The 57671-nt window shown below is 65.5% G+C and carries 52 protein-coding genes (1 of these 52 running past the window's edge); 25 read left to right on the forward strand and 27 right to left on the reverse strand.

Translation table 11 applies throughout. From position 1 onward, the window contains the following. Positions 1–27 precede the first annotated feature (27 nt). Together glcE and glcF are read left to right on the forward strand one after the other, a co-directional pair. Positions 28–1203 carry a glycolate oxidase subunit GlcE gene (gene glcE, locus A1351_RS00430; RefSeq protein ID WP_064031878.1) on the forward strand — a complete coding sequence of 392 codons (1176 nt, stop codon included), beginning with the start codon at positions 28–30 and terminating at the stop codon, positions 1201–1203. Between the two features lie 7 nt (positions 1204–1210). Continuing rightward, on the forward strand, positions 1211–2503 hold the full coding sequence (gene glcF, locus A1351_RS00435; RefSeq protein WP_064031879.1) for a glycolate oxidase subunit GlcF: 1293 nt from the start codon (positions 1211–1213) through the stop codon (positions 2501–2503). Between the two features lie 81 nt (positions 2504–2584). On the opposite strand, the gene trpS is transcribed toward glcF, so the two are convergent. Both trpS and glpE read right to left on the reverse strand, forming a co-directional pair. After that, entirely contained in the window at positions 2585–3619 is a 1035-nt protein-coding gene (gene trpS, locus A1351_RS00440; RefSeq protein ID WP_026599095.1) for a tryptophan--tRNA ligase, read from the reverse strand. An 84-nt stretch (positions 3620–3703) separates the two neighbouring features. Continuing rightward, positions 3704–4015 (reverse strand): thiosulfate sulfurtransferase GlpE, encoded by a 312-nt coding sequence (gene glpE / locus A1351_RS00445; RefSeq protein WP_024880674.1) that lies wholly within the window; start codon positions 4013–4015, stop codon positions 3704–3706. 463 nt (positions 4016–4478) lie between these two features. Between glpE and rplS the strand changes: the two genes are divergently transcribed. Further along, on the forward strand, positions 4479–4883 hold the full coding sequence (gene rplS / locus A1351_RS00450) for a 50S ribosomal protein L19 (RefSeq protein WP_064031880.1): 405 nt from the start codon (positions 4479–4481) through the stop codon (positions 4881–4883). A 93-nt stretch (positions 4884–4976) separates the two neighbouring features. Beyond that, positions 4977–5423 (forward strand): hypothetical protein, encoded by a 447-nt coding sequence (locus A1351_RS00455; RefSeq protein WP_064031881.1) that lies wholly within the window; start codon positions 4977–4979, stop codon positions 5421–5423. Positions 5424–5442: 19 nt separating this feature from the next. On the opposite strand, the gene A1351_RS00460 is transcribed toward A1351_RS00455, so the two are convergent. After that, positions 5443–5859, reverse strand: coding sequence for a glyoxalase/bleomycin resistance/extradiol dioxygenase family protein (locus tag A1351_RS00460; protein WP_024880671.1), 417 nt, complete (start codon positions 5857–5859; stop codon positions 5443–5445). A gap of 1 nt (position 5860) precedes the next feature. Beyond that, entirely contained in the window at positions 5861–6862 is a 1002-nt protein-coding gene (locus A1351_RS00465; RefSeq protein ID WP_024880670.1) for a small ribosomal subunit Rsm22 family protein, read from the reverse strand. Between the two features lie 137 nt (positions 6863–6999). On the opposite strand from A1351_RS00465, the gene leuC reads away from it, so the two are divergent. Both leuC and A1351_RS00475 read left to right on the forward strand, forming a co-directional pair. Beyond that, positions 7000–8409, forward strand: a complete 1410-nt coding sequence (gene leuC, locus A1351_RS00470; protein WP_024880669.1) for a 3-isopropylmalate dehydratase large subunit — start codon at positions 7000–7002, stop codon at positions 8407–8409. Positions 8410–8416: 7 nt separating this feature from the next. Then, on the forward strand, positions 8417–8842 hold the full coding sequence (locus A1351_RS00475) for a metallopeptidase family protein (RefSeq protein WP_026599091.1): 426 nt from the start codon (positions 8417–8419) through the stop codon (positions 8840–8842). A 3-nt stretch (positions 8843–8845) separates the two neighbouring features. On the opposite strand, the gene A1351_RS00480 is transcribed toward A1351_RS00475, so the two are convergent. From A1351_RS00480 to A1351_RS00505, 6 genes are all read right to left on the reverse strand, one after another. After that, entirely contained in the window at positions 8846–9859 is a 1014-nt protein-coding gene (locus A1351_RS00480; RefSeq protein WP_026599090.1) for a sensor histidine kinase, read from the reverse strand. Positions 9860–9889: 30 nt separating this feature from the next. After that, positions 9890–11488, reverse strand: coding sequence for an ATP-binding protein (locus A1351_RS00485; RefSeq protein ID WP_024880666.1), 1599 nt, complete (start codon positions 11486–11488; stop codon positions 9890–9892). Between the two features lie 114 nt (positions 11489–11602). Then, positions 11603–12247, reverse strand: coding sequence for a sterol desaturase family protein (locus tag A1351_RS00490; protein WP_064031882.1), 645 nt, complete (start codon positions 12245–12247; stop codon positions 11603–11605). A gap of 8 nt (positions 12248–12255) precedes the next feature. Beyond that, on the reverse strand, positions 12256–13251 hold the full coding sequence (locus tag A1351_RS00495) for a fatty acid desaturase (protein ID WP_064031883.1): 996 nt from the start codon (positions 13249–13251) through the stop codon (positions 12256–12258). Further along, positions 13248–14441, reverse strand: coding sequence for a hypothetical protein (locus tag A1351_RS00500; protein WP_064031884.1), 1194 nt, complete (start codon positions 14439–14441; stop codon positions 13248–13250). Before A1351_RS00500 ends, A1351_RS00495 begins: the two co-directional genes overlap by 4 nt. A 140-nt stretch (positions 14442–14581) precedes the next feature. After that, entirely contained in the window at positions 14582–15823 is a 1242-nt protein-coding gene (locus tag A1351_RS00505; RefSeq protein ID WP_024880662.1) for an aminotransferase class I/II-fold pyridoxal phosphate-dependent enzyme, read from the reverse strand. Between the two features lie 224 nt (positions 15824–16047). Here A1351_RS00505 and ccmA point away from each other — a divergent pair, with 224 nt between their 5' ends. From ccmA to A1351_RS00520, 4 genes are all read left to right on the forward strand, one after another. Next, positions 16048–16719 (forward strand): heme ABC exporter ATP-binding protein CcmA, encoded by a 672-nt coding sequence (gene ccmA / locus A1351_RS00510; protein ID WP_198162183.1) that lies wholly within the window; start codon positions 16048–16050, stop codon positions 16717–16719. Then, complete coding sequence (ccmB, locus tag A1351_RS00515; RefSeq protein WP_024880660.1) at positions 16716–17387, forward strand: heme exporter protein CcmB; 672 nt, start codon at positions 16716–16718, stop codon at positions 17385–17387. The genes ccmA and ccmB overlap by 4 nt, the downstream gene beginning before the upstream one ends. A 55-nt stretch (positions 17388–17442) precedes the next feature. Next, positions 17443–17640, forward strand: a complete 198-nt coding sequence (locus tag A1351_RS24255) for a hypothetical protein (RefSeq protein ID WP_157096019.1) — start codon at positions 17443–17445, stop codon at positions 17638–17640. A 188-nt stretch (positions 17641–17828) separates the two neighbouring features. Beyond that, positions 17829–18191: a Fic family protein gene (locus tag A1351_RS00520; RefSeq protein ID WP_245291547.1), complete on the forward strand. Its 363-nt coding sequence runs from the start codon at positions 17829–17831 to the stop codon at positions 18189–18191. 44 nt (positions 18192–18235) lie between these two features. On the opposite strand, the gene A1351_RS00525 is transcribed toward A1351_RS00520, so the two are convergent. Further along, entirely contained in the window at positions 18236–20653 is a 2418-nt protein-coding gene (locus A1351_RS00525) for a penicillin-binding protein 1A (RefSeq protein WP_064031885.1), read from the reverse strand. 142 nt (positions 20654–20795) lie between these two features. Then, complete coding sequence (locus A1351_RS00530) at positions 20796–22112, reverse strand: N-acetylmuramoyl-L-alanine amidase (protein ID WP_245291543.1); 1317 nt, start codon at positions 22110–22112, stop codon at positions 20796–20798. A gap of 892 nt (positions 22113–23004) precedes the next feature. Between A1351_RS00530 and A1351_RS00540 the strand changes: the two genes are divergently transcribed. Beyond that, positions 23005–25980, forward strand: a complete 2976-nt coding sequence (locus A1351_RS00540) for an Rne/Rng family ribonuclease (protein WP_064031887.1) — start codon at positions 23005–23007, stop codon at positions 25978–25980. Positions 25981–26046: 66 nt separating this feature from the next. On the opposite strand, the gene A1351_RS00545 is transcribed toward A1351_RS00540, so the two are convergent. From A1351_RS00545 to A1351_RS00555, 3 genes are read right to left on the reverse strand one after another with little or no spacing between them, the layout of a single operon-like run. Continuing rightward, entirely contained in the window at positions 26047–26283 is a 237-nt protein-coding gene (locus A1351_RS00545; protein WP_026599082.1) for a cysteine rich repeat-containing protein, read from the reverse strand. Positions 26284–26309: 26 nt separating this feature from the next. Further along, entirely contained in the window at positions 26310–27197 is an 888-nt protein-coding gene (locus A1351_RS00550) for a sterol desaturase family protein (RefSeq protein ID WP_024880653.1), read from the reverse strand. Positions 27198–27213: 16 nt separating this feature from the next. Next, positions 27214–27513: a hypothetical protein gene (locus tag A1351_RS00555; protein WP_051465433.1), complete on the reverse strand. Its 300-nt coding sequence runs from the start codon at positions 27511–27513 to the stop codon at positions 27214–27216. Between the two features lie 182 nt (positions 27514–27695). Between A1351_RS00555 and A1351_RS00560 the strand changes: the two genes are divergently transcribed. Then, on the forward strand, positions 27696–28409 hold the full coding sequence (locus tag A1351_RS00560; protein WP_064031888.1) for a response regulator: 714 nt from the start codon (positions 27696–27698) through the stop codon (positions 28407–28409). Next, positions 28406–29743, forward strand: a complete 1338-nt coding sequence (locus A1351_RS00565) for an ATP-binding protein (RefSeq protein WP_245291544.1) — start codon at positions 28406–28408, stop codon at positions 29741–29743. Before A1351_RS00560 ends, A1351_RS00565 begins: the two co-directional genes overlap by 4 nt. 9 nt (positions 29744–29752) lie before the next feature. Here A1351_RS00565 and A1351_RS00570 read toward each other — a convergent pair whose 3' ends face one another. Further along, a complete protein-coding gene (locus A1351_RS00570) occupies positions 29753–30916 on the reverse strand; it encodes a pyridoxal phosphate-dependent aminotransferase (RefSeq protein ID WP_064031889.1) in 1164 nt (387 codons plus the stop codon). Between the two features lie 62 nt (positions 30917–30978). Then, positions 30979–33021 carry a M3 family metallopeptidase gene (locus A1351_RS00575; RefSeq protein WP_064031890.1) on the reverse strand — a complete coding sequence of 681 codons (2043 nt, stop codon included), beginning with the start codon at positions 33019–33021 and terminating at the stop codon, positions 30979–30981. A gap of 153 nt (positions 33022–33174) precedes the next feature. Here A1351_RS00575 and epsC point away from each other — a divergent pair, with 153 nt between their 5' ends. Continuing rightward, the gene (gene epsC / locus A1351_RS00580) at positions 33175–34137 is read left to right on the forward strand and encodes a serine O-acetyltransferase EpsC (RefSeq protein ID WP_371441440.1); all 963 of its coding nucleotides are present in this window, start codon (positions 33175–33177) and stop codon (positions 34135–34137) included. Between the two features lie 16 nt (positions 34138–34153). Here the strand turns inward: epsC and A1351_RS00585 are convergent, their stop codons facing one another. Beyond that, positions 34154–34429: a hypothetical protein gene (locus A1351_RS00585; protein ID WP_026599077.1), complete on the reverse strand. Its 276-nt coding sequence runs from the start codon at positions 34427–34429 to the stop codon at positions 34154–34156. 134 nt (positions 34430–34563) lie between these two features. Between A1351_RS00585 and A1351_RS00590 the strand changes: the two genes are divergently transcribed. After that, a complete protein-coding gene (locus A1351_RS00590) occupies positions 34564–34959 on the forward strand; it encodes a YidH family protein (protein WP_024880647.1) in 396 nt (131 codons plus the stop codon). 33 nt (positions 34960–34992) lie between these two features. Here the strand turns inward: A1351_RS00590 and A1351_RS00595 are convergent, their stop codons facing one another. Continuing rightward, positions 34993–35862, reverse strand: a complete 870-nt coding sequence (locus A1351_RS00595; protein ID WP_064031919.1) for a hypothetical protein — start codon at positions 35860–35862, stop codon at positions 34993–34995. 328 nt (positions 35863–36190) lie between these two features. Between A1351_RS00595 and A1351_RS00600 the strand changes: the two genes are divergently transcribed. The 3 genes from A1351_RS00600 to A1351_RS00610 all read left to right on the forward strand — a co-directional run bounded on the left by A1351_RS00600 (position 36191) and on the right by A1351_RS00610 (position 41440). After that, positions 36191–37810, forward strand: coding sequence for a PepSY domain-containing protein (locus A1351_RS00600; RefSeq protein WP_083966982.1), 1620 nt, complete (start codon positions 36191–36193; stop codon positions 37808–37810). Between the two features lie 348 nt (positions 37811–38158). Continuing rightward, positions 38159–40657, forward strand: a complete 2499-nt coding sequence (locus A1351_RS00605) for a TonB-dependent receptor (RefSeq protein WP_036308952.1) — start codon at positions 38159–38161, stop codon at positions 40655–40657. A gap of 27 nt (positions 40658–40684) precedes the next feature. After that, positions 40685–41440, forward strand: coding sequence for an outer membrane protein (locus A1351_RS00610; protein WP_064031891.1), 756 nt, complete (start codon positions 40685–40687; stop codon positions 41438–41440). 43 nt (positions 41441–41483) lie between these two features. Here the strand turns inward: A1351_RS00610 and A1351_RS00615 are convergent, their stop codons facing one another. Next, on the reverse strand, positions 41484–42125 hold the full coding sequence (locus A1351_RS00615) for a LysE family translocator (RefSeq protein WP_064031892.1): 642 nt from the start codon (positions 42123–42125) through the stop codon (positions 41484–41486). Between the two features lie 311 nt (positions 42126–42436). On the opposite strand from A1351_RS00615, the gene petA reads away from it, so the two are divergent. The 3 genes from petA to A1351_RS00630 are packed head-to-tail and all read left to right on the forward strand — an operon-like array spanning position 42437 to position 45104. After that, the gene (petA, locus tag A1351_RS00620) at positions 42437–42955 is read left to right on the forward strand and encodes a ubiquinol-cytochrome c reductase iron-sulfur subunit (protein ID WP_024880641.1); all 519 of its coding nucleotides are present in this window, start codon (positions 42437–42439) and stop codon (positions 42953–42955) included. 42 nt (positions 42956–42997) lie between these two features. Further along, positions 42998–44245 (forward strand): cytochrome b/b6, encoded by a 1248-nt coding sequence (locus tag A1351_RS00625; RefSeq protein ID WP_026599071.1) that lies wholly within the window; start codon positions 42998–43000, stop codon positions 44243–44245. 22 nt (positions 44246–44267) lie between these two features. After that, a complete protein-coding gene (locus A1351_RS00630; RefSeq protein ID WP_245275785.1) occupies positions 44268–45104 on the forward strand; it encodes a cytochrome c1 in 837 nt (278 codons plus the stop codon). A gap of 40 nt (positions 45105–45144) precedes the next feature. Here the strand turns inward: A1351_RS00630 and A1351_RS00635 are convergent, their stop codons facing one another. Further along, complete coding sequence (locus A1351_RS00635; RefSeq protein ID WP_064031893.1) at positions 45145–45771, reverse strand: MarC family protein; 627 nt, start codon at positions 45769–45771, stop codon at positions 45145–45147. Between the two features lie 93 nt (positions 45772–45864). Next, complete coding sequence (locus A1351_RS00640; RefSeq protein WP_064031894.1) at positions 45865–47508, reverse strand: hypothetical protein; 1644 nt, start codon at positions 47506–47508, stop codon at positions 45865–45867. A gap of 190 nt (positions 47509–47698) precedes the next feature. Between A1351_RS00640 and A1351_RS00645 the strand changes: the two genes are divergently transcribed. Then, positions 47699–49126 (forward strand): MBOAT family protein, encoded by a 1428-nt coding sequence (locus A1351_RS00645; RefSeq protein WP_064031895.1) that lies wholly within the window; start codon positions 47699–47701, stop codon positions 49124–49126. Between the two features lie 2 nt (positions 49127–49128). Next, positions 49129–50346, forward strand: coding sequence for an alginate O-acetyltransferase (locus A1351_RS00650; protein WP_064031896.1), 1218 nt, complete (start codon positions 49129–49131; stop codon positions 50344–50346). Between the two features lie 62 nt (positions 50347–50408). Here the strand turns inward: A1351_RS00650 and A1351_RS00655 are convergent, their stop codons facing one another. Continuing rightward, positions 50409–51203 carry an EcsC family protein gene (locus tag A1351_RS00655; RefSeq protein WP_064031921.1) on the reverse strand — a complete coding sequence of 265 codons (795 nt, stop codon included), beginning with the start codon at positions 51201–51203 and terminating at the stop codon, positions 50409–50411. Positions 51204–51453: 250 nt separating this feature from the next. Between A1351_RS00655 and A1351_RS00660 the strand changes: the two genes are divergently transcribed. Next, positions 51454–52050, forward strand: coding sequence for a DUF992 domain-containing protein (locus tag A1351_RS00660; protein WP_064031897.1), 597 nt, complete (start codon positions 51454–51456; stop codon positions 52048–52050). Positions 52051–52086: 36 nt separating this feature from the next. Here A1351_RS00660 and A1351_RS00665 read toward each other — a convergent pair whose 3' ends face one another. The 3 genes from A1351_RS00665 to A1351_RS00675 are packed head-to-tail and all read right to left on the reverse strand — an operon-like array spanning position 52087 to position 53993. Further along, positions 52087–52815, reverse strand: a complete 729-nt coding sequence (locus A1351_RS00665) for an SDR family NAD(P)-dependent oxidoreductase (protein WP_024880632.1) — start codon at positions 52813–52815, stop codon at positions 52087–52089. After that, positions 52812–53363 carry a Uma2 family endonuclease gene (locus A1351_RS00670; RefSeq protein ID WP_064031898.1) on the reverse strand — a complete coding sequence of 184 codons (552 nt, stop codon included), beginning with the start codon at positions 53361–53363 and terminating at the stop codon, positions 52812–52814. Before A1351_RS00670 ends, A1351_RS00665 begins: the two co-directional genes overlap by 4 nt. A 6-nt stretch (positions 53364–53369) precedes the next feature. After that, on the reverse strand, positions 53370–53993 hold the full coding sequence (locus tag A1351_RS00675; RefSeq protein ID WP_024880630.1) for a DUF938 domain-containing protein: 624 nt from the start codon (positions 53991–53993) through the stop codon (positions 53370–53372). A gap of 139 nt (positions 53994–54132) precedes the next feature. Between A1351_RS00675 and A1351_RS00680 the strand changes: the two genes are divergently transcribed. Then, complete coding sequence (locus A1351_RS00680) at positions 54133–57273, forward strand: autotransporter domain-containing protein (RefSeq protein ID WP_064031899.1); 3141 nt, start codon at positions 54133–54135, stop codon at positions 57271–57273. 159 nt (positions 57274–57432) lie between these two features. Here the strand turns inward: A1351_RS00680 and purF are convergent, their stop codons facing one another. After that, a protein-coding gene (gene purF, locus A1351_RS00685; RefSeq protein ID WP_024880628.1) for an amidophosphoribosyltransferase crosses the window boundary here: on the reverse strand, positions 57433–57671 show its end. 1255 nt of this gene lie beyond the right edge of the window; 239 of the gene's 1494 nt are visible here — the last part of the coding sequence; its start codon lies off the right edge, out of view; the stop codon is at positions 57433–57435.

Raw genomic sequence — 57671 nt, forward strand, 5'->3', positions numbered from 1 at the left:
GCGGGAGAAGGGACGCGAGCCCATCACATGCGCCTGACTCCGAGAGACGAAGCCGATGTCGCCGAAGCCATCCGCGCCGCGCTCGCGCAAGATGCGCCTTTGTCGATCGAAGGGCATGGCTCCAAAGCCGCGCTCGGCCGCGCGACGCAGCGCGAGCGTATCCTCTCGCTCGCCGCGCTCACGGGCGTCACGCTCTATGAGCCGCAGGAGCTGGTGCTGACGGCCCGCGCCGGCACGCCCTTGCGCGAGATCGTCGCTTTGCTCGATGCGCAAAATCAGCAATTGGCCTTCGAGCCGATGGATCATGCGGCGCTGCTCGGCGGCGCGCGCGATCACGCCACCATCGGCGGCGTGATCGCCGTCAACGCTTCCGGCCCGCGACGGATAAAGGCGGGCGCGGCGCGCGATCATCTGCTCGGCTTTCGCAGCGTCACCGGCCGTGGCGAGATCGTCAAATCCGGCGGCCGCGTGATGAAGAATGTCACCGGCTATGATCTCTCCAAGCTCGTCGCCGGCTCCTATGGCACGCTCGCCGCGCTCACCGAGCTGACGCTGAAGGTTCTGCCCAAGGCGGAGACGGAAGAGACCTTGCTGCTCTCCGGCCTCGGCGCGGAGAAGGGCCTCGCGGCGCTGCGCAAGGCGTCGGGCTCGCCTTATGAAGTGTCGAGCTTCGCCTATGATCCGCAGGCCGACGCCGCTGCGCTGCGGCTCGAGGGGCCGGAGATTTCCGTCACGACGCGCCGCGACGATCTCATGCGCTTTCTTGGTGATTTCGGCGGCGCGACGAGCGTTCTCGCGGCAGACGAAAGCCGCGCATTCTGGACGCACATTCGCGACGCCGAGCCGATCGCGGGGGAGGGCGTCATATGGCGCATCTCGCTCGCGCCGACCAATGGTTTCGCTTTCGTCGAGCGGCTGCGCGGCGCCGGCGCGCCGCCGATCGCGCATTTCTATGATTGGGCCGGCGGCCTCGTCTGGCTGCGCCTCGAGACGGCGGCCGACGCGCATGCGACGGCCATACGCGCCATCGTCGATGCGCTCGGCGGCCATGCGACGCTCATTCGCGCCGATGCGGCGACGCGCGCGCGCGTCGATGTGTTCCATCCGCAGCCTTCCGCGCTGGCGTCGCTCACACGGCGCGTGAAGGAGGCTTTCGATCCGCGCTTCATTCTGGAGCGCGGCCGCTTGCGCGCGGAGTTCTGAAGCGACGATGCTGACGCAATTCTCTCCTGAGCTTCTCGCCGATTCCGACATGTCGCAGTCGGAGAAGATTCTGCGCGCCTGCGTGCATTGCGGCTTCTGCACGGCGACATGCCCGACCTATCTGCTGACTGGCGACGAGCTCGATTCGCCGCGCGGGCGCATCTATCTCATGAAGGAGATGCTGGAGAACGGCCGCGCCGCAGACGAGCGCACCGTGCGCCATGTCGACCGCTGCCTCTCCTGCCTCTCCTGCATGACGACATGTCCGTCGAGCGTGCATTACATGCATCTCGTCGATCATGCGCGCGCGCATATAGAGAAGACCTACCGGCGTCCGCTTCTCGATCGCATGCTGCGCGCGACGCTCGCTTTTGTGCTGACGCGGCCGACGCTGTTCCGCCAGTCCATGCGCGCCGCGGCGTTGGCGCGTCCTTTCGCCGGCCTGCTGCCGCGACGCATGCGAGACATGATCGCAATGGCGCCGGCGCATTTGCCTGCGCCTTCGCCGATCGATCGCCCGCAAATCGTCGCCGCGCAGGGCGCGCGCAAAATGCGCGTCGCGCTGCTGAGCGGCTGCGCGCAGACCGTGCTCGACACGAAAATTCATGAAGCGACCGCGCGTCTGCTGACGCGTCTCGGCGCGGAAATAGTGGTGGCGGAGGGCGCCGGCTGTTGTGGCGCGCTGCCGCATCATCTCGGCAGGAGCGCGGACTCACACGCGCTGGCGCGCCGCAATATCGAGGCCTGGACGCGCGAGATCGAGCGCGGCGGGCTCGATCATATCGTCATCGACACCTCCGGCTGCGGAACGACGGTCAAAGACTATGGCCATATGTTCCGCGACGATCCTGCGCTGGCCGAAAAGGCCGCGCTCATCGCCGCAATGGCGCGCGACGTGACGGAGATTATTGCCGCGCTCGATTTCGCGCCGTCGATCGATGTCGGACGTCTGCGCGTCGCCTATCATTCCGCCTGCTCATTGCAGCATGGGCAGAAGATCGCTGATCTGCCGATGGAGCTGCTGCGTCGAGCGGGCTTCGAGGTCGTTCCCGTTCCCGAGAGCCATATCTGCTGCGGTTCGGCAGGAACCTATAATCTCTTGCAGGGCGAGCTCGCGAGCGCGCTGCGCGAGCGCAAAGTGGCCAATATCCAATTGGTCGCGCCGCAGGTCATCGCCGCCGGCAATCTCGGCTGCATGATTCAGATCGGGCAGGGGACTGCGATCCCGATCGTGCACACGGTGCAATTGCTCGATTGGGTGAGCGGCGGGCCGAGGCCGTTTCCGTCATCGCGCGCGTAGCGAAGCGATCCAGGGGCCGCCTAGCTGCTCTGGATCGCTTCGTCGCTGCGCTCCTCGCGATGACGGCCGGGTTTTCGCGCCTCAGCGCAGAAAACCGACGATATCCTTCACCGCATCCATATTCGTGCGCGCCAGTTCCCGCGCCCGCGCGGAGCCGTCGCGCAGCACATCGTCGATATAGGCTGCGTCCGCCATCAGCTTGCGCATCTCGGCGGTGATCGGCGAGAGCTTCGCCACGGCGAGATCGACGAGGGCGACTTTGAAGGTCGAGAAATTGGAGCCTCCGAACTCTCCGAGCACGTCGGCCTTGCTGCGCTGCGACAGCGCCGCGAAAATGCCGACGAGATTATCCGCCTCCGGTCGCCCCTCGAGGCCCTTTTCTTCGGAAGGAAGCGCGTCGGGATCGGTCTTGGCCTTGCGCACCTTTTGCGCGATCTGGTCGGCGTCGTCGGAGAGATTTATGCGCGAATAATCGGAAGCGTCGGATTTCGACATTTTCTTCGTGCCGTCGCGCAGGCTCATCACGCGCGTCGCCGGGCCGGAGATCAGCGGCTCCGGCAGCGGGAAGAAAGCGTCGTTGAAGCCGTTGCGCGCGATCGATTCGGCGAAGTCGTTGTTGAACTTCTGCGCAATGTCGCGGGAAAGCTCCAAATGCTGCTTCTGATCCTCGCCGACCGGCACATGGGTGGCGCGATAGAGCAGAATGTCGGCGGCCATCAGCACCGGATAGTCGAGCAGGCCCATGGAGGCGTTCTCGCGATCCTTGCCGGCCTTGTCCTTGAACTGCGTCATGCGGTTCAGCCAGCCGATGCGGGCGACGCAATTCAAGACCCAGGCGAGCTCGGCGTGCTCGGCCACCTGGCTCTGATTGAAGACGATGTTCTTCTTCGGATCGATTCCGCAGGCGATGAAGGCCGCGGCGATCTCGCGCGTGTTGTTGCGCAGCGCGATCGGGTCCTGCGGCACGGTGATGGCGTGCAAGTCCACGACGCAATAAAGGCAGTCGAAGCTTTGCTGCAGCTCGACGAATTTGACGATCGCGCCGAGATAATTGCCGAGATGCAGATTGCCGGTGGACTGCACGCCGGAGAAGACGCGCTGCGGAAAGCTGGTCATGAGGAGCGCCGAGTGGTTGAGGCCGGCGGTCCTTATGACAATGCGGGCGCCCGAGCGCAAGAACCCGAGCGCAACTATCCCGCCTCAAGCCCGCTCGGCCGCCGCCCAGGCTTCATAGCCGCCGTCCAGGCTGTAGACCTCGGCAAAGCCCATATCGGCGAAGATGCGGGCGTAGGACTGGCTGGAATTGCCGTGATAGCAGCAGACGATGACCGGCTTGTCCTTCGGCGTCTCGAAGAGATAATAGGTCATGTCGTCCTGGGAGGCGTTCTCCGCGCCCTCTATGTGGCCGCGCGCGAAGGATTGCGGGTCGCGCACGTCGAGGACGAGCGTCTCGCCGCGGCTCATCACGTCGCGCGCGGCGGCGACGTCGATCCTGCGAAAGTCTTGCGCCATTGTTCGGTCTCGCGCTTTCAAAGGCGCCCTCGGCGCCGCTCCGGCCGCGCCATGCGAAGACGGGGCCAACCGACCGAACGAGAAGAGCTGAGAGAAGAGGGCGGTTTTACCTCCCTCCCGAGCGCCGTAGGCGATCGGGAGGGAGGGTGAACGCGGTCCAGGGCGCTCGGGTGAAGATTTCCTCATCCTGAGGAGCCGCGAAGCGGCGTCTCGAAGGACGAGGAAACCTTCATGCGCGGCCATCTGGAGCTCCCCCTCGCGCTTCGAGACGCGCCCTTCGGGCGCTCCTCAGCATGAGGGGGAGGTTTGCTGGCCTTCACTCGATCGCCCTAGAACGCGTCCCCCGTCTCTCGACAATCGGCACCGCCTCGTGTATGGCGACGCGTCCAAATCAAAACAGCGTCCCGAAACGCTCGCCAGAGCCGCCGCGGCGGCAACAGGCGAAACGGCAGGAGTTTTTTTCATGTCCTCCATCATCGAGCAACTCGACGCCGAGCAATCGGCCCGCCTTCTCGAAGGCAAGTCGATCCCGGAATTCCGCCCCGGCGACACCGTCATCGTCAATGTGAAGGTGAAGGAAGGCGAGCGCTCCCGCATTCAGGCCTATGAGGGCGTGGTGATCTCCCGCCAGGGCGGCGGCATCAACGAGGCCTTCACCGTCCGCAAGATTTCCTATGGCGAGGGCGTAGAGCGCGTGTTCCCCCTCCATTCGCCGCTCATCGACTCGATCAAGCTGGTCCGCCGCGGCAAGGTCCGCCGCGCCAAGCTCTATTATCTGCGCGACCGTCGCGGCAAATCCGCCCGCATCGCCGAGCGCATCGACAATAAGGCGAAGGCCAAGGACAAGCCGGCCCCCGCGGCCGAGTAAGGCTCCCGGAGCCTGTCCCAATATCGCGAGCGTGGCGGAGCGATCCGGCGGTAGGCCGCAGGATCGCTTTGTTGTCTCTATGTGAGAGAATCGATGAGCAAAATCCTGTTTTGGGATTTCGAGGGCGTCGTCGCGCGCCGCGATCCGGATTGGCGGCTCGTGGAGGGCGCGGGGGAGACGCTCGAGGCGCTGGCCGCCAAGGGCTGGACCCATATCGCATTTGCGGCAGGGACGCAGGACCTCGCCGCTTTGGCGGAAGGGCTGGGCCTCGCCGGTCGCTTCGCCGGGCTCCATGACGCCGGCGAGGGCGCGGAGCCGTTGACGCGGGCGATCGAGGCCGCGCGGCCTTTCGATCAGGCTTTCGTCATCGCCGCCAGCGTGTCCGGCGCCGTGCTGCCGGCGCGGGCGGCGGTGGTGCCGTCCATTCTGGTCGGCGACGCCTCGCCGCTCGCGCAATTCTGCTGCGAATCGCCGTCGGAGATCGAGCTGGCGCTCGAAACCTGGACCTCGATGCGGCGGTCTTTCTTCGTCGAGCCTTGACTCTGGCTTTCGCCGAGGATCAGCCGCCCGAGGAATCGAGCGGCGCGTTCAATATCCATCTGTGGCCGAATGGATCGCGCAGCGCGGCGTAGCGCGTGCCCCAAAAAGTATTAGTCGGCTGCGTCTCGACCTTTGCGCCGAGCTGGGTCGCGCGGGTGACGATCTCGTCCACCTCATGCGCTTTGTCATATTCCAGGCTCACCGAGGCGGTGACCTGCTCGCCGGGCAGCGGCATGCGGGCGTGGCCCAATTCCGGAAAGACGTCGGCGAGCATGACCGAGCCGCCATTGATGGTCAGCTCGCAATGGGCGATGCGCATTCCGTCGACGGAAGGCATCAGCGCCCGTTGCTGCGCGCCGAAGGCGGCGGTGTAGAAAGCGATCGCGCCGGCGGCCGGCGAGACGGTGAGATAGGGCGCGACCCTCGGGCGCTGCATGTCATTCCCTCGCCGGTGTTTCCCCTTGGACGACTTCGTCGCCCCAGTCTTTCTTTTTTATAGGCGCGAAAACCGCTTTATCGCGCTTCGCCACCGTAACTTCTTCGATTCCCGCCATGGTGCAAAGCTTTATCCTTAATCCATGCTTTAGGACCTCCGGCCGCGCCAGCATCCGAGCCGGGGCCGGAGCGATCGCCGCTTCCTCTCTCGTCGCTGCCAGATAGGCGAATTTCTCGTCCTCGAAGGGCGCGTCGGCGCCTTTGAGCAGCTTATGGTCACGCGAGCGGGCGAGCCGCACCGAGAAATGACACCAGTCCGGCGGCTCCAGCGGGCAGGGCGCCGAATGCGGGCAGGGCAGGGAGACGCGCGCGCCCGACGCGATGAGCCGCGCCCGCATCCGCATCAGCCGCGCATAATCGCGCGGCGTGCCGGGCTCGACGAGAATCAGCGTCCCCGCGCAAAGGCGCCAGGCGGCGTCCATGGCGCGATCGAGACGGTCCTCGGCGATTTCCGTCGATGCATAGCTGGCGACGACGAGATCGAATGGCGCGCCGAGATCGGGCGGCGCGGAAAGATCGCCGGCGACGATTCGCGCCTTCTCTAGCGCTTCGCCGGCGAGCCGGCGGGCGAGCGCGAGAAATGGCTCGCTGCGGTCGAGCAGCACATTCTCGTCGATTTGCGGCCAGAGCGCGCGCGCGGCGAGGCTCGCGGTCCCGAGCCCTGCGCCGAGGTCCAGCATGCGCCGCGGCGAAAAATCCGGCGCCCGTTCGGCGAGCCGGCCGAGAACATGGATGGTCGCCGCATAGGTCGCCGGGAGCCGATAAAGGGCGTAGGCGAGAGCGTCGTCCTCGCAGAGGATCGCCTGCGCCGTCGTTCCGCCGGAGCGATAGAGGGCGGAAATGCGCGCCGCCCGCTCCGCCAGAGCCCGGCGCGAGCGCTCGTCCAACAGGCGCTCCAGCGCCGCCGTCAGCGCTTGTGGCGGCGCCGTCGATATTCGCGTCACGTCGAAGGGACCTCCCGCTGGGGCGTCGGCGAGATTACATGCTTCCAAGCCGCCCATGTTGCGAGTAGAACAGCCTACCCGGTTCGGTCGAGGCCGAATTACGGTTCTTTTTACGGCTCGGAGCAGGAACGAGACAAATGGCAGGACGCCCGCGCACGCTCTACGACAAGATCTGGGACGATCATGTGGTTCACGAGCAGGAGGACGGCGCGTCCCTCATCTACATCGATCGCCATTTGATTCATGAGGTGACGAGCCCGCAGGCCTTCGAGGGGCTGCGCACCTCCGGCCGGAAGGTCCGCGCGCCGGGCAAGACGCTGGCCGTCGTCGACCATAATGTGCCGACGACCGACCGCTCTCTGCCGATCACCGATCCTGAGAGCAAGGCGCAGGTCGAGCAGCTCGCCATCAACGCCGCGGAATTCGGCGTCGAATATTATAATGAGCATGATTCGCGTCAGGGCGTCGTGCATATCGTCGGCCCGGAGCAGGGCTTCACCCTGCCCGGCACGACGATCGTCTGCGGCGACAGCCACACCTCCACGCATGGCGCCTTCGGCGCGCTCGCCCATGGCATCGGCACGTCGGAGGTCGAGCATGTTCTGGCGACGCAGACGCTGATCCAGAAAAAGGCCGCCAACATGCTGGTGCGCGTCGACGGCAAGCTGGCCGAGGGCGCGACCGCCAAGGATATTATTCTGGCCATCATCGGCGAGATCGGCACCGCCGGCGGCACCGGCCATGTGATCGAATATGCGGGCGAGGCGATCCGCGATCTTTCGGTCGAGGGCCGCATGACCGTCTGCAACATGTCGATCGAAGGCGGCGCCCGCGCCGGCCTCGTCGCGCCGGACGAGAAGACATACGAATATCTCCGCGGCCGGCCCAAGGCCCCGCAGGGCGAGATCTTCGACGCCGCCGTCCGCTATTGGGAGACGCTGCGCTCCGACGAGGGCGCGCATTACGACCGCGTGATCGTGCTCGACGCCGCCGCTCTGCCGCCGACCCTCACCTGGGGCACCTCGCCCGAGGATGTGATGCCGATCTCCGGCTTGGTGCCGACGCCGGACAGCGTCGCCAATCCGGCCAAGCGTCAGGCCATCGCCCGCGCGCTCGAGTATATGGGGCTCAAGGGCGGCGAGAAGGCCAGCGACATCGCCATCGATCGCGTCTTCATCGGCTCCTGCACCAATGGCCGCATCGAGGATCTTCGCGCCGCCGCGGCGGTCATCGCCGGCAAGCAGATCAACGCCAAGGTCAACGCCATCGTTGTGCCGGGCTCCGGCCTCGTGAAGGCGCAGGCCGAGGCGGAGGGGCTGGACAAGGTGTTCACCGCCGCCGGCTTCGAATGGCGCGAGCCGGGCTGTTCCATGTGCCTCGCGATGAATCCGGATCGTCTCGAGCCGGGCGAGCGCTGCGCCTCGACCTCGAACCGCAATTTCGAGGGCCGCCAGGGCTTCAAGGGCCGCACCCATCTCGTGTCGCCCGCCATGGCGGCGGCGGCGGCCATCGCCGGCCATTTCGTGGACGTTCGCAGCTGGAGGTAAGTCTCGCATGGCCTCGCCTCTCGACGATAGCGCTCTCGCCCAGCTCCGCGCCCCTTCGCTCGAGGACCTCGAGGTGCTGGCCGATGCGGCTTTCGCCTCGCTGCCGTCGCGCTTCACGCGGCTCTGCGAAGGTCTCGTGATCCATGTCGAGGATTTCCCGGACGAGGAAATCCTAGAGGAGATGGAATGCGAGACCGAGTTCGATCTTTTGGGGCTGTTCCGCGGCCAGGGTCTCGCCCAGCGCGAGGCCTCGGCGCATACTGGCGAGCCGCCCAATATGATCTGGCTCTACCGCCGTCCGATCATCGATTATTGGGCGGATGGCGAGGACACGCTGCAAGAGATCATCACCCATGTCCTCGTGCATGAGATCGGCCATCACTTCGGCCTCTCCGACGAGGATATGGAGGAGATCGAGCAAAAGGCGGGGTGAATTTCACTCTGGCGGCGCCGGGAAGCGCAGCTCGCAGCGCAGGCCCCTGTCGGCGCCGGGCTCTATGATGGCGGCGCCGCCGAGCTGCTGACCGAGCGAGCGCACCAGCTTGTGACCCGAGCCGAGGCCCATCGCTTCCATCGAGGCGGGGCCGACGCCATTATCTTCCACGGTGAGGGCGAGATCGTCGCCCTCGCGCGTCAGCCGCACCTTCACCGTACCCGCGCGCTCCTCGGGAAAAGCGTATTTCAGCGCATTGACGACGAGCTCGTTGACGATCAGCGCGACTGCGCGCGCCTCGTCCACCTCGAGCGCGCAATCGGCGACCTCGGTCCGCAGCGCGATCGGCCGCTCGCCGATGAGCGCCAGCCGAAGATTGGCGCAGAGATCGTCGATGAGCGGCCGCATCCACACATCGCGCCCCCCGTCATGCTGGAGCAGCGCATAGACGCGGCTCACCACGGCGACGCGGCTCGACGCCGCGAGCAATGAGGCGCGCGCATTGTCGTCCTCGAGCGCGCGCGCCTCGGTCTGCAGCATTGAGCAGACGAATTGCAGATCATTCTTCGTGCGATGCGCCATTTCCTGGAGATAGAGCTTCTTCAATCGCTCGGTCTTGGTCGCCAGCGTCTGGGCGGCGGTGGCCTCGCTGTCGCTGCGATCGATCACGCCCGAGAGCTCCTGCATCACGAAGACGATGGCGAGAGCGACGGCGATGAACAGCACGAGAGCGAGGGCTTCCGCCGGGTCCGATACGGCGAAGCCTTCGCCAGGAAACAAAAAATAAGCGGCGAGCGCCGCGCCGAAGGCCATCGACCAGCCGCCCGCCTCGCCGCCGAAGAGCAGCGCCGAGAACATCACGGCGGGAATGAAAAGGAGCAGCTGTCCCGGCGGCAATCTCTCATGCAGCAATGTCTGCAGCGCGAACGCGCCCAGGGAAAGGCCGGACGCTCCGAGAAAGCGCGCCCAAATGGGCAGAGCCCGCGAGCGCGCGGCCAGCGCAAAAAGCTCATGCATGGATGCTCGTCTCATTCGTGAGCGCGGCCGTCAGCTCGGCAGCCGCATCGTCAATTCGAATGTAGCGCCCTGTAGCGGCTGCGACCGTGCGGCCAGCGTCCAGCCATGGCGATCGGCGATCGTTTTGCAAATGGCGAGGCCGATTCCGGTGCCCGGATATTCCGCCTTGCTATGCAGGCGCTTGAACGGCTCGAAAATGGCGCTCGCATATTTCGCCTCGAAGCCGACGCCGTCATCGGAGACGGAGAGGCGCAGCAGAGAGTCCTCGACATTCGCGTGGATGGCGATGCGGGGCGTCTCGCCCGGCCGGCGAAATTTTATCGCATTGCTGACGAGATTATGCATGAGACGTGCGAATTGCGGCGGGTCCGCCTCGAACTCCACGCAGGGCGCGTCGAGGCTGACATCGGCGCCCGATTCCTCGATCAGCTCGGAGAGATCGGTCAGCGCCGATTGGATCTCGACGCGCAGATCGCGCCGCTGCACTTTGAGCGGCGCCTCGACGACGCGCGAATAAACGAGCAGATCCTCGACCAGCTCCCGCGCGCGCAGCGCCGAGCCGCGCATCACTTCGCTCGCATAGGAAATGTCCTTCTGATCGGAGGAGGAGACGGCGGCGTCGAGCATTTGCGAGAAGGCGACGATCTTGCGCAGCGGCTCCTGCAGATCATGCGAGGCGACATAGGCGAAGCGGGCGAGCCGTTCATTGACGCGCTCGAGCTCGACGATGCGCTGCTCTAGCGCGCGCTCGGCCGCGAGCCGGGCCGCCTCCTCGCGCCGGCGCTCGGTCACATCCTGCGCATAGCCGTGCCAGATGGTGGAGCCGTCGGCCTGGCGCACAGGCTGCGCTTGCGTTTCCAGCCAGATCGTCCCCTTGGAGGGGTGGTCGTAGCGGAACTGCTCGCGCAGAAGCGTCATCTGCGCCGCCGAGCGCGCGAAGCTCGCACGCATGCGCTCATTGTCGGCGCCGTCGATGCGGCGGAGCATTGGCGCGGCGTTGTCGCAAATCTCCTCCGGCGCGACGCCGAAGACATTGCGCACATTCTCCGCGAGATAAGGGCAGGAGCTGAAGCCGCCGGTGTCGAGCCGGAAGGAGAAGACGACGCCGGGCGCCGCCAGCGCGACATTGCCGAACTGCTCGACGAGCCGCGCATTCTGCGCCGCGAGCCGCTCCATCGCATGGCGCGTCTCCAGATTGTCGACATGCGTCAGCGTGCGCTGGAAGGCTTCGCCGACAACGACGATGAGGCTGTTGGTCGTGAGGAATGTCGCGAAGGCGAGCGCATCCTCGAGGCCCTCGATCCGCGCGAGCCAGAGCTGGGCGACGGCGGCGCTGATGACCAGCGTCAGCGCGCCGGAGACCGCGCCGCCGGTGAAGGAAGCGACGAGGACGGGAAGATAGAAGGTGACATAGGTGTGGCCGCCGCTCTCGCCGGCGATCAGCAGCCGCCAGACGACTCCCGCGGCCGCGGCGAGCACGCCGATGGCGATGCGCCAGGGCAGCGGGGAGCGATACCAGCGTACGAGCTGCGGCGCGAGCGTGGCGAAGATCGTGCGGATACGGCCATGCTCGGCGCGAGGCAGATCGGAACTCGCCGCAGGCGAAGGCGGACCTTTGAGGCTCGACATGGTTCGGCTCGCTCGAGACGCGGCGGGCGCCGGGCCTTCGCGCCCTATGCGCGCGCTCTCCGGCTCATTTATGACCGAAAGCGGCGCATGGAAGGTCCTGCGACGATAAGTGCGTCACACCGCGCGGTTTCCGGGCGTCTGGCCCTGCTCGTAATTGGTGCCGAAGACGTAATCCCACCAGATCGCATGGACGCCGAAGCCGCGCTCCGGATCACGGAAATGGTGCAGCATATGCAGCCGGCGCACCAGATGGCCGAGCTTGGATTTGGGCTGGCCGTGATGCGTCCAATAATGCACGCAGTCATAGAGCACATAGCCGGCGATGAAGCCCGCCAGCATGGGCCAGGCGAAATCGCCGCCGAAGACGAGGCGGATGAGCGAGAGCGCGATCAGCATGATCGGCGTCGACAGCAGCGGCGGCATGACGAGCCGCAGCGGATCGCTCGGATAGATGTGATGCACGCCGTGGATGAGGAATTGGAAGCGCGGCCCGAGCCCGAAGGGCAGCGGAAACACCGTGTGGAACAGGAAGCGATGGCCGAAATATTCGGTCAGCGTCCAGGCCAAATAGCCGGCGACGAAGGCGAGGAGGATATAGCCCGCGCTCGCATAATTGCTCGCATAGGCGATGAGCCAGAGAATGATCGGCCCATAGACGAGCGGCGGGGTCAGGTGATGGACGCGCGAATATTTGTCGAGAAGGTCGCTCTCGAAGAGGCGCGGCGATGCGTCGAGCGTCTCGTGTTCAGTGGCAGTCATGGGAAACTCTACTCCGCCGGGACGGGAACGAGCTGCGCGGCGCTGGCGGTCTCCACATTGGCGGAGCGCGTCTGCAGCGAATAGCGCGGGTCGAAGACAAAGGTGACGAGCAGGGCGAACCACGAATAATGGGCGCCGAGCGGCTTGTAGAACTCGGGCGCCATTTCGGTGAGCTCCGGCAGACGCCGCCACGGAATCTCGTGAAAGTCGTGATGCTCGTTGTGATAGCCGATATTGAGCGCGACCTTGTTGAGCGGGCCGTAATAGTCGAACGTGCCCTGATTGGGGCCGAAGGCGAAATGCTCCTGCACCCAGCGCGCGCTCAGAGGATGCAGCCCGCCGACCGAGAACCAGAAGGACAGCACGAGATAGAGCAGCGCATTGGGGCCGAAGGCCCAGAGCACGAAGACGTCGAAGAGCAGGATGACGGCCGTGTTGATATAGGTCCACAGGCCCATGATCGGCACAGTGCCCTTCAGCCGCGAGAGGCGCGCCAGCTGGATCGCCGGGAAGAAGAACAGCCACAGCGCCTTGCGCCATGTGCTGTTGCCCACCCACTCCACCTCCCAATGGCTCGGAATGTCGGCGTCGTAATCATAGGCCGACAGATGCGAGTGATGCTTGATGTGATAGCAGCGAAAGCCCATCGCCGTCGGAAAGGCGTTGGGGAGATCGGCGAGCAGGGCGGTGAGCTTGTTGTAGAGCGTGTTCTCGAACACGCAATTGTGGATCGCGTCGTGAATGGCGACGAAAGCCGCGTGATTGGCGAAGGCGCCGACGCAAATCGCCAGCAGCAGGGCGAGCGGCCAATAGGAGGGGCCGAGCCAGCCGAGAATGGCGGCGATCGTCAGCTGGCCGACGAATATGCCGGCGGTGATCTTGAAGGTGAGATCGTCCTTGCCGAACAGCGTCCTCACTTCCGGATGCGCCTCGAGAATGAGGCGGCGACGCTCGACATGCGAGCGATCGGCGGAGGACGTCGAAGAAATCGAGATGACATTCATGGCGTCGCCTCTTCTCTCACAGCCTCGGTTGCAGCGGGCGGCGCGCCCGCCACGCGCTTTTCATAGACGCGGTGAATCTTGTCGATCTTGCCGCCGAACATTTCGATCGGCTTGCGCATGCCCATATTGTCCTCGAGCACCCAGCCGGCCTCGAGGGCGACGATGCTGGCGTCGACGCAGCTGCGGCGCCGCATGTCCTCGATCAGCGACAGCAGGATCGCGCCGCCCGTGGCGCTGTTCTGCAGCGTCTTGCGCGTGCCGAGCAGCAGCAGGCGCGCGGTCGAGAATTTGTGCTTGCGGATGCGCGAGATCAGCTTGAACAGATTGAAGGGCAGGAGCTTGCCGTCGAAATCGGCGGTGATCTCGTGCAGATTGGGCAGCGCCACCGCGAAGGAGACCGGCTCGCCGTCGAATTCGAGCACAATGCCGAATTCCGGCGGCATCACATATTTCATGAGGTCGGCGAAGCCGTCGAGCTCGTCCTTGCCGAGCGGCACGAAGCCCCAATTGCCGCGCCAGGCGTCGTTGAAGAGATCGGACATCAGCGCGGTTTCGCCCTGCTTCAGATGATCGCGATCGAGCTGGCGAATCTTCAAGCGGTTGCGCCATTCGGGGCGGTCGGCGATGCGGCGTTCCTTGCTGAGATCCTGCTCCGCGGAGAGATGCCGGTAGGAGATCAGATCCTTCGCCTTGTCGTAGCCCAGCGCCTCGATGAGCCGCGACAGATAGGGCGGATGCCAGGGCATCAGAAACATCGGCGTCGCTTCGAAACCCTCGATCAGCATGCCGCTTTCGCCATTGATGTCCGGTGCGAAGGGGCCGACGATGGTCTCCGCGCCGCGCGCGCGCAGCCATTCCTCCGCGGCCTGCGTCAATGCGCGCACCACCTCTATGTCGTCGATGGCGTCGAGCGAGCCGAATTGCCAGCGCGAGGTGGAGACGGGCTGAATCTCGGGCTTATAGACCTGCGCGCCGATGCGGCCGACCCATTTGCCGTCCTTGCGCGCCAGAAATTCCTGCGCCTCCACATGCTTGAAATGCGGATTGAGCTTGTGGCTGTAGAGATTCCAGCGCTCGACGTCGAGCGAAGGCGCGAAGCCTTTCTGGCCCTTATAGATGAGACGCGGCAGCTTGCAGAAGGTCAGGAATCGCGAAAGATTATCGACAGGAACAATCTCGATGCCGGCCATAGCGAACACCTATCGAGCTAGAGAAGCGAGCGAAAGCTGGCATATCGACGCGGGAGAGCGGAGCGAGTGGGGGCAGGCGGCAGGCAGTCGCGAGCGGCGGCCTGCGTTTTCTCTATTCCCCGCTCACTCCCTCATTTCCCTCACAGGCTCGCGCCCGCCATCGCCTTTTTCACCAATTCATGCGCCTCTGCGGCCACCGGCGGCAGATCGCGCAGCGCGTCGAGCACGGCGCGAATCTCATCCTCGGAATGATTGGCGGAGAGGAAGAAACGCAGACGTGGTTGGTCCTTGGGCACGCCGATCTGCACGATCGGCGGCACATAGAAGCCGAGGCCGAGCAGATGCTGCGAGGCCCACATGGTCTCGACGCTGTCCTGGAACAGAATCGGCACCACGCCGCGGCCGATCGCCGGCCCGGTGCTCAGCCCATTGGCGTGGGCGTAGTCGCGGAACAGCTCCGCATTGCGCGCGAGCTTGCCCACGCGCCAGCTCTCCTCCTGCATCAGCCGCAGGGCGGTGCGTGCGGCGGCGAGGATAACAGGCGACAGGCCGACGCTGTAGACGAAGCCCGGCAGAGTATAGCGGAACCAGTCGATGACCGGCTTCTTCGCGCAGACGAAGCCGCCGCAGGAGGCGAGGGTCTTGGACATGGTGCCGACGACGAGATCGAGCCGGCCGGGATCGACGCCCTGCAGCTCGGCGAGGCCGCGGCCCGTCTCGCCCAGCACGCCGAGCGAATGCGCCTCATCGACCATCAGCCAGGCGTCATGGCGCTCTTTCAGCTCCACGAGGCGCGGCAGATCGGCGGTGTCGCCGTCCATGCTGTATATGCCCTCGACGACAATGAGCACATGGCGGAAGTCTTCGCGCTTCTTGGCGAGAAGATGGTCCAGATGCTCGAAGTCGTTGTGGCGGAATTTGATCACCTCCGCCGAAGAGGCTTCGCAGCCGGCGACGATGCTGTTGTGGGCGAGCTCGTCGATGAACAGAGCGTCGCGCTTGCCGAGCAGCCAGGAGATGGTCGTCACATTGGCGAGATAGCCGGAGACCAGCGTCAGCGCCGCCTCCATGCCGAGAAATTCGGCGATCTCCGCCTCGAAGGGCTTGTGAGTCGAGCGCTCGCCGCCGACGAGGCGCGAGGCCAGCGCGCCGACGCCGAGCCGATGCAGCTCGTGATCGGCCTCCTCGAGAATCTTGGGGTGATTGGCGAGGCCGAGATAGTCGTAATTGGCGAAGCTGACGAAATGCGTCCCCTTCGCCTCGAAATCGGCGCGAAGCCGATCGATCTGCGCGAAGAAGGGATCGTGATATTGGAGGAGCGCATTGCCGGCGAAACGAAATCGTCTCGATGCGTAATCCGAAAGGCTGTTATGCTTCGCCACTTAGTGCGTCATCCCTCGAGTCTGCGGCCGCGCGCGCGTCTCGCGGCGCCGCATTGGAAGAGGACGCCCGATTCCTCGGAACGTCCGCGGTCGGCCCGCAGGCTTAGCACCCTTCGGCGCCATAGCGCCAGCGAAAGCATCGTGGCGCGGGGGAAGTCCTCCTCTGCAGGCGCGCCGGAGGCGGGGATTTCCCCTGCGGCGGAGTTGCTCTATTGGCTCTGCCGATGACCGACATTCCGCATCCTCCGTCCCGTCCCCATGCCGAGCGCGCCTCCGCCCTGCGCCTGCGGGTAGAGGATCTCGCCATCGCCCGCGGCGGGCGGCGCGTGCTCGCGGGCCTCGGCTTCTCGCTCGCGAGCGGGGAGGCGCTGATCGTCACCGGCCGCAACGGCGCCGGCAAATCGACGCTTTTGCGCGCGCTCGCGGGCCTTTTGCCGCGTCTTTCCGGCCATATTGCGATCGAGGGCGCCGCGGAGGCGGAAGAGCCGGCGACGCTGCTCCATTATCTGGCCCATGCCGATGGGCTGAAGGCGCCGCTCACCGCCCGCGAGAATCTGGAGTTCTGGGCGCAATTTCTGGGGGAGGAGCCGGATCGGCGTAGTCTCTCGCCGGCGGAGGCGCTGGAGCGGGTGGGGCTCGCGCATCTTTCGGAGACGCCGGTCGCCATGCTCTCCGCCGGGCAGAAGCGCCGCATCGCGCTCGCCCGTCTGCTGGTGGTTTTCCGGCCGCTATGGCTGCTCGACGAGCCGACCAGCGCGCTCGACGCCGCCTCGCGGGTGCGGCTCGCGCGGCTGATGACGGAGCACCGGGCGCTCGGCGGAATGATCATCGCCGCCACTCACGAGCCGCTCGGCCTCGAGGATGCGCGCGAGCTGGCGCTGGGAGCGAATTCGTGAATTCTCCGCTTCTCGCTCTCTTCCTGCGCGATTTGCGCGTCGCCCGCCGCATCGGCGGTTCGGCGACCATGGGCGTCGTGTTTTTTCTGGTGATGGTGTCGATCGCGCCCTTCGCCATCGGCCCGGACCCCAATCTTCTCGCCCGCATCGGCCCGGCGATCTTGTGGATCGCGGCGCTGCTGGCGAGCCTTCTCTGCCTCGATCGGCTGTTTCAGGCCGATCTCGAGGACGGCTCGCTCGATCTCTTTCACCTCGGCCGCGCGCCGCTCGAGCTGGCGGTTCTGGTGAAATGCGCCGCCCATTGGGTGACGACCGGCCTGCCGCTGACGCTCGCCGCGCCTTTCCTCGGCCTGATGCTCCAGCAGGAGGAGACGGCGCTCGCCGCCGTGACGCTGACGCTGCTGGCCGGCACGCCGGCGCTGACGCTGATCGGCGCCATTGGCGCGGCGGCGACGGTCACGCTGCGCCGCGGCGGTCTGCTGATGGCGTTGCTGGTGCTACCGCTGACGATTCCGGTGCTGATTTTCGGCGTCTCGGCGGCGGAGGCGGCGACAGGCGGCACAGTGTCCTTCGCCGCGCCTTTCGCCATTTTATGCGCGATCAGCCTCGGCGCGCTGGCGCTCTGCCCCTTCGCCGCGGCGGCGGCGCTGCGGAGCGCGGGGGAGTAGAGGCGAGAACGCTGATAGCTGTTTTCGCCCGGCGACTTCGTGATAGTCTTCGGGAATGGCGAAGCGAGATCGTCCCATCGTCCGGCGCCGGTCCCTTACCTTGGGGCTGGTGGGCTTTTCGCGCATCAGCGCTGTCGAGGGCGTGCGTCTCGACGCCGACAGCAAGAGAATGTTCGCCGACTTCGAGCGTCGTGGCTTGACCGATGCGGAGCGTCGCCGCGCGATCTACGAAAAGCACGCGAAAAAAGCTTAAGGCGCAGTGTATCGCGCCGTCGTCGATCCCTATTGCTATAGCGGAACGACGGTTCTGAAAAATCGTCTTGGACTTCGCGCGCAGGCCGATCTCGACGCATTCGAAGCGGATGCGACGCACAACGGTTTTCCGAACCGCTGCCGACGGGGCGCTTCGGCGTTCGACATTATCGCGCCGTCCATCGCCATATTTTCGGAGACGTCTATCGCTGGGCCGGCTGTTTCCGTTCCGTCAGAATCGCCAAGGGCGCGAGCATGTTCTGCTACCCGGAGCATATCGCCGCCGAAATGGCGCGGATATTCGACGGCCTTCGAAACGACGGCTGTCTCAGGGATTTGCCCGTCGATCTCTTCGCCACGCGATCCGCTCGCTTCTTGTCCGAACTCAACGCCGTCCATCCGTTTCGAGACGGCAATGGCCGGGCGCAACTTGCATTTTTCGCGCTTCTCGCCGATCACGCGGGGCGCACGCCGAAGCTGCACAGACTGAAGGCGGAGTCCTTCCTCGCCGCCATGATCGAAAGTTTTCACGGCCGGGAGGAAAGCTCATAGTCGAGATCGGGCGTCTGGTATCCTGATCCGAACTCCCACCCCGCTCAGTACAACCCGCCCGTCCCGCTGCCCACCTGCTTGTCCACATCCTGCGCGGCGCCGGACTGGAGCCCGCCGTCGCTGCCGGCCGGGGAGTAGGAATCCGGCGGCGCTGTGCCGGGCTTGAAGGCTTCGAGGATGGAGCCGGAGCCCTTCGAGCGCAGGCCCGAATGCGGGTCGACCGTGATCAGCTTTATGCCCGGCGGCACGCGGAAAGGCACGTCGGGCTTGTCCTTCAGCGCCACCGTCATGAAGTCGCGGAAGATCGGCGCGGCATAGGTCGCCGCTTGCGCGCTCTTGCCCTCGCCGACCGGGCGGGGGCGATCGTAGCCGATATAGACGCCGACGGCGAGATCGGGCGAGAAGCCGACGAACCAGAGGTCCTTGGCCTCGTTGGTGGTGCCGGTCTTGCCGGCGAGATGCTTGCCCACCGCCTTGATCGACTGGCCGGTGCCGCGCTCGATGACGCCTTCCATGATCGAGGTGATCTGATAGGCGGTCAGCGGATCGAGCACCTGCTCGCGCTTGTCGATCAGCTTGGGCTCGTTCTGGCTCTCCCATTTGGGGGCGTCGCAGCCCAGGCACTGGCGCTCGTCATGGCGATAGATCGTCTTGCCCCAGCGGTCCTGAATGCGGTCGATCAGCGTCGCCTTCACGCGCTTGCCGCCATTGCAGAGCATGGAATAGGCGGTCACCATGCGCATCACCGTCGTCTCGCCGGCGCCGAGCGCCATGGGCAGATAGAGCGGCATGTCGTCGTAAATGCCGAAGCGCTTGGCGTATTCGGCGATCAGCGGCATGCCGACATCCTTGGCGAGGCGCACCGTCATCATATTCTTGGAATGCTCGACGCCGTAGCGCAGCGGATGCGCGCCAGTGCCGTGGGCGCCCTCGAAATTCTCCGGCGTCCAGCTCTCGCCATTGGCCTGCACGATGGTGATCGGCTCGTCGAGAATGGAGGAGGAGGGCGTGTAGCCATTGTCCAGCGCTGTGGCGTAGACGAAGGGCTTGAAGGAGGAGCCCGGCTGGCGCAGCGCCTGCGTCGCGCGGTTGAACTCCGACTGATCGTAGGAGAAGCCGCCGACCATGGCGAAGACGCGGCCCGTATACGGGTCCATCGCAACCATGGCGCCGGAGATTTCCGGGATTTGCCGCAGCCGATACTGCCCCGGGCGGCCGGAGAGCGGCTCGACATAGATGACGTCGCCCGGCGTCACTGCGGTGCGAATGCTGCGGCCGGCCCAGCGCATGCCCTCTTGCGAGAGCTGGCCGGTCTCGCGCTCGCGCGCCACCTCGCCGGATTTTTCGCGTCCGGGCTGCAGGCCGATGCGGGCGAAGCCGTCATTCGTCTCCAGCACCACGGCGAGACGCCAGGGCTTCACATCGCCCAGCGCCGGAATATCGGCGAGCGGCAGGCCCCAATCATAGGAGATGTCGATATGGCGCATCGGCCCGCGGAAGCCATGCGCCTCATCGAAGCGCACCAGACCGTCGGCCAGCGCCTTGCGGGTGATGGCCTGCATTTTGGGGTCGAGCGTCGAGCGCACCGAAAGGCCGCCCTCATAGAGCTTCTTGTCCCCATATTTGTCGAGCAGCTCGCGGCGCACCTCCTCGGCGAAATAGCCGGCGACATAGGTGTTGGGCGAGGTCACGCGCGGATTGACGCCGAGCGGCTCGGTCTTGGCCTTGTCGCCGTCCTTCTGCGAGACGAAGCCGTCGGCGACCATGCGGTCGATGACATAATTGCGGCGCTCGAGCGCACGGTCGCGATGCTGGAAGGGATGGTAGTTGTTCGGCGCCTTGGGCAGGGCGGCGAGATAGGCCGCCTCCGGTATCGTCAGCTCATAGACCGATTTGTTGAAATAGTTCAGCGCCGCGGCTGCGACGCCATAATTGCCGAGGCCGAGATAGATCTCGTTGAGATAGAGCTCGAGGATACGGTCCTTGGGATAGGCCGCCTCTATGCGGAAGGAGATCAGCGCCTCGCGAATCTTGCGCTCGAAGCTGCGCTCATTGCCGACGAGGAAGTTCTTGGCCACCTGCTGGGTGATGGTGGACGCGCCCTGCATATGGCGCCCGCCCTGGGCGAGGATCGAGGCCGCGCGGGCGATGCCCTCGAAATCGACGCCATTATGCGTGTAGAAATTCTTGTCCTCGGCCGAGATGAAGGCCTGCTTGACGAGCGGCGGAATCGCCGAGGTCGGCAGGAACAGCCGGCGCTCGCGCGAATATTCGGCGAGGATGGAGCCGTCATTGGCGTGGATGCGCGTCGTGACCGGCGGCTCGTAATTGCGCAATTGCGCCGTGTCCGGCAGATCCTTCGAGAATACGTAGACGACGCCGGCCGCCCCGGTCACGGCGATCAGGAAGACGATGGCGCCGGTCGCGAAGAGGAAGCCGAAGAACCGGACGAGCAGACGCATGAAGGATGATCCTCGAGGGAGACGCGTTGCTTCAAATCTGGAGCGCGTCGCGCCGACGGCGTCCCGTTTAGAGCAAATTTTGTCGTGACGGAAACCCGAATCGGCCTCCGGCCACCTCCATCCTTATCCCAATTTTTATGTTTTATTGTGGGCGCTGCGTCGTGGCCACGGCCTGAGAGGGCGCGCTGGCCTGAACCTGCGCTGGCTCCCGGCGCTCGTCGAAATAGCGCTCGATCGCCTGCGCCGTGGCCTCCGCGGCGCGCTCGCGCCATTCCGGCGACAGCAGTCGCGAGAGATCGCGCGTGCTGGACAAATAGCCGAGCTCCAGCAGAACGGACGGAATATCGAAGGCTTTCAGCACAACGAAGCCGGCCGAGCGGCTCGGATTCTTGTTGAGATGGCCGACCGTCTGCCAATAGGCGATCAGCGTGCGGGCGAAGACATGGCTATAGGCGCGCGTCTCGCGGCGGGTGAGATCATAGAGAATGTCGCCGACCTCGCCCGCTTCCTCGGATTTGCGCTCGAGCCCGGCGGCGCGATCGGCGAAATTCTCCTTCTCGGCGATCTTGGCCGCCTCTGAGTCGGAGGCGCGGGCGGAGACCGTGTACACCGTCGCCCCCTCCACGCTGGCCTCGCCCAGCGTATCGGCGTGGATCGAGAGGAACAGTTCCGCCCCGGCCTGGCGCGCGACGCGCACGCGCTCGTCGAGCGCCATGAAGGCGTCCTCATTGCGGGTGAGCAGAACGCGCAGCTTGCCGTCCGCCTCGAGCTTGCCCTTCAGCGCGCGGGCGAATTCGAGGACGATCGTCTTCTCCTGCTCGCCATGCGGGCCGGCCGCGCCGACATCGACTCCGCCATGGCCGGGATCGATGACCAGCAGCGGCTTGGCGTCGGCCGTGGGCGCCGGCGCCTCGGCCGCGGTTCTGGCGACGGGGGCAGGGGCGAGCCGGGCCGCCTCGGCGGCGAAGCTCGCGGCATCCGTTGGCTCGAGCTCGATGACGAGGCGCGGAGTGTCGAGCTTCGAATCGCTCGCGGCGCGAATGATCTTGGCCGGCCGCGCGAGGTCGATGACGATTCGCGAGCGTCCGGGCGCGAAATGACCGAATCGGAAGGAGGTCACGAGATCGTCGCCGCCGCGCTTGTCCTTGGCCGGGCGGCCGATCTCCGGGTCGAGGCGGAAGGCCATCTCCGGGAGATCGACGACGATTCGATAGGGATCGGCGACCGGAAATACCGTCGGATTCACCTCCGCCGTCGTCTCGAAGACCAGACGGGCGTGGTCCTTCTGCTGCTCCATGCGGACGGCGATGGCCGAGAGCGGCTCGGGCGCGGCCGGCCCGGCCGCTGCGGGCGAGCCGGCGAGGGCGAGACAGAGGGCCGCCGCCGCAAATCGCAGCGCAGGCGCACGTCGCCCGCCTCTCCGCGAAGGCCCGGCCCCCGTCGGTCGCTTCTCGTCCATGTTCTGAATCGCCCCGCTTGCGCGTTCGCCCGTTGATAATATGGCGCGGCTCGCGCATGCGCGCGACCCCGAAATCTTTCTGAGGATAACTGGTTAACGCTGCGTTAGAGCGCGTTCCGATCGAACGGAATTCGTTCGATCGATCAGAATTCGCACCAGAAAAGAGAATGATGGCGCGTTCCGATCGAACGGGTTCGTTCGATAGATCGGAACTCGCGCCCCAAAAGCGATCAATGGCGCGGAATCGTCCGATCGCTCGGAATTCGCTTCGAAAAAAAGAGAATTGCGCGCTTTTTCGGCCATTTCGGGCGCCAGCCTGTGGGCGGAGCCTTCGGCCAACTTGCGGTGTCGCCTTCGAGACATTATGTATGGAAACGTTCCGTGGAAGGGTTCGAAATACGCCTCGCGCAATTTCGGCATTTTACGGCGCCGGGAACCGTCTCGGGACGGACGGCGTTTTTTCCGCGGAACGAATTACGTTCGAATGCACGCCTCGCGCGCGGGTTCCGGACGGGCGGGCGCCGCCGTAAGGCGCTGTGACATAAGGTTTTTGTGACGAGCTCATGGCGAAGTCCATGACATGCCGCCAATCGAGGCCCCGCTCCGCGCGAGAGTATCGCGCGCCGGGGGGCGTATCGATTCGCGCTGTCGCGCCGAGCCGTCGTCACTTCGGCTCCTGGTCGGTCCCACTTCGGCGGCCGGTCGGGCCTCTCGCCCAGTTCGCCGGCGGTCGCGCCGGTTCGCGTATCCGATGTTTCGCGATCGACACCAACTCCCAGAAGACACGCGTCGACGCTCCGACGCTTCGCCGGACCGCGGTCGCATCGTCCCTCACGGGACGTTCGCTCGAGACCGCCGGCGTCGCCTCGCGTCGCGCCGCAAAGAGTTTCTCATGGCCAACAAAATGCTCATCGACGCCTCCCACCCGGAGGAAACCCGCGTAGTCGTGCTACGTGGCAATCGCGTTCAGGAATTCGACTTCGAAGCCGCCGACAAAAGGCCTCTGCGCGGCAATATCTATCTCGCCAAGGTCACGCGTGTGGAGCCTTCGCTCCAGGCCGCCTTCGTGGATTACGGCGGCAATCGCCACGGCTTTCTGGCCTTCGCCGAAATTCATCCTGATTATTATCAGATTCCCGTCGCCGATCGGATCGCTCTGCTCGAGGAGGAGAGCCGCGTCCATCAGCAGGAGGACGAGGAGCCGCGCTCCCATGGCGGTGGCGGTGGCGGAGGTCGTCGCCGCTCGCGCCGCCGCCATTCGGACGGCGCCGAGAAGCGCGCCAATTCCGACGAGGTGATTTCCGAGAGCGCTTCTGAGAGCGAGGAGACCGACGCCGCCGAGGAGGCTGTGTCGGCCGAGACGCCGGCGGAAGAGATCCGCGCCGAGAGCGCGGAGCCCGAATCGCTCGCCGAGAGCCCTTCTGCCGAGGCGAGCCCGCAGGAGGCCGACGAGGCCGAGCCGATCGCCATCGATCCGCAGGGCTTCGGCGTCGTCGAGGTCGGCCATGTCGAGGAAACGCCGGCCGAGCCGGCCGAGGCCGATCACGAGGTCAAGGCCCGTCGTCAGGACGAGCGGGACCAGAGCGAGCGCTATGTGGAGCATGAGGTCGAGCGCGAGGAGGCCGAGGCCCGCCGCCGCCGCGACGACGACCATGACGACGAGGAAGAGCACGAGGACGAGGAAGAGCACGTCGAGCATATCGGCGGCGACGCTATGGAAGAGGTGCCGCACCGGCCCTCGCGCTCGCGCCGTCAATATAAGATCCAGGAGGTCATCAAGCGCCGCCAGGTTCTGCTCGTGCAGGTCGTCAAGGAGGAGCGCGGCAACAAGGGCGCGGCGCTGACCACCTATCTCTCGCTCGCCGGCCGCTATTCCGTGCTGATGCCCAACACCGCGCGCGGCGGCGGCATCTCCCGCAAGATCACCGACGGCGCCGATCGCAAGCGCCTGAAGGAGATCGTGCAGGAGCTCGAGGTTCCGGAGGGCATGGGCGTCATTCTGCGCACCGCCGGCGCCACCCGCACCAAGGCCGAGGTCAAGCGCGACTTCGAATATCTCCTGCGCATGTGGGAGAGCGTGCGCGAATTGACCCTGCGCTCCAGCGCGCCGACGCTGGTCTATGAGGAAGGCTCGCTCATCAAGCGCGCCATCCGCGACCTCTACGGCCGCGACGTCGAGGAGGTCATCGTCTCTGGCGAGGAGTCCTATCGCGAGGCGAAGGACTTCATGCGCATGCTCATTCCGAGCCACGCCAAGAATGTCCGCCTCTATCGCGATCCCAATCCGATCTTCGCCTCGGCCGGCGCGGAGGCGCAGCTCGACGCGCTATTCTCCAATCAGGTGACGCTGAAGTCGGGCGGCTATCTCGTCATCAATCAGACCGAGGCGCTGGTCGCCATCGACGTGAACTCGGGACGCTCCACCCGCGAGCATAATATCGAGGACACGGCGCTGCGCACCAATCTGGAGGCGGCCGATGAGGTCGCCCGCCAGCTGCGACTGCGCGATCTCGCCGGCCTCATCGTCGTCGATTTCATCGACATGGAAGAGAGCCGCAACAATCGCGCCGTCGAGCGCCGCTTGAAGGATGCGCTGAAGAACGACCGCGCCCGCATTCAGGTCGGCCGCATCTCGCATTTCGGCCTGCTCGAAATGTCGCGCCAGCGCATTCGCGCCGGCGTGCTCGAGGGCTCGACCGTGCCTTGCCCGCATTGCGCCGGCGCCGGCACGGTGCGCTCCACCGCCTCGATCGCGCTGCATGTGCTGCGCGTGCTCGAGGATGCGCTCATCAAGAGCGCAGCGCATGACATCAGCCTGCGCACGCGCACTGTGGTGGCGCTCTATATTCTCAATCAGAAGCGCAACCATCTGCAGGCTCTGGAGCGCCGCTTCGGCGTCGCCATCACCGTCTCCGCCGACGACAGCCTGACCGGCACCTCTTATCATGCGCTGGAGCGCGGCGAGCCGGCCACCGGCGTGCGCGAGCTTCCGGCCCAGAACGCGCTGCGCGTCGATTCGCTCGCCGATCTCGAGGATGAGATCGAGTCGATCGAGGCCGAGCCGGTCGCGGAAGAGGACGAGATCGTCGAGCGCCGGCCCGAGGTCGCCGAGCGCCGGCCCGATGCCGCGCGACGCGAGGAGCGAGCCGCGCGCCCGCCCTTCGTCGAGGAAGAGGGCGACGATCAGCCGCGGGCGCGCCGTCGGCGCCGTCGTCGCGGACGCGGCGGCGGACTCTCCGGCGGAGAAGCGCCGGCGCCGGGCGCCGAGCAGCCGTCGGATGAAGGCCTCGCCATTGTCGCGGAGATCGACGGCGTTCCCACCGCGCCCTCCAATGAGGTTCCGCGTCCCGCCGAACGGGGTAGCCGCGGCGGACGCGGTCGCCGCGCCGGCCGTTGGACGCGCTCCTCGCCGCTGCCGCCCGAATTTCGCGAGCAGGGCGCTTTCCCGCTCGACGAGGGCGCCGCCGACACGGCCGTTTCCCCGGCCGAGGCGCATATCCCGCCTTATGAGGCGATCGAGGCGCCTCCGGCTCCCGTCGTGACGGAGTCCGCCACGATCATCGAGGCGTCGGTCCCGGAGGGTCCGGCTTCGGAAGCCCCCGCCTCGGAAGCGCCAGCCGATTCGGCTCCGCCGGTCGCGGCCGCCGCCCCTAGCGCGCCTGCGCCCGAGGCGCCTGCGGAGGCTTCGGCTCCCGCGGCCCCGGCGCCGGAGCCTGCGGCTCCGCCGTCTCCGATCGTGCATGAGGCCGCCGCTCCGCCGGCGCCGCCGCGCAAGTCGACCGAGACGATCATCACCGAGGCCGACCCCAATCGCCCCAAGAAGGGCGGCTGGTGGCAGCGGGCCAAGGCCTCGCTCGGCGGCGAGTGACGAAAAAAGCGCGACGGCCTCGAGCAGGCCGTCGCGCCTTTCTTTTCCGTGAGCTTACGTGCCGAGTTACTTGCCGAGCGCCTTCGCGCAATCCGGCCCGAGTTCCGATGCATGGTTCTGCAGGCAGGCGATGATGCGGCCGCCGCCCGGCATGACGCCGCTGCAGAAGCGCTGATAATCCTCCTTGCAGGCTTTCTTCATCGCATCGGCCTTGGCGCCGGCGGGCGCCGTCTGCGCTGCGGCCGGACCCGCGGCCAGGGCGAGCGCCACTGCGGCGAGGGCGTAAAGCGTCGTTTTATTCATCGTCATTCTCCTCTTTTTGAAAAAACTCAGGCTGTGATGGCCTTCGCCTCTCTGTGGCGGGGCGTTTCCTCGGATGCGCCGGGCGGCGCGAACAATGCCCGCAGCGCAGCGCGCCAATCGGCGGCGGCGGCGGCGTCGCGGAACATTGCGGCCCATTCACCGAGCGCGATCTTCAGCGGATTGAAGCTCGGCGTTCCGCCGACGAGCCCGTAGCGCAGCGCTTCCTGCTTCGGCGCCTCGGCGAATGTGCCGAACAGGCGATCGAAGACGATCAGCACGCCGCCGTAATTCCTGTCGAGACAGGATTCGTTGGAGGCGTGATGCACGCGATGATGCGCCGGCGTGTTCAGCACATATTCCAGCGCGCCCAAGCGCGGGCAGAACTCCGTATGGATGAAGAACTGGTAGAGCAGATTGCCGGTCAGCATCAGCGCTATGGCGATGGGGTGGAAGCCGATGAAGGCGAGCGGCAGGAAGAACAGGAAATTGCCCGAGAGCCCCGCCGTCCATCCGAGCCGCACCGCCGCCGTATAATTCATGCGCGTCGGTGAATGATGAACGCTATGCGTCGCCCACAGCCAGCGCACGCGATGCGAGGCGCGATGGTCCCAATAATAGAAGAATTCGACGCCGATGAAGAGCGCGACGAGAGCGAGCGCGCTGGTCGGATCGAAATCGAGGAGGCGATGCTCATAGGCGAAGGCGTAAGGCCCGGCCATGATCAGCGCCTCGGCCCCGCGCAGCAGCGAGCGCCCGAGCGCTACGCCCAGCGAAGCGGCGCTCTCGCGCAGATCGTGACGCTCGTGCGCGGTAAAACGCGCGAATGCATATTCGAGCGCCATGAAGCCGATGGCGGCGGCGAGAATGATCAGCCTCGCATGGAGGTCGATCGGGGAATTGGTGAGTTGCGGCATGATGGGTCTCCTGCTCTCAACGCGAGACGGAGCGCGTGTAGTCATAGGAGCGGCCGCGCGGACCAGAGCCTTGGCTGCTGACATTGCAGGAGCCGCCGCCGCAATTCGCCGAGCCGGAACGGCTCCAGGCTCCGCGAGGGCCGGAACCGCCGCCGCTCCAGGAGCACGAGCCGCCGGCGCAGCTTCGCGAGGAGCCCCAATTGCTCGTCCCGCGCGGACCGGTGAAAGAGCCGCTGCGAGTCCAGGCGTCGGCCTCGGACACGGCGGCGAATGTCATCAGCGCGGCCAGAGCCGGAGCGGCGATGGATCGAAACATGTGAAATCTCCTCTTCCTCTTGCCGTCGATGCTTCGACGTGAGGATGAGGATGCGCGCGCTTCGTCCTGCGCCGATCACCGCCGCGCGACTTTTCGTCTCCTTTTGTCGCGCTTTCGTAACATCGTGTAACAGCGCCTCTCGCGCTCTTGCCTGAAAGGCGCGGTGGATCGACATTTGCCTCATGAGCGCGCCCGCGGCCCGAATTCTGATGGTGGAGGACGATCCAGAGATCGGCCGGCTGGTCGGCGATTTTTTGCGCCGCGAGGGCTTCGAGCTCATTCTCGCTCAGGACGCGCGAGCGATGGACGAATCGCTCTCTCGCGCACGGCCGGATCTGTTGATCCTCGATCTGATGCTGCCGGGCGAGGACGGCCTCTCCATCTGCCGGCGCTTGCGCGCGAGCGATTCTCTGCCGATCCTGATGCTGACGGCGAAAAGCGACGAGATCGATCGCGTCGTCGGCCTCGAAATGGGCGCCGATGATTATCTGACGAAGCCTTTCGGGCCGCGCGAATTGCTCGCCCGCGTGCGCGCGCTGCTGCGCCGTGCGCAGGCGGAGCCGAGCCGGCCGGCGAGCCGGCGCTATTCTTTCGATCGCTTCGTGCTCGATCTCGACGCGCGCAACTTCGAATCCGCCGGCGCGCCGATCGCGCTGACCAGCGCGGAATTCGATTTGCTCGCCTGTTTCGCCCAGCATCCGCGCCGCGTGCTGACGCGCGATCAATTGCTCGATTGGACGCATGGCCGCAACGCCGATCCTTTCGATCGCGCGATCGACATGCTGGTCTCGCGCCTGCGCAAGAAGCTCGATGCGGCGGGCGCGAGCGGCGATCTCATCGCCACTGTGCGCAATGGCGGCTATTTGTTCAAAGCCGAGGTTCGGCGCCTCTCATGATGTCGCGCTGGACCATAGCCGCGCGCCTCACGCTCATCGTCATCGTGAGCCTGACCGCCGTTTGGGTCGCCGCCATCGCCGCTCTCTATCGCTTCACCGCGGATGAGAGCGCGCGCGCACGGCCGACCCCCGAACATGTCGCCGCCGTCGTCGAGCTGATCGAGCGCACGCCGCCGCAAATGCGCGCGCTGGCGCTGGAGGCGGTGGCGTCGCCGCTATTCGCGCCGCGGCTTCTGCCGGCCGGCGTGGTCGCGGCGCCGTCCGGTCCGCTCGTCGCGGAAGACATTCGCCGCGACTATGCCGCCGCGCTGGACGGCCGCGCGCTGGTTTTGGAATGGCGCCCCACTTTGCCGATCGGCCGCCGATTTCCGCGTCTCGCGGGCGCGCTCTCTAATGCGCTCGAGTTCCGCATCTCATTGAGCGGCGGCGAGACTCTGCTCATCGACACGCGCGGCGCGATGATGGTGGCGCGTTCGGGCGTTCCGGTCGGGCTGCTCGCCGGCCTTTTCGGCACGCTCGTGGCGCTCGCCGCGCTGCTCGTCATGCATCGCGAGACGAAGCCGATCGCGCGTCTCGCCGCCGCGGTCGACGCGATCGATCTTTCCGGCGAGCCGGCGTTGCTGCCGCGCCAGCGCGGCAATGCGCCGGAAGTGCGCGCGCTCGTCGCCGCCTTCGAGCGATTGCAGGCGCGGCTCTTCGGTCTCCTGCGCGCGCGCATGGCGCTGATCGGCGGCATTTCGCATGACGTGCGCACATTCGCGACGCGCCTGCGGCTGCGCGTCGAAGCGATCGCCGACGATGGCGAGCGGAGCCGCGCCATTGCGGATATAGACGATATGATCCGGCTGCTCGACGATGCGCTTCTCTCGAGCCGCGCCGGCGCGGGTGAGCTCGCGCGCGAGATGATCGATGTCGCGGCGCTGCTTCGCGCCGAGATCGAGGATCGCGCGCAGAGCGCAGCTGTCGATATAGATTTGGGCGGCGTCGCCGATGCGATCGTTCTCGGAGATCGATTGGCGCTACGTCGCGTCTTCGCCAATCTTATCGACAATGCGCTGAAATATGGCCATGCCGCGCACGCTTCTCTCACATTGCGCGGCGCCTGCGTCGAGATCGCCGTCGAGGACGAAGGGCCGGGAATCCCGGAGGCGCAGCGCGCGCTGATGCTGGAGCCGTTCAGCCGGCTGGAGACATCGCGCAGTCGCGGCGCGGGCGGCGCCGGCCTCGGCCTCGCCATTGTGCGCGCGCTCGTCGAGGCGCATGGCGGCGAGGTGACGATCGGCCGTGCCTCGAAAGGCGGCGCGCGCGTCGCCGTTACGCTGCCTTTGTTTTAAAAGGTCGGTTCACTTTCCGAGCCAAGCCGCGAGGCGCTCGAGGCCGAGACGCACCTCGCTCTCCGGCCCGGCGTAGGAGAAGCGCAGCATGCGCTTGCCGCGCGCGCGATCGAAATCGATTCCGGGTGTGACGGCGACGCCGGCCTCCTCCAGCATGCGCTTGCAGAAGGCGGCCGAATCCGCGGAAAAGCGCGAGATATCGGCGTAGATGTAAAAGGCGCCGTCCGGCGGCGCGAAATCGGCGAAGCCCAAGCGCGGCAGACGCTCCAGCAGCAGCGCGCGGCTGCGCGCATAGCCGGCCTTCACCGCCTCGAGCTCCGCCTTCGCGTCGAAAGCCTCGAGCGCGGCGATCTGCGCCAGCGTCGGCGCGGAGATGGCGAGCGATTGTTGCAGCCGCTCCATCGGCCGCACCAAGGATTCTGGCGCGACCAGCCAGCCGAGCCGCCAGCCGGTCATCGCATAATATTTGGAGAAACTGTTCACGACGATGGCGTTGCGCGAATGCGCCAGCGCCGTCTCGCAAGCGCGCTCATAGGAGAGGCCGTGATAGATCTCGTCGGAGACGAAAAGAATTCCGGCGTCCTCGCAAAAGGCGCAGATTTTTTCAAATTCGTCGCTCGGAATCATCGCGCCGGTCGGATTGGCCGGGCTCGCCAGCAGCGCGCCGTCGAGGCGCTTTGCGCGATGCGCCGCCTCGAGCAGAGCGGCGGTCGGAGAATAGCGCGTGTCGGCGCCGACATCGATCAGCACGGGCTCGAGGCCGAGCGAGGCGAGGATATTGGCGTAGGCCGGATAGCCCGGCGCCGTCATGGCGATGCGCGCGCCCGGATCGAAACCAGCGAGAAAGGCCAGCAGAAAAGCGCCCGACGATCCGGTGGTGACGATGACGCGCTCCGGCGAGACTTCGACGCCATAGGCCTCGCCATAATGGCGCGCGATGCGCTGGCGTAGCGCTGGCCGGCCGAGCGCTTCCGCATAGCCGATGGCGCCTTCGGCGAGCGCGCGCGCCGCGGCCTCGCGCACGGCGAGCGGCGCCGGCGCGCCGGGCTCGCCCAGCTCCATATGGACGATGCGGCGGCCCTGCCGCTCGAGCTCGCGCGTTTCGCTCAGCACATCCATCGCGATGAAGGGCGCGATGGCGCTGCGTTTGGAAGGGGAGGGAGGCGTCGTCATGCGATCAGCATAGCGGCGACGAATATGACATTCGTGGGGCGCGCCGCTGCGCTCTCGTTCGGCTAACGGGCGAAGCCGCGCTGGCGCAGCAGCGCATCGACATTCGGCATGCGGCCGCGGAAGGCGACATAGGCCTCGGCCGGGTCCTGCGTTCCGCCGGCGGCGTAGATGTGACGGCGCAAGCGTTCGGCAATGTCGGGCGCGAAAGGATCGCCGGCCTCGAGGAAAGCCTCATAGGCGTCGGCGTCGAGCGTCTCCGCCCAGAGATAGGAGTAATAGCCGGCCGAATAGCCGTCGCCGGCGAAGACATGGGTGAAATGCGGCGTCCTGTGGCGCATCACGATCTCTTCCGGCATCGATATGCGCGCGAGGCTCTCGCGCTCGAAGCGAGGCGCGTCGAAGCTCTCGTCTATGGCGCTTTCGTGCAGATCGAGATCGACATAGGCGGAGGCGCAGAATTCGACGCTGGCGAAGCCCTGGTTGAAGTGCCGCGACTTTTGGATGCGCTCGAGCAATTCCTCCGGCATGGGCGCGCCGGTCTCGGCGTGGCGCGCGAAGCTACGGAGAATTTCCGGCTCCAGCAGCCAATGCTCGTAGAGCTGCGAGGGCAGCTCGACGAAATCGCGCGCGACATTGGTGCCGGCGACGAGCGGATAGGTGACGTCCGACAACATGCCGTGCAGCGCATGGCCGAACTCATGGAACAAAGTGTGCGCGTCGTCGAGGCTGAGCAGCGTCGGCGCGCCATCGGGCGCGCGTGAGAAGTTCAGCACATTGACGACGATGGGACGAATGCGTCCGCTGAGATTTTCCTGGCTACGGAATTCCGACATCCAGGCGCCGCCGCGCTTGGAGGGGCGCGCGAAATAATCGCCGAGGAAGAGCGCGACATGCTCGCCCTTCGCATCGCGGACATCGAAGGCGCGCACGCTCGGGTGATAGAGATCGAGCCCTTCTACCTCGACGAAGGAGAGGCCGAACAAACGCTCCGCGACATGAAAGGCGGCGGCGATCATCTGATCGAGCTGGAAATAGGGACGCAGCTCCGCCTGGTCGAGATCATAGCGGTCCTTGCGCACGCGCTCGGCGTAATGGCGCCAGTCGGAGGCGCCGATCGCGACATTGGCGCCGTCGCGTTCGGCGAGCGCCTGCAGATCGTCGCGCTCCGCCTTCGCCGCGGCGAGCGCCGGCGCCCAGACGCGACCCAAGAGCTCGCGCACCGCTGTCGGCGTCTTCGCCATAGTGTCGTCGAGCTTATAGGCGGCGAAATTGGCGAAGCCATTGAGGCGCGCGCGCTCCTCGCGCAGACGCAAAATCTCGGCGATCAGCGCGCGATTGTCGGTCGCGCCGCCATTCTCGCCGCGGCTGGCCCAGGCGCGAAAGGCGGTCTCGCGCAGATCGCGGCGCGTCGAGCTCTGCAGAAAAATCTCGACGCTCGAGCGCGCCAGAGTGACGCCATATTTGCCCGGCGCGCCGCGCTCGCGCGCGACATTGGCGGCGGCGGCGCGAAAATCCTCGGAGAGGCCGTCGAGATCGGTCTCGTCGAGCAGCAGAAGATAATCGGCCTCGTCGGCGAGAACATTCTGCGCGAAAGCGGTGGTGAGATTGGCGAGGCGCTCGGATATTTCGGCCATGCGGCGCTTCGCCGTCTCGTCGAGCTTCGCGCCGGCGCGCAGGAAGCGCTTATGCGTCAGCTCCAGCACGCGCGCCTGCTCGTCGGTCAGCGCCAGCGCGTCGCGGCGGGCATAGAGCGCATCGACGCGGGAAAACAGCGCGGCATTCAGCAATATTTCATTCTCGTGCCGCGCCAGCGCGCCGGATATGTCGCGCTCGATCTCCTGCAGCTCGGGCGTGGTGTCGGTCGCGGCGACATTCCAGAAGACGCCGCCGACGCGCGCGAGGAGGCGGCCGGAGCGCTCGAGAGCGGCGATCGTGTTCTCGAAATCGGGCGGCGAAGGATCATCGGCGATGCGCGCGATCTCGGCCAGATTTTCCGCCATGGCGGCCTCGAAGGCGGGACGGTAGTGCTCGGCCTTCAGCGCGCCGAAGGCCGGCAGGCCGAAAGCTTTGGTCGAGGCGGAGAGCAGCGGATTTTCGGTCGTCATCGGATCCCTCGGACTTCGCGGGAGATTTAAGGGCTCGGAGGCCGACGCGCCAGCCGACTCGGCGGTTGTTGTCGATCCTTTAGTAGTGTAGTAGATTTATAGACTGAATATAATGAGGCGACGGTTTCCGCCGCCTGTCGAAGGAGCGGCGCGGTGACGGAAGCAAAGCATGGGCCGCATGCAGGAAATGGGTCCGAGTTCAGCGGCTTTCCGCAGCTCGGCCGCATCGTCGCGGAGCTCGGCGAATTGCGCCGCGCCGCGCAGAAGCGCCGCTATCGCGACGGGCGCCTGCCCGAGCTGCCCTCGCGCGAGGCGACGATGGAAATCATCGATGGGCTCGCGGCGAGCCTCTATCCGCGCCATTTCGGTCCGCCGGAGCTGACCACCGACGGCGCCGACGGCTTCGTGCTCTACACGCTGGACAAGAGCCTGCGCGCCTTGCGCGAGCAGGTGCGCCGCGAGCTGCAATTGCTGGCCAATGGCTCCGACGACGGAACCATCGACCATCGCTCGCACGCGCATGAGATCGTCGATGCATTCGCGCAGGCGCTGCCGCGGATACGCGCGCTGCTCGACACCGATATTCGCGCCGCCTATGAGGGCGATCCTGCGGCCAAGAGCCTCGACGAGGTGGTGTTCTCCTATCCCGGCCTTTCGGCGATCATTCGCCACAGGCTCGCGCATCGTCTCTATCTGCTCGGCGCGCCCATGCTCGCGCGGCTCGTCTCGGAGATCGCGCATTCGGCGACGGGAATCGACATTCATCCCGGCGCGGAGATCGGCGAAGCCTTCTTCATCGATCACGGCACCGGCGTCGTCATCGGCGAGACCGCCGTCATCGGCAAGAATGTGCGGCTCTATCAGGCGGTGACGCTGGGCGCCAAACGATTCGAGGTCGATGCGGACGGCGCGCTGGTGAAGGGCGGCGCACGTCATCCGATCATAGAGGACGATGTGGTGATCTACGCCGGCGCCACAGTGCTCGGCCGCATCACCATCGGCCGCGGCTCGGTGATCGGCGGCAATGTCTGGCTGACGCATGGCGTGCCGGCGGGCAGCAATGTCACGCAGGCGAAGCCGCTGAGCGAATCCTTCACCTTCGGCGCCAGCATCTGATCGTCACGGTCGAGCGTCACGGCGCCAGCTCGGGGGCGCTCGCCGCCGGCTCCTCCTTCGCTTCTATGTCGCCCGTCGGCGCGCTATGCGCGGACAGCGCCGAGCACAGCGCCGCCGCATTGTCCCATGTGCAGGTGGTCGCGCCGATTCCGCGCGTGCATGTGCATCGGTAGAGCACGCCCGCCACGCATCGCGTGGCGCCGGAGTCGTTCGTCGATCGACAATCCTGGGCGGCGGCGGCGCTCGCGGCGATCACAATGGCGGCCGTGAGGCTTCGCATCGGATAAATCATGACGGATGCTCCGAAGATGTCTGCGGATCGACCCCGGGCTATCTATCGCGTCGTCGAAGGGGTTCAATACGCGTCGACTCGTCGCGCCCGCGACCGCGCGAATCGCGTTCCCCGGCCGCGAGAGAGGAGACGCCATGATTCGCGATTATGTCAGCCACGCCGCCAATGAGCGGACGTTTCTCGCATGGGTTCGCACCGGCATTGCGATCATGGCGCTCGGCTTCGTGATCGAAAAATTCGACCTTTTCGTGCATACGATCAGCATCACGCTACCGGAGGTAGAGCGCGGTCCGATCTTGCAGCGTTTCGAAAAATTGTCGGGACCATTGACGAGCGGTGGAGGCGGCGGCCTGCTGGTGCTCGGAGGAGTCGCGCTGATCGTCGTCGCAACCGTGCGTTTCATCCGCACGCGGCGTCTCATCGCCGACGAGGCGCAGCATGGTTTCGACGCTGGCGTGTTCGAGCTTGTCGTTCTCGCCGCTCTGCTGCTGCTCGGCTCGGGATTCGTCGTCTATCTCGCGATCGGCTGACGCGGCGCGACGATCGCGCTTGTCGCGACCGCTTCACCGACCATGCGTGCCCGTCGCGGGGAGGTCTTCCTCGAGCGGCTCGATCGGCGCCGGCGCCTCGTGCTGCGGCGCGCGCCGCGGCCCGCCTTCCTGTTCGGCGCGGCGGAATTCCTCATATCCCTCGTAGATCGGCGCGAGCAGGCCGTTGCATTCCGAGCGCGACAATTTCGTCTTGTGCATGAGAATCTCGACGATGCGCTCCAGCTCCTTTTGCAAATGCCGCAGTCGCATCGCCGTGACCGATTGCAGCTCCTCGAAGATGGAGAAGCTCAGCCGCTGCTTCTCCTCCTCGGAGAGCGAGGCGGTGTAATGCGTCTTGTGCATGAAGGACTGCGCCAGACGAAAGGCGGTGTTCATATTGCGGTCGTCGACGCCGTCCTGCGGCGGCGCGCCGAGGAAAATGTGCTCGGCGATGCGCGGCGCGAGCGCGCGCATCGCATGCAGCGCATCCTTGTCGGCCGGCGTCGCGAGATCATTGATGAAATGGGCGACGCCTTTCTCCTGCTCGAATTGCACATCGGCGAGCCAGAGATCGGAGCCGGCGCGTCCAGAGCCGCGAAACAGCGAGACGCTGTGTGTGCGCAAGCCGCCGGTCGCCGAGATCAGCATGATGCCGGCGGCGCGCGTCGCCGTGCGTCGCCGTCCCGATGTGTCGGGATCGGTGGGGGCCATGCGCTTGCTCACGGCGCGGCGCATAGCGCGCGCGGCCTTCTCGGCGCGCAGGCGCTCGGCCTCTATGCGCTGCTGCTCGCGCAGCGCGGCGAGCGCCTGCTCGCGCGCCGCCATCGCCTCCGCGTCGATCGTCGACGTCTCCGCCTTGCTCGGCTTCGTCTTGCGTCGCGTATGCGCGATATAGGTGCCCACGCCGCTCCTCCGCAGAGCGCTCGGCTCATCGATCGCGATCTCATGAAATGTCGCGAGCGTCCGAGGCGCAGGAGAAACGCTAGCGCCGAAGACGACGGCTTCGCGATTGTGGAGATTCCCCCTGTGGCGAACACGCAATCCTGCGCGGGGAGGGGGCTGCCGGCGCGGCGGCGATCGCCGTCCATCGCCCTGCGAAGGCGGGGAAAAGCGGATATATTCCTATTTACCTAGTCGTGTTTATCAATTAAATTTCGCGGCGATTTTTTCCTGATTTCGCCGTGGGCGGAACCGCCGCCGCGGCCATTCAGCGCGAGGCGGAGCGTCACGAATGTCGATCTTGCTCTTTCTGCACCGATGGGTGGGCGTCGTATTGGCGCTGTTCATGCTCGTCTGGTTCTCGACCGGATTTTCCATCACCTTCATCGGCTCGCCGACAATCGATCGCGCGCAGCGGCTGGCGCATGCGCCGGCGCTTCTTCCGCAGGACGGCTGGCTCTCGCTGGGCGAGGCGCTGAGCGCCAGCGCCGCGGCTCGCGCGCAGGCCGTGAAGGCCAGCGGCGAGGCTGCCGGCGGCGGCATGGGGCATGGCGGTGGAATGGGAGGCGGCGGCCGTCACGAGCATGGCGGCGGCGCCAAGGCCGAGAGCGGCCTCGCCGACGCGCGGCTGCTGCGGCTGGGCGAGGAGCCGATCTGGCTCATCGAGGACGACGCCGGCCGGCGCTTCGCCCTGTCGGCGACGAATGGCGCGCTGGTCGAGCTCGACCCGCAGGCGGCGGAGCGAATCGCCCGCGACTGGCTCGGCGCGCCCTCGCTGCTCTATCTCGACACGGTGGATGCGGCCGTCGGCGTGCGCAACGCCGAGTCGCTGAAGCCGCTGCATCGATTCGCGACGGGCGACGCCGCGGGCACGCAGATCATCGTCTCGGCGCGTACAGGCGAGGTCGCGCAAGTATCGACGCGAGTCGAGCGCGCTTTCATCTACGCCGGCAATTGGCTGCATCTCTTCCGCTGGCTGGATGTGCTCGGCGCCGGCGATTATCGCCGCGACGCGCTGACCTATGTCGGATTTTTCGCCGCCATCGGCGCCTTCAGCGGCATCGTCATCGGCTGGATCAAATGGAAGCCGGGATTTTTCGGCCGTCCGACCTATGCGCGCGGACGCACGCAGCCCTATCGCGAGACCTGGCCGAAATATCATTTCTGGGCCGGACTCATCGGCGGGACTTTCGCTTTCTTCTGGGCGGCGAGCGGCTTTCTCTCCACCAATCCCGGGCAGATCTTCTCGCAGGCGACCGCGAGCCGGGAGGAGCTGGCGCGCTATCGCGGCGCCGCGCTTCCGCAGGCTTTCGCCGATTGGCGGCCCACAGCCGCGCTCGGCCTCGCCGCCGATGTCGTCGAGCTGTCCTGGAGCCGCCTCGGCGAGGAGGCGCTGCTGCTCGCGCAATCGCGTGACGGCGCGCGCCGCGCCGTCGCCGTTCCGGGCGCCGTCGCCGGCCTCGGCGAGCAATCGCTTCTCGCCGCCGCGACTCGGCTGAAGGAGGGCGTCGCCATCGCCGGCGCCGAGACGCTCGCCGATTACGATTCCTATTATTTCGCCAATCATCGGCAGACGGCGCTCGACAAGCCCTTGCCCGTGCTGCGCGTCGATTTCGCCGACGCCGAGCATACGTCTCTCTATGTCGATCCGACAGACGGCCGCCTGCTCGCGAAATTCGACACGAGCCGGCGCGTCTATCGCTGGGTCTATTCGGCCGTGCATCATTGGGATTTCGGCTGGTTCCGCAATCATTGGCTCTGGTGGGGCTGGATGGGCGTCTGGGTCTCCTTCGGCGTCGCGCTGAGCGCCAGCGCCGTGGTGCTGGCATGGCGGCGCCTGCGGCGCTCCATTCCCGTCCCCCAGGCGGCGAGCGGCGAAAGGCGCGCCAGACGCGCTACGCAAACCGCCTGACAGGCGTCCGCTCCGGCCGGAACTCTCTATTTTCATCATAGGGTTGAGAGAAAAACACCCCGTCTCCGTGAGGAGGCGGGGCATTTTTTTTGCGCGCGCGCAATCTCCCTGTTGCAGTGGCGCCACAGGCGATGCGCGAAAGGCCGCCGCTCGCCGGGAAGGGTGAGCGAAGCTGTTGACGTCCCCTACTAAATCTACGTAGTCTATAGATATTATACGTAAGCGCGCCATGGGGGAGCGCTGCGTAGACCGTCGCCGCGGCTCCGTGAGGGGCCGCGTGCGACGGGACATGGGGAAACTGTGGTGATGTCGAGAGCGAGTGGAGCAAAGAGAGAGTCGCGTGCGAATTTGTTGCGCAGCGTCGGTTTCGCCTCATTGGCCGCGGCGGGCGTTCTGGCCTACGGAGTGGTTTCGGCCGGCCCTTCGACTGCGCAATCGGCGCCTGCGCCGGCCGCCGACGCTGCGGTCGCCCAGGCCGACGCCGCCGCGGCCGCCAATGCGCAGGTCGACGATGTGACCGTGACCGCGCGACTGCGCGAGGAGAAAGCCCAGGACGTGCCGCTGCCGGTCAGCGTCGTCGGCAGAAAGACCGCCGAGCGCGAGCATATCGAGCGTCTGGGCGATTTCGCGCAGAAGGTGCCGAACTTCGTTCCCTATGTCACCAATCCGCGCACCTCCGCCATGGCGATCCGCGGCATTTCGGGCATTTCCGGCGGCGCCGATGGCTCGGAATCGGCGGTCGGCCTCATCGTCGACAATGTGTTCTACACGCATGTCGGCTTCCAATGGGCCGATTTCGTCGATCTGCAGAGCCTCGAGGTGGCGCGCGGCCCGCAGGGCACGCTGCTCGGCAAGAACACGACGGTCGGCGCCGTCGTCATTCACACACAGCTGCCGTCCTTCACGCCGGAGGCGAGCTTCGAGACCTCCTTCGCCAATCGCAGCCGCATCATCGAGAAGACGAATATCAGCGGGCCGATCATCGACGATAAGCTCGCCTATCGCGTCACCTTCTTCCTGGACAAGGGCGACGGCGCGATCAATGACGCGCTCACCGGCGCCGATCTGCTCAACAATAATCGTTGGGGCGTGCGCGGCCAGCTCTATTATGTCGGCGACAATTTCACCGACCGTCTGATCTTCGATCGCCTGCGCTCGGACGAGTACAACAATTACAGCGGCGTCATCGGCAATAGTTTCCCCGTATGGGCCAATGGCGCGGCCAACACGACCTATGCGCAAAATCTCGCGTCGCGTCTGCATTATCCGATGCTCGTCAATAGCCCTTATTCGCCGGTCATGTCGCGCCTAGGCAATCTCGACCAGCGCACGACGGGCGTCTCCAACGAGATCAATGTGCAGCTCGGCGAGCACACGCTCACGGCGATCTCCGCCTGGCGCGAGTTCATCCTGCATCCGCGCAACTCGCTCGGCAATAATTACACCCAGATCAGCGGCAACGCCTATGACGTGAAGGTCGATCAATATTCGCAGGAGGTTCGCCTCGCCTCGCCCAAGGATCAGACGCTCGAATGGCAAGTGGGCGTCTATAGTCTATACGAGACGGTGTCGTCCTATCAGCACACCGACTATGGCTATCAAGCGTCGCAATGGCTGCTCAATAATTTCAACGCGAATCCGGCGCTGCTCAACGGCACGTCGGAGCATACGGACGGCAAGGCGCGCACCTTCAGCCTCGCGGAATTCGGTCAGGCGACCTGGCACATAGATGAGCAATGGTCGCTGACCGCGGGTCTGCGCGACACGTTCGAGATCAGGGGCGGCTCGGATTTCGGCTGGGCGAGCGGCGTCTACACGGCGGCGCAGGCGGCGGCGATGCAGACCGCTTATGGCGCGACCTTCTTCGACACCGGCGGACAGAAGGCGACGCGCAACTCGCTTTCGGGCCTCATCAATCCGTCCTACAAATATAGCGAGAACATTCTCGTCTACGGCTCCGCCGCGCGTGGCGAGAAGTCGGGCGCCATCAATACCGGCGCGCTGCCGATCACCGACAGCAAGGGTAATTTCAAGGAATGGCAGCCGGTCGTCACCAAGCCGGAGGTGTCATGGGACTATGAGCTCGGAATCAAGACCAATTGGTTCGACAACAAGCTCACCTTGAACGGCAATCTCTATTGGAACGACATCTACGACTTCCAGTCGATCCTGGTGAACACCAGCATCGTCGACGTGACCGGCATTCCGCTGCGCAAGACTTATCTCGGCAATATCGGCCATGTGCGTCTGCGCGGCTTCGAGTTCGACGGCCGTTGGAGTCCGCTCGAGCGGCTGTCGATCACCCTGTCCGGCGCGCTGACGGAAGCTCGCTATATCAACTATAAGAACGCCGCTCCGGCGCCGGATTGGACTTGGCCGACATCCGCCAACGTCAATGGCGTGGCGGCGCCGCTCTCCGTCGATCTCTCCGGTCAGCGCATCACCGGCGGCGTCTCCGGCAACAGCCCCGTCGCGCCTTATTCGTTCAACATAGGCGCGAATTACGAACATCCGCTCGGCCGGATCTTCGAAGGGCTCGGCGGCGTCGCGGATGTCCCCGTCACCGCATTCGTCTATGGAAACCTCGCCTGGAAATACAAGACGCAGCTCTCGCAGCCGGGCTCGCTCTATTCGGTGTTCCAGCCTTCCTATTCCGTCGTCAATTTCGGCATCGGCCTGCGGACCGACGACGATCGTTACAGCCTGCATTTCTGGGCGAAGAATCTCTTCGACCAGCGATATGTCGTCGCGCAGACCATCGGCACGAGCACGGCGGCGCAGACGGTGACGTTCGGCGACAACGCTTTCCGCGCTTACGGGGCGACGTTGAAAGTCAAGCTCTACTGACAAGCAGAAAGTATGAGGAGTTGTATCATGTCGAATTGGACGAAAAGCTTCCGCGCGATCGTCGCCCTCGCGGCGGCGATCACGGCGGGCGGGGCCGCTGCGGCGGACCTCCCGTCGACCAAGGCCGCGCCGGCCCCGCCGCCGGCGCCGGTCTTCAGCTGGCAGGGCGCCTATATCGGCGCCTATGCCGGCGCCCTTCTGGGCGAGGGGACCTTCACCTATTTCCGCGACACGCCTCAGCGCGGCTCGGGCTTCGTCGGCGGCGGCACGCTCGGCTATAATTGGCAATGGTCGCCGACCATCGTCCTCGGCCTCGAGGCCGATTTCGGCTATCGCGGCGCGATCAACGCCGAGACGGGCGGCTGGAACACGCCGAGCCCGACCGATACGGGCGTGTTCGGCACATTCCGCGGCCGCGTCGGCTACGCCTTCACGCCGAAATGGCTCGTTTATGGAACGGCGGGCTTCGCCTACGGGACGGATTTCGCGCCGACCGGCTTCACCTCGGTCCTTCCGCTGACCATCGGCCAGCTGAGCACGGGAACGACGGTGCGCGCCGGCTGGACCGCGGGCGCGGGCTTCGAATACGCTTGGTCGGACAAGATCTCGGTGAAGGGCGAATATCTCTACACAGAACTCGCCGATTCGGGCGTCAGCTATTCCACCAATTTCGGCGCCGTGCCGATCAATGTGAAGAGCGCCGGCCATATCGTGCGCGGCGGCCTCAATTATCACTTCACGACGCCGGCCGCTCCCACGGCCGCGCCGATCGTGACCAAATGAGCCCATTCTCGTCGAGCCCGCGGCGTTTGCGGCCGTGGGCGCGTCAGCGAGAGTCTATGGCGCCGCTCCATTCGGCGCCGAGCATGGCCAGCACCGACATCAGCAGCAGAACGCCGGCGAGACGCGAGAGATTGCGGCTCGCCGCCGGCTCTGGCGTCCAGCGCCGGGCGCCATAGCTCGCCGCATGGGCGAGCGCGGAATAGAGCGTCAGGCACAGAAAGCTCGTCGTCCAGCCATAGACGAGCGCATGCCGCCAGAACGGCCCGTCGGCGGCGTCGAAAAACTGCGGCAGTATCGCGAAATAGAACAAGAGCCCTTTGGGATTGAGCAGGCTGGTGCCGACGCCGGCCGAAAAAGCCGCCCAATCCGTGCGTCCGGGGCCGCGGCTCAGCGCCTCGAAGCCGCCGTCCGAGCGGATGAGCCGAAAGGCCAGCCAGGAGAGATAGGCGACGCCGATATATTTGAGGGCGAGAAACAGCGCCGGAAAGGCCGCGAAGACGAGCTGAAAGCCGGCCGCCACCAATAGAGTGAGCAGCGCATAGCCGAAGGCTATGCCGGCGGCGGAGAAGCGTCCCGCTCGCGCTCCCGAGGCCAGGGCGCGGCCGAGCACATAGAGCATGTCCGGCCCCGGAACCGCGATGAGGCTGACCACCGTCGCCACGAAAACCAGATAACGGCCGCTCACGTCCTCACGCGCCTCCTCAGAGTTCCCTGCATGAGCCCCGCCGCTGGCGCTCGCGTCAAGGGACGACGCCGGCGCGACGCTTCCGGCGGTTGACAAAATTTCCTAAGGGCCGTTTGTGGACAAGAGCGGCGTGCTGGGTCACTGATCCTCGAGGCGGCGGCAAGCGCGCAATTTGTCGCAGCGACGCGAAGGCCGCTTGCGGTCTCACGCCAAACTGCTCAAAACAAGCGCGCCCTTTGCGGATGGATTTGTTTCTATTCGCGTTGCCGAGGCAGGGGTCAGGGTCGAACTCGCGAGAGAGGTTCCAGAAAGTGAGCAATGCGACAAAGGCGGAGCCTAGCCGCCGGGATATTTTGTTCCTCGCCACGGGAGCTGCGGCGACGGTCGCAGCGGGCGCCGCCGTATGGCCGTTGATCGCGCAGATGAATCCGGATGCTTCGACGCTGGCGTTGGCCTCGACGGAACTCGACATCTCGGCCATTCCCGAGGGGCAGATCGTCACCGTCAAATGGCGCGGCAAGCCGGTCTTCGTGCGGCACCGCACCAAGCAGGAGATCGAGGCCGCGCAGAACGTCCCGCTCGCCGAGCTTCCCGATCCGCAGGCCGATTCGGCGCGCGTGAAGAAGGCGGAGTGGCTGGTCGTCGTCGGCGTCTGCACCCATTTGGGCTGCATTCCCACCGGCCATGAGGGCGAGTTCCACGGATGGTTCTGCCCCTGCCACGGCTCCACCTACGACACCTCCGGCCGCATTCGCAGCGGTCCGGCTCCGAGCAATCTCGAAGTGCCCGATTACGCCTTCCTGAGCGACACCAAGATCAAGATCGGCTGATCGCGGCCCCCCGTCGCCGTCCCAACCTCCGAGACGACATTCATGACCGGACATTCGACTTACACGCCGAAGAGCGGCTTTGCGCGCTGGCTCGAGCGGCGCCTGCCGATCCTCGGCTTCATCCACGAATCCTTCGTCGCCTATCCCGTTCCGAAGAATCTCAACTATCTTTGGACCTTCGGCGCGATCCTTTCGTTCATGCTGGTCGCGCAGATCGTGACCGGCATCGTTCTGGCGATGCATTATACGCCGGAGACGACGCTCGCCTTCGATTCGATCGAGCACATCATGCGCGATGTGAATTGGGGCTGGGCGCTGCGCTATGCGCACGCCAATGGCGCCTCCATGTTCTTCCTCGCCGTCTATATCCACATCTTTCGCGGCATGTATTACGGCTCCTACAAGGAGCCGCGCGAGGTGCTGTGGATTCTCGGCGTCGTGATCTTCATGCTGATGATGGCGACCGGCTTCCTGGGCTATGTGCTGCCCTGGGGCCAGATGTCCTTCTGGGCGGCGACGGTGATCACCAATCTCTTCACCGCCATTCCCTATGTGGGCAATACCATCACCATCTGGCTGCTCGGCGGCTATTCGGTCGACAACGCCACGCTCAACCGCTTCTTCGCGCTGCATTATCTCCTGCCCTTCGTCATCGTGGCCATCGTCGGCCTGCATGTCTGGGCGCTGCATGTGACGGGGCAGAACAATCCGACCGGCGTCGAGGTGAAGGACATAAAGAAGGAGACCGTGCCCTTCACGCCCTATGCGACGCTGAAGGACGCCGTCGGCCTCGTGGTCTTCGTCGGGCTCTTCGCTTGGCTCACCTTCTTCGTGCCGAATTATACGGGCCATCCCGATAATTACATCGAGGCCAATCCGCTGGTGACGCCGCCGCATATCGTGCCGGAATGGTATTTCCTGCCCTTCTACGCGATCCTGCGCGCCATCCCCAACAAGCTCGTCGGCGTCATCGCGCTCTTCGCCTCTATCCTCATCGTGGCGGCGCTGCCCTGGCTCGACACTTCCAAAGTGCGCTCGGGCGTCTATCGTCCGGCCTTCAAGAAGTTCTACTGGGTCTTCGTCTTCGTGTCGGTCGGCCTCGGCTATCTCGGCGCGCAGCCGGCGGAGGGCGTCTATCTCATCGCCGCCCGCATATTGATGGCCTATTACTTCCTGCACTTCCTCGTCGTGCTGCCGCTGCTCGGCAAATATGAGCAGACCCTGCCGGAGCCGCGGTCGATCGCCGCCTCGCTCGGCGAGGCCGCTACGGAGGAGAAGCCCCATGCGTGACGCGCGACAGAGAGCATCGATCATGAAATCGATCATCATGGCGGCGGCCCTCGCCGGCGCGGCGAGCGCCGCTCTGGCCGAGGAGGGCGGCGCGCATTCGCAGCCCAAGCCGCCGCGGCAGGAATGGAGCTTCGCCGGCGCCTTCGGCCATTACGAAAATGCGCAGCTGCGCCGCGGCTACAAGGTCTATAAGGAGGTCTGCGCGAGCTGCCACTCGATCTCGCGGCTCGCCTTCCGCAATTTCGCCGAGAAGGGCGGGCCGGAGATCTCCGAGGCGGAGGCCAAGGCGCTGGCCGAGAGCTATAAGATCAAGGACGGCCCCAACGACGCCGGCGATTATTACGAGCGCCCCGGCCGGCTCAGCGACCGCGTCCCGCCGCCTTTCCCCAATGAGCAGGCGGCGCGGGCGGCGCTCAACGGCGCCTATCCGCCGGACATGTCGGTTCTCGCCAAGGCGCGCGGCTATTCGCGCGGCTTCCCGCTGTTCCTCGCCGACGCTTTGCCCGGCTTCTCCTATCAGGAGCATGGCGTCGATTATATCGTCGCTCTGCTCACCGGCTATGTGGATGCGCCGCAGGGCGTCGAGCTGGCGCCCGGCCAATATTACAACCTCTACATGCCCGGCCGCCGCACCGGCATGCCGCCGCCACTCTCGGACGGCGCCGTGACCTATGACGATGGAACGCCGCAGACGACGGCCCAATATGCGAAGGATGTCAGCGCTTTCCTGATGTGGGCCGCCGAGCCGCATCTCGAGGAGCGCAAGTCGATCGGCCTGAAGGTGGTCGGCTTCCTGATCGTCCTGTCCTTCCTGGTGTATTTCACCAAGCGCAAGATCTGGGCGAACGTCCACCATTGACGCGACACGGCGACGCGATCCCGAGAGATCGCGTCGCCGCTCACCCCTGCAGAAACGCCCGCGCGCCATCGGCGACGAATTGCACGGCGAGGGCGGCGAGCAGAACGCCCAGCAAGCGCGTGAGCACGACATTGGCCGCCGTGCCGAAGAATTGCGCCACCTCTCCCGCGATCAGGCAGAAGACCAAGCAAATCGTCATGATGGCGGCGATGACCGTGATCAGCGTCGCGATCAGCGTCACGCTGCCATGCGCGTCGCTGGCCAGCAGCACGGTCGCGGTGATCGCGCCGGGGCCGGCCATCAGCGGAATGGCCAGCGGATAGGCGGCGATATTGTGCACATGCTCGGCGAGCGCTTTTTCCGCCGCCTTGGAGTCGCGCTGTATGCGCACGCCGAAGACCATTTCGGAGGCGATCGAAAACAAAAGAAATCCGCCGGCGATGCGGAAGGCCGGAATGGAAATGCCCATGGCCCCGAGCAGGCGCTGGCCGATCAGCGCCGAGCCCGCCAGAATCGCGAGCGCATAAACACTGGCGCGAAAGGCGATTGCGCGTTTGGTCCGCGCTTCGAGGCCGGAGGTCGCGGCGACGAAGACGGGCGCGAGGCCGAGCGGCTCGACGACGACGAGCAGCGTCACAAAGGCCGAGACGAGATAGTCGAGATCCATCCCGGCCTCCGGTGGGCGAGCGTCGCGGAGGCAGATAGCGCCCCGCGGGCGAAGCGCCAGCCGCGCGTCACCGCTCGCGCCTGCCGAGGCCGCTCAGCCGATGCTCACCGCCATCTCCGCCGGCGGATCGAGAATGCTGCAGAGCTGGAGCAGCTGCTCTCTCGTCCAAGTCGTTTCGCCTTCGGTGCATCGGTAGAATTGGTTCACATGCGCGCCGCTGTAACCGAAGCAATAGCGCTCTTGATTTAAGTTTATGTAGCGTCGTCCGCCGGGCTGACTGCCGACATCGACGGTTCCGATGACGTTCTGCAACAGCAGGCCGACACTTTGTAGCGTGGCTCCCTCGTCGAAGAACCCAGTGCGCTCGGCGAGCGGCGCCTCCTTGTATTTTTTCGGGTCGAAACAAGCGTAGGTGTGGCGCGTCATAAAGTGGTGGAGGGCGTAGGTCCTGAAGCGCGGATGAAATCCATTGGGAAACTGCTTGCCATCATTGGCGGTCGATAGAGTCTCGAATTTGAACTTTTTCAGAAACGTCCAGGGCCAGCTCGTCTGATATTTGACGGCCCAAACGGCGAACTCGCTGTTGCGGGCGATGAATTTCGGAAGCTCGCTCTCGCTCCAATGATCCGCCATGAACTGAAAGACCTGCAGCGGCGCAACGCCCACGCCGTTCGATTGGCACCTCGAGACGATGCCGATGATTTTCTCGACCTTGAGCCGGTGCAGATTTTCCCAGAACGGCTCGCAGGCCGTCAATATCGTGGAAGCCGGAATAGTCGTCTGCTTGAACAGCACGTCCAAATGGGCGGAGGGAATCTTGACGAGCTTCGCCGCTTTGTCGGCCTCGCAGCACCAGAGCTTCGCATAGGCTTTGCGCTTGGCGGTGTCTTCCAACATCTTCCATTTCGGCAGCATAGCGAGCCAATGATCCGCATAGGCCCTGCAGGCGAGCGCATCGACGCCGGTCGTTCGATAGGAGAAGAAGCTGTCGACCGCGAGGAGGAAGCTCGATGCGTTGAACGGCTCCGCATGTGCGGCGTTGAAAAGAGCGATCTGATGGGTTTTCGTCTGCGGCAGCGCCGTCGAAAACACGGCGACGGCGTTTTTCTCGAGGATGCGGCGCTGGACGCGCTGCTCGAGCGTTTTGAAATAGGTTTCGACGTCCTTTTCCGCTCTCACCGCAGCCTTCGCGGCGCGGTTTCTCTCGCCGATTTTCTTGTCGGCCGCATTTGTCGCGGCCTCATTCGCCTCCTGATGCAGCTGCTGCAGGATTCCCACGAGCCGCTTCTCGACGGCGGTCAGCTCGGCGATCGGAATCTGCCGCGCCGTGCAAGCCATGACCCCGCTGACGCCGAGGCTCTGCTGGCGCTGAGCGACCTGGTGGCTGCGGAAGGCGCGCTGTATCGTCACCGCCGCCTGTTCTCGCTTCGCCTTTTCCTGCTGCAGATCATTCAGCAGAGCGCTGTAGATCGTGCCGGAGGAATGCTTGGCGAATAGGGCGACCAGCCCTTCCGCGCCGTCCAATAGCTCGATCGCCGCATTCAGCTCCACGAGGCCGCCGGCAATGGCGCGCCGCAGGCGGCCCTGCATCTCGCGATCCTGCCGGTCGAGCAGCGTCTTATAATCTTCGGGCTCGTAGCCGGACTGCCACATTGCGAAGACGATGTGCATCATCGTCGCCAGACCCTTGTTGGTGAGCGAATGTTCTGAAACGACGTCGGCAATCCCCCGCGGCATGGTCCTCTCCTTCGAAATCCTCGGCCAAATCTCGCCGAGCTGTTTCGATCCTAGGAGGAGGGGGCGCGACGCCGATGTGGCTTAAGTCACGAAGCGAGCGTGAGCTCGGCATTAGGGCGATGGATTGTTCGCGCCCCGCCACTCTGCTAAGACGCAGTCGTCATCGAGGGAAAGGGCCGCGGACGAGAGGATGCTCTTTTACGAACCGCTGTTCCTGTTTCTCTTCGCTCCCGCCGTCTATGGCCTTTATCTGCTCGTGGGCGGCAATCGCGGCGCGCGCCTCGCCATTCTGCTCGCGGCGAGCCTTTTCTTCTACGCCTGGAGCGAGCCGCTCTTCGTCTTTGTCGTGCTCGGCTCCGCTTTCGCCGATGTCTTCATCGCGCGCCGCATAGCAGCGCTTCCGCCCGAGCATAAATCACGCAAGCTCTGGCTCGCGCTCGGCGTCTCCGCCAATCTCGGCCTGCTCGTCTATTTCAAATATGCGGGCTTCCTCGTCGCCAATCTCGACGTGATCTTACGCGCGCTCACCATGCCGGGGCTCGCCTTCGCGTCGGTCGCTCTGCCGATCGGCGTCTCCTTTATCGTCTTCGAGAAGATCACCTTTCTCGTCGATGTGCATCGCGGCGCCACCGCGCCGGCGCAGAGCCTCTCGCTCTACGCTTTCTATGTGTTCTTCTTTCCCAAGCTCCTCGCCGGGCCGATCGTGAAATATCACGATATCGCCGAGCAATTGGCGCGATTCCGCCATGCGACGAGCGAGGATTTCACTGAGGGCTTCTCGCGCTTCATGCTCGGCGTCGGCAAGAAGCTGCTCATCGCCGACACGCTCGCCGGCGGCGCCGATCTCGTCTTCTCGCAAGACGCGTCGCGCATCGGCTTTCTCGACGCATGGGCTGGCGTGCTGTTCTTCACCTTCCAGATCTATTTCGATTTCTCCGGCTATTCCGACATGGCGATCGGCCTCGCGCGCATGTTCGGCTTTCGGCTGCAGGAGAATTTCGACATGCCCTATGTGGCGGCGAGCGTCAGCGAATTCTGGCGCCGCTGGCACATGTCGCTCACCTCCTGGATTCGCGACTATCTCTACATTCCGCTCGGCGGCAATCGGCGCGGCGAAACGCGCACGCAGGTCAATCTCTGGCTCTGCTTCCTCGCCTCGGGCCTGTGGCACGGCGCGGCTTGGACCTATGTCGCCTGGGGCGCCTATAACGGCCTCTTCCTGGTGCTCGATCGGCTGTTCCTGCTCGATTGGCTGAAGCGCCGCCCGGTCTTCCTCGCCAATCTTCTGACGTTCGTCGTGGTGACGATCGGCTGGACCGTGTTTCGCGCTTCTTCCCTCGAGCAGGCGGGCGCCTTCTACCTCGCAATGGCGCGGCCTTTCGCGGGCGGCGCCGAGCCGATCGCTATTCCCGCCTATCATTTCGTCGCGCTCGCCATGGCGGCGGCGATCTGTGTTTCGCAGCGGCTCTATCTCTCCTTCGGCGACAGGCTCTCCTCGAGCCTGCTGGCGCAGCGTCACGCCTTTGCGCTCAACGCTTTTCTCGCGCTGCTCTTTGTCTGCGCCGTTGGCAAGGGGCTCGCCGATCCGTTCAAGCCCTTCATCTATTTCCGGTTCTGACGATGCGCCGCACGCTTCTGCATCGCTCGCCCATCTACGCCGCCGCCGGCGCCGTCCTATTCTTCTTTCTCGCGAGCCTTTGGAATTACGCGGTCGAGCGCGACTATCCGAAATTGCGGCTGCGCAGCGCAAATCCGCTCGCCGGCGTCGCCAAGCCGGCGCCGACGGAGGTTTCGCTCGCGAAAATCCTCTCCGGCGAGACGCAGAAGAGCTTCTCGGACAATCTCGCGCAATCGCTGCCGGTGTTTCCCTTCGCCGTGCGCGCGCGCAATCAGCTGCTCTATTCGCTGTTCGGCGCCTCGGGGGCGCCGGGCCTCGTCATCGGGCGCGACGGGCAATTGTTCGAGCGTTTCTATATCGACGAATTCTGCCGCCGCGGCGCGCCGCCGAGCGAGGCGACGCTGACGCGCTGGGCGCAGCGCGTCGCCGAGAACGAGGCCGCCGCCCATGCGCGCGGAAAAGGCTTCGCCTATGTGATCTCGCCGTCCAAGGCTTCGCAATATCCGCAATATTTTCCCGCCGGAATGAAATGTCCTGCGCAGGCGCGTGGAACCATCGACAAGCTCGCGCCCTATCGCGCGGCGCTAGAGGCGCGCGGGCTGCGCTTCGTCGATTCGTCGGCGCTGCTCGATGCGCGCAAAAAGGATTTCGACATCGACTTTTTCCCGCGTGGCGGCACGCATTGGAATCTGCTCGGCGCGGCGCTGGCGACGCGCGAGGCGACGCAACTCATCGGCGCGGACGCAGGCCTCGGCCGCTTCGATTTCGACTGGCGTCGCGACAATGTCGCTTTGGGAACGGATCGCGATCTGCTCGATCTGCTCAATCTTCTCTGGCCGGATCCGCATTATCCCGTCGCGACCATTCTGCGCGCGCCCGACGCGAAGGCGCAATGCGCGCGCGCGCCAAAGCTGCTCGCGCTCGGCGGCAGCTTCGTGCGCGAGATCATCGTCTCGCTCGCCGCGGCGCCTTGTCCGCCGCAGATCGATTATTGGTTCTCCATGCGGCTCGCCAATGATGACTTCGATCTCGTCCGCTATCACACCGCGCCCGGCGAGACCGGCAATGGCGAGCGGCGGCCGGCCGATCTCGCCGAGCTGCGCGCCAGCGCGGAAGAAGCCGACGCTATTTTGCTCGAGGAGAACGAGGCCAATATCGGCACGTTGAGCCAGGTGGAAAATCTCTGGCGCGCGCTGCATCCGGTCGAGGTGGCGAAGTAGCGAATAGCGAATAGCGAATAGCGAATAGTAAGAAGCTCTACTCGCTATTCGCTACTCGCCGATCAAGCGGACGCCGCGCGTCCGGCCATTCGCGCATATTCGCCGAAGACGATCTCGCGGCCATAGGCGCGCTCCAATCGCCGCACGGTGAAATGGCCGCGCGCCAGTGATTGGAAATGCCGTGTGAAGGCGATATTGACCGCCGCCCCGCCGAGAGCGCCGAGTATGGGCGCCGCTTGCGCCGCGGCCTTTTGCGAGACGACGACGCCGAAGCGCGTCGAAATTTGCGCGATGAGCCGCGCCAGCACCGGCGCCGTCTCGTCGGCGACCGCGGTCGCGGCGACATAATGCGCGGCGTCGCTCACCGTTTTGGCGAGCAGGCCGCGAATGGCGAGATAGCCGCCCTCTAGGATATTGCCTTCCTCCGCATGGCCGCCGAGCGCGAAGACCTGCAGGCAGGCGATCGTCGACTCTGGATCGGCGAGGTCCTCGCCCTCGCTGCGGGCGATGTCGGCGATCGAGCGCAGCATGATCACGGTGGAGACCGGCAGCTCGATCGGCAGGCTGGCGAGGCCGATGGCGCCGCCGATGGCGCCGCTCGCCGCGGCGAGGCGCAGATGCAGCCGCGAGGCGTCGCGCGCCGGGGCGGCGGGATCGAGGCTCGAGATCGCGACGCGTAGGGCCGATTTGATGCCGCGGCGGGTCGCGCTCGCGGCCACTTCCTGCAGCGCCGTCGGAATGATGCGGCCGGCGAAGCCGATCTGCCGTCCGGCCAGCGCGGTGAGCCGTTCGGCGAAGCTCTCGCGCTCCAGAATTTCGACCGCCGCTTGCAGAGCGGCGCGGTCGGCCTCCGTCATCGGCCGCTCGATCACGACGGGAAGTGCCTGCGACACGCTTGTTTTTCCTCTCCGATCGCTCCCGCCCCGGCCGCTAAGATCGGATGAAAAAGCCCGCGCTGCAAGGGCGAGCGCGGCCCTGTGCGGGGACGCACTTTCAGAGGGCCTTCTCTGTCCTTATGTGACGGCGAAGCACAAGACGGGCTTTCGAAAGCGCCGCGCATGTTTTCCCGCAGAGGGCGGGGGGCGCGGCGACAATGGGGAGGTGACTATGACGGCTTATCTCAAGTCTCTGTTTCGTTTGGCGGCGGCTCCGGTCGGCGTCGCGGCTCTGTTGGCGACGCTCGCGCCGGTCTCCGCCTCGGCGCATGGCCGCGCCGGCGTGCTGGAGTGCAAGCTCTCCGGCGACAAGGTCGCCATCGTCGTCGAGGAGCGCACGGTCGATTGTCTTTTCGAAGATGAGAGCGGCGCGCCGCCGGTCCATTATGTCGGCAGCGTCACCAATGTCGGCGCGGTGATCGGCGTCGGCGGTCCGGGCGAGCTCGCCTGGGGCGTTGTGGCGGCGAGCGGCGCCACGGGTCCGGGCGCTCTCGCCGGCGATTATGTCGGCGCGCATGGCTCTTTCGCGCTCGGCGTCGGCGGCGGCGGCTCGGTTCTCGTCGGCGGCTCCAATGACACTGTGACGCTGCAGCCGATTTCGGTCGAGGCGAATACGGGTCTCATTCTCTCGGCTGGCGTCGGCCATCTCAGCCTGCGCTACGCGCCGGAGCCGGTCGGTCGCCACGGCCGCCATCACGGCCATTTCTGCCACCGCCATCATCACCACCACCATCATCATCATCATCATCATCATTACCATCACCGCTGAGGGTGAGGCGGAGTGGCGTGGGCGCCTTTCGGGCGCTCACGCGAAATCGATGATGCTGTCGGTCGGAAAGTCGTAGAGCTTGCCTGTCTCGGTCCAATCCGGGCGGCACAGAGCGACGAGCTTGGGCGCCAATTCCTCGGGCGTGCGCAGCGTCATCGGATCTTCGCCCGGCATTGCGGCGGCGCGCATCTGCGTGCGCAGCGGGCCGGGGTTGGCCAGCATCACCTTCACTTGTGAGGTGTTCTGCGTCTCGGCGGCGTAAGTGCGGCCGAGCGCGTTCAGCGCCGCTTTGGTGACGGCGTAAGGCCCCCAATAGGGCTTGATGCGATGCGCCGCGCCGGAGGTGACGAACACCGCGCGTCCCGCATCGGACGAGCGCAAGAGAACATCCATCGCGCGAATGAGCCGCCAATTGGCGGTGACATTCACGTCGAAGAGACGGCTCCATTGCGGCGGATCGACATGCGGAAGCGGCGTCACCGGGCCGAGCAGGCCGGCGTTGCCGACTAGAATGTCGAGCTTCTTCCAGCGCTCGTGAATGCAGGCGCCGAGCCGGTCGAGATTGTCGAATTCGGTGACGTCGAGCGGGACGATGGTCGCCTGACCGCCGAAGCCGACGATCTCGTCATAGAGGAATTCGAGCGCGCCTTGCCCGCGCGCCAGCGCGACGACATGCGCGCCCTCGCGCGCGAGAGCGACGGCGAGCGCGCGGCCTATGCCGCGCGAGGCGCCGGTGACGAGGGCGACGCGGCCTTCCAGAGTCATGCGAAAATATCCTTCAGCGCGAGGTCGAGGCCCGGCGGGTCGAGCCGGATCGACCCTTCGGTCACGGTCTCTTCTCGCGACGCCGCCGCGCCGTCACGGCGGCAATGCGTCACGGCGCGGCGGGCGAGATCGACGATGAGATAATGGGCGAGGCTCGCCACACGGAAATAGCCCTCCCGCTTCACGCTCTCGTCGTTCGTATCGGAGGAGGGGCCGAGAACCGTGACGACGACGATAGGGGCGGGGGCGAGCATGTCTTCCGTTGCGACGGGAGCGCCGCAATTCACCAGAATGTCGGGCTCATAGACATTTTGCGCATCCACTGCGACGCCCAGGCCGCCGACATAGGCCTCGCACGGCGCGCCGGCGCGGGCCAGAGCCTCGGCGATGGCGCGCCAGATCTTGCCCTTGGCCGCCACTTGCTCCGACGGCTCGCGCGGCATGGGGACGATCTCGCCATCGACGAGCTCATAACGGCCTTCCTCATGCCGTTCCGACCAGGCGAGGAAGTCCGCTATCGTCATCAGCTCGCGGGCGGGCGCTGTCATGAGCGCCTATCTAGCACGGAGCAGGCGAAACACGAGGGTCAGATTATTGGCCGGCATCTCCACGATGCGCGGCTCGGAAAACCCGTTTTTCTGCGCGCAGGCGATCACCGTCTCTATGTCGCGCACGCCCCAGGCGGGATTGTTGGCGCGCAGGCTGGCGTCGAACTCCTCATTGCTCGGCGCGGTATGGGCGCCGCCGCGCTTATAGGGGCCGTAGAGGCAGACTGGCGCGCCCTCCGGCAGCATCGCCGCCGCCGTGGCGAAGAGGCTCTCCGTCGACGCCCAAGGCGAGATATGGATCATGTTGATGCAGACGATCGCATCCGCCTGCGTGACCGGCCAAGGCTGCTGAGTCGCATCCAGCGCGAGCGGCGCGCGGAGATTGGGAAGCCCCATCGCTGCGACCCAGGCGGCGACGCTCTCCCGCGCTCTTTCGTCGCGGTCCGTGGGCTGAAACACGAGGCCCGGCAGATGCGCCGCGAAATGCGCGGAATGCTCGCCCGTGCCACTGGCGATCTCCAGCACGAGCCCTTCCGCAGGCAGCTCCTCGCGCAGCACGTCGAGGATCGGTCCGCGATTGCGCGCGGCGGCGGGGGCGTAGAGGCGTTTGTCGTCTGCTTCGGGCGTCATCGAGGGCCTTTCCGATCGCGTGCGAAGCAAGAGCGGGGCCGCGGTGTCTCGGCCGCGATGTCATCAGGCATACACGAAGGAGCAATAGGGGCAAGCGAACAGCAAAGTTCCAGCTAAGTTCATGAGGAGAGCCGCAAAAATGAAACGACGTCTCTTGGCCTCGGCGGCGTTCGCCGGCGCCTTCGGCATTGCGCCTAATGCCGCCATGGCGCAATCGGCGACCAATATCGCCAATGCCAATCTGCTCTCCGGCTTCAGCCTTCTCGGCAACACGCCGGCGGGCGTCACTGTTCTGAATCAAAATCTCGCCACCGCGATCAGCATCAACAATAATTCTTCCGCGGCAGTGCGGGCGCAGGCGATTTCCGACAATACGATCGCCTCGCTCGTCGGCTCCATGCAGAATGGCATGTCGGTGGCGGACGGCCTCGGCTCCAAGCTTTTCGCCGTTTTCGCGACCAAGGACTCCGTCGCGGCCAATTTCACCGCGACGAGCCTGTCGACGAATTTCTCCAGCCTCTTCACCCAGATCAACACGCTGATCACGGCGGGCGACTCGGCCTTCACCAAGAATTATTTCGCCAATGGCAGCACGGATGGCAATCCGGCGCATCAGGCGGTCGGCGTCTCGCTGCCGGCCGGCGGCCAGTTCAATGTCTATGACAAGGCCTATAATCCGCTGCCCGCCAACGCCAACACCGTGGGCGACAGCCGTCCGGCGCAGGTGGCGCCGACGCAGATTCAGACCTTCGTCGCCAATGACTATTTCGGCGTCAGCACGGATACGGCCAAGGCCGTCATTCCGACGCTGAAGAGCAACGCCTCCTTCCCGAGCGGCCACTCCACCTATGGCTTCACCTCGAGCCTGCTGCTCGCGATCATGGTTCCCGAGCGCTATCAGCAGCTCATCACGCGCGGAGCCGAATTCGGCAACAGCCGCATCGTGCTCGGCGCGCATTATCCGCTGGACGTCATCGGCGCGCGCATCCAGACCTATTATGATCTGGTGCAGATATTGAACGGCAATCCCGATTACGCCAATCGGACCGTGCCGGGGCTGCTCGGCGGAACCATCACCACGACCAGCGACTTCCCGGCTCTCTTTGCCGCCGCGCAGAGCGATCTTCGCGCGCTGCTGAGCACATGCTCGGGCGGCGTCGCCGCTTGCGCGACGACATCGGCGACGGATCGCTTCAGCAGCATCTCGACCGACAAGGCCAATTACACCTATTGGCTGACCTATGGCCTCTCGCCGGTCGGCGCCACCAATCTCGCGCCGGTCGTTCCCGTCGGCGCGGAAGTGCTGATCGCCAGCCGCTTTCCCTATCTCACCACCGCGCAGCTGCGCGACGTGCTGGCGACGACGGAGCTCGCTTCCGGCCAGCCGCTCGACGACGGCTCGGGCTATGCGCGGCTCAATCTTTTCGCCGCCGCGGATGGCTATGGCTCCTTCGGCTCGCAGGTCTCCGTGACGATGAATGCGGCGCTCGGCGGCTTCAACGCTCAGGATTCGTGGAACAACGATATTTCCGGCGTGGGCGGCCTCACATTGAATGGAACCGGCCGTCTGACGCTCACCGGAGCGGACACTTACACGGGGCCGACCATCGTCAATGGCGGCACGCTGGAAGTCGCCGGCTCGATCGTCTCGGCGAGCACGGTGAATGCGGGCGGCACGCTCGCCGGCGCCGGCACGGTCGGCAATGTGACGGTGAATTCGGGCGGAACGCTCGCGCCCGGCGCTGTGGACACGATCGGGACGCTGACCGTCAAAGGCGCGCTCGCCTTCCAGCCGGGCTCGATCTATTCGGTGCGCGCGACGCCGCTGCTCGCGGATCGGACCAATGTCACGGGGACGGCCGCGCTCAACGGCTCGGTGAATGTTCTCGCCGGCTCCGGCCTCTATCTGCCGAGCACGGCCTACACCATCCTCAACGCCCAGGGCGGCGTTACGGGGAGCTTCGCCAGCGTTGGAACCAATCTCGCCTTTCTGACGCCGCGGCTCGGCTATGACGCGAATAATGTCTATCTGAGCTTGAACCGCAATGATCTCGCCTTCGGCGCGGTGGCGGCGAGCGCCAATCAGCGCGCCGTGGCCAATGCGCTGACGGCGGCGAGCATTGGCCCCTATGGCGCAGCGGGCGCGAGCCTGTTCAACACGCTCTATCTGCAGACGGCGCAGGGCGCGCAAGCGAGCTTCGACACGCTGAGCGGCGCCGGCCTCGCGGGCGCGCAATCGACCGCGATCCATGTCGGCGCGCTGGCGAGCTCGGCGATCGCCGATCAGGCCGCCTTCTGGCGCTCCGGCGAGATGAGCGACGTCACCGGAATCACCTCGCGCGAGAGCGTCGCCGGCGCGCTCAACTATACGAAGCTCGAATCGCGCAAAGGCCCCATCGTCGTGAAGAGCCCGCCGGCCTTCACCCGCACCTGGCGCGCCTGGGGCTCCTTCTTCGGCGGCGCGGTGGACACCTCGGCGGACGCCGGCCTCGGCGCGCCTTCCGCCAAGGCCAATTATTATGGCGGAATCATCGGCCTCGATTATCAGATCGATCCCGATTGGCTCATCGGCGTCGCGGCGGGCGGCAGCTCATCGAACTTCTCCGTCGCGTCGCAGCAGAGCAGCGGCGAGATCACCGCTTTCCACGGCGGCGTCTATACGAGCCGTCTCTTCGGCCGTTCCTATGTCGAATTGAGCGAGACTTTCAGCGTCTTCCAGAATTCGACGACGCGCACGGCCGGCGGCTTCGGCTTCCTGCCCTATGACAAGCTCACGGCGGATTTCTCCTCGCGCGAATATCGCACGCGTGGCGAGATCGGCCATGGCTATGACATAGGCCGCATGAAGCTGACGCCCTTCGCCGCGGCGGAGGTCGCCTTCTACGAATCCGACGCCTTCACCGAGAAGGGCCTCAATCCGGCGAGCCCGCTGGCGCTGACGAATAGAGGCCAATCGACGACCTCGCTGCCGACCTTCCTCGGCCTGCGTTTCTCCGACAGCTTCCGCCTCGACAATGGCTGGCGCGTCACGCCCACGGGCAGCGTCGCTTGGGTGCATGAGTTCTTCCCGCAGCGACGCATGACCAATACGCTGGTCGCGCTGCCGGGGGCGAGCTTTTCCGTCTTCGGTCCGCGGGAGGCCTATAATCTCGCGCAGATCAAGGCCGGCGCGCAGCTCTATCTCGAAGATCGGCTCGCGCTCTTCGTGGATTTCCAGGGCGAGTTTTCGGATCTGACGCGCAGCTATGGCGGCAAGGGCGGGCTGAAATACAGCTGGTGAATAATCGGCTGCGCCGCCCCCGAATTTCGGGGGCGGCGATTTGCGCCGCCGCAGGCGCGCATTCGCTCCGAGGATTCGTCATCTCTGAGTCGAGATCCGCGAAATCGCGCGTGACGAGCCGCGCGCTCGTCGCCAGCGCAATTCCGGCAATCTATGCGCTCAGCTCGCCTCCGCCAGCAGCGACAGCTGCGTCCTCACGCGCTCCTCCGTCACATCGGTGAGCGTCGTCGGATAGTCGCCCGTGAAGCAATGGTCGGTGAATTGCGGCCGCACGGGATCGCGCTTCTCCTCGCCCATGGCGCGGTAGATGCCGTTGATCGACAGAAAGGCCAGGCTGTCCGAGCCGATATATTGCCGCATCTCCTCGAGCGTATGCGTCGCGGCGAGCAGCTTCTCCT

Source organism: Methylosinus sp. R-45379 (assembly GCF_001644125.1).
Lineage (GTDB): Bacteria > Pseudomonadota > Alphaproteobacteria > Rhizobiales > Beijerinckiaceae > Methylosinus.

Coding starts and splice junctions, on each gene's coding strand:
- glcE (WP_064031878.1), top strand. CDS start 28: ATGCGCCTGACTCCGAGAGACGAAGCCGATGTCGCCGAAGCCATCCGC.
- glcF (WP_064031879.1), top strand. CDS start 1,211: ATGCTGACGCAATTCTCTCCTGAGCTTCTCGCCGATTCCGACATGTCG.
- trpS (WP_026599095.1), bottom strand. CDS start 3,619: ATGACCAGCTTTCCGCAGCGCGTCTTCTCCGGCGTGCAGTCCACCGGC.
- glpE (WP_024880674.1), bottom strand. CDS start 4,015: ATGGCGCAAGACTTTCGCAGGATCGACGTCGCCGCCGCGCGCGACGTG.
- rplS (WP_064031880.1), top strand. CDS start 4,479: ATGTCCTCCATCATCGAGCAACTCGACGCCGAGCAATCGGCCCGCCTT.
- A1351_RS00455 (WP_064031881.1), top strand. CDS start 4,977: ATGAGCAAAATCCTGTTTTGGGATTTCGAGGGCGTCGTCGCGCGCCGC.
- A1351_RS00460 (WP_024880671.1), bottom strand. CDS start 5,859: ATGCAGCGCCCGAGGGTCGCGCCCTATCTCACCGTCTCGCCGGCCGCC.
- leuC (WP_024880669.1), top strand. CDS start 7,000: ATGGCAGGACGCCCGCGCACGCTCTACGACAAGATCTGGGACGATCAT.
- A1351_RS00475 (WP_026599091.1), top strand. CDS start 8,417: ATGGCCTCGCCTCTCGACGATAGCGCTCTCGCCCAGCTCCGCGCCCCT.
- A1351_RS00480 (WP_026599090.1), bottom strand. CDS start 9,859: ATGCATGAGCTTTTTGCGCTGGCCGCGCGCTCGCGGGCTCTGCCCATT.
- A1351_RS00485 (WP_024880666.1), bottom strand. CDS start 11,488: ATGTCGAGCCTCAAAGGTCCGCCTTCGCCTGCGGCGAGTTCCGATCTG.
- A1351_RS00490 (WP_064031882.1), bottom strand. CDS start 12,247: ATGACTGCCACTGAACACGAGACGCTCGACGCATCGCCGCGCCTCTTC.
- A1351_RS00495 (WP_064031883.1), bottom strand. CDS start 13,251: ATGAATGTCATCTCGATTTCTTCGACGTCCTCCGCCGATCGCTCGCAT.
- A1351_RS00500 (WP_064031884.1), bottom strand. CDS start 14,441: ATGGCCGGCATCGAGATTGTTCCTGTCGATAATCTTTCGCGATTCCTG.
- ccmA (WP_198162183.1), top strand. CDS start 16,048: ATGACCGACATTCCGCATCCTCCGTCCCGTCCCCATGCCGAGCGCGCC.
- A1351_RS24255 (WP_157096019.1), top strand. CDS start 17,443: ATGGCGAAGCGAGATCGTCCCATCGTCCGGCGCCGGTCCCTTACCTTG.
- A1351_RS00525 (WP_064031885.1), bottom strand. CDS start 20,653: ATGCGTCTGCTCGTCCGGTTCTTCGGCTTCCTCTTCGCGACCGGCGCC.
- A1351_RS00530 (WP_245291543.1), bottom strand. CDS start 22,112: ATGGACGAGAAGCGACCGACGGGGGCCGGGCCTTCGCGGAGAGGCGGG.
- A1351_RS00540 (WP_064031887.1), top strand. CDS start 23,005: ATGGCCAACAAAATGCTCATCGACGCCTCCCACCCGGAGGAAACCCGC.
- A1351_RS00545 (WP_026599082.1), bottom strand. CDS start 26,283: ATGAATAAAACGACGCTTTACGCCCTCGCCGCAGTGGCGCTCGCCCTG.
- A1351_RS00550 (WP_024880653.1), bottom strand. CDS start 27,197: ATGCCGCAACTCACCAATTCCCCGATCGACCTCCATGCGAGGCTGATC.
- A1351_RS00555 (WP_051465433.1), bottom strand. CDS start 27,513: ATGTTTCGATCCATCGCCGCTCCGGCTCTGGCCGCGCTGATGACATTC.
- A1351_RS00560 (WP_064031888.1), top strand. CDS start 27,696: ATGAGCGCGCCCGCGGCCCGAATTCTGATGGTGGAGGACGATCCAGAG.
- A1351_RS00565 (WP_245291544.1), top strand. CDS start 28,406: ATGATGTCGCGCTGGACCATAGCCGCGCGCCTCACGCTCATCGTCATC.
- A1351_RS00570 (WP_064031889.1), bottom strand. CDS start 30,916: ATGACGACGCCTCCCTCCCCTTCCAAACGCAGCGCCATCGCGCCCTTC.
- A1351_RS00575 (WP_064031890.1), bottom strand. CDS start 33,021: ATGACGACCGAAAATCCGCTGCTCTCCGCCTCGACCAAAGCTTTCGGC.
- A1351_RS00585 (WP_026599077.1), bottom strand. CDS start 34,429: ATGATTTATCCGATGCGAAGCCTCACGGCCGCCATTGTGATCGCCGCG.
- A1351_RS00590 (WP_024880647.1), top strand. CDS start 34,564: ATGATTCGCGATTATGTCAGCCACGCCGCCAATGAGCGGACGTTTCTC.
- A1351_RS00600 (WP_083966982.1), top strand. CDS start 36,191: ATGTCGATCTTGCTCTTTCTGCACCGATGGGTGGGCGTCGTATTGGCG.
- A1351_RS00610 (WP_064031891.1), top strand. CDS start 40,685: ATGTCGAATTGGACGAAAAGCTTCCGCGCGATCGTCGCCCTCGCGGCG.
- A1351_RS00625 (WP_026599071.1), top strand. CDS start 42,998: ATGACCGGACATTCGACTTACACGCCGAAGAGCGGCTTTGCGCGCTGG.
- A1351_RS00630 (WP_245275785.1), top strand. CDS start 44,268: ATGAAATCGATCATCATGGCGGCGGCCCTCGCCGGCGCGGCGAGCGCC.
- A1351_RS00635 (WP_064031893.1), bottom strand. CDS start 45,771: ATGGATCTCGACTATCTCGTCTCGGCCTTTGTGACGCTGCTCGTCGTC.
- A1351_RS00640 (WP_064031894.1), bottom strand. CDS start 47,508: ATGCCGCGGGGGATTGCCGACGTCGTTTCAGAACATTCGCTCACCAAC.
- A1351_RS00645 (WP_064031895.1), top strand. CDS start 47,699: ATGCTCTTTTACGAACCGCTGTTCCTGTTTCTCTTCGCTCCCGCCGTC.
- A1351_RS00650 (WP_064031896.1), top strand. CDS start 49,129: ATGCGCCGCACGCTTCTGCATCGCTCGCCCATCTACGCCGCCGCCGGC.
- A1351_RS00655 (WP_064031921.1), bottom strand. CDS start 51,203: ATGACGGAGGCCGACCGCGCCGCTCTGCAAGCGGCGGTCGAAATTCTG.
- A1351_RS00660 (WP_064031897.1), top strand. CDS start 51,454: ATGACGGCTTATCTCAAGTCTCTGTTTCGTTTGGCGGCGGCTCCGGTC.
- A1351_RS00665 (WP_024880632.1), bottom strand. CDS start 52,815: ATGACTCTGGAAGGCCGCGTCGCCCTCGTCACCGGCGCCTCGCGCGGC.
- A1351_RS00670 (WP_064031898.1), bottom strand. CDS start 53,363: ATGACAGCGCCCGCCCGCGAGCTGATGACGATAGCGGACTTCCTCGCC.
- A1351_RS00675 (WP_024880630.1), bottom strand. CDS start 53,993: ATGACGCCCGAAGCAGACGACAAACGCCTCTACGCCCCCGCCGCCGCG.
- A1351_RS00680 (WP_064031899.1), top strand. CDS start 54,133: ATGAAACGACGTCTCTTGGCCTCGGCGGCGTTCGCCGGCGCCTTCGGC.